The organism is Brevundimonas sp. SH203 (assembly GCF_002157625.1).
Classification (GTDB): domain Bacteria; phylum Pseudomonadota; class Alphaproteobacteria; order Caulobacterales; family Caulobacteraceae; genus Brevundimonas.
The window spans coordinates 453,802-497,772 of record NZ_BDMM01000003.1; the positions used below are offsets into that span (position 1 = coordinate 453,802).

A 43,971-nucleotide genomic window follows, 5' to 3' on the forward strand; every position below is an offset into this window, starting at 1 on the left:
GATCCGCGCCGCATCCAGATCGTCCTGCCCAGGGACGCCGACATCGACGCGGGCAAGGTCTCGGTCCTGTCCCACGTCGGCGCGGGCCTGATCGGCCTGGTCGAAGGCTGCACCATCGTCTGGAGCGACCCCTCGGGCGCCGAACGCAGCCTGACGCCGGTGATGATCGAGGACGCGGATATCCTGCCGGCCTGACGCTCCGCCCCATGAAAAAGCCCGCCGGGAGATCGCTCTCCCGGCGGGCTTTTTCATTCCTTTCCGTCACCCTCGGGCTCGACCCGAGGGCCGGGCGATCCGCCGCCTTGCGCCAGACGAAGACTCACAGCCAGCCCGACATCCGATCCTCGGGTCGAGCCCGAGGATGACGGACGCCGAGGAAAGCCCTCAGTGAACCGTCGGCACGCTGGTCGCGGCGGGAGCGGCGACCGGAACCTCGATGTCGGTTCCGTCGGACACCGGCGTCACCGGCACCGAGACCGAAGGCCCGGCGTTGGGGAAGTTGTTCTCGTCGCGGTTCGGCGCGACGCCCTTCTCCAGCAGGTCCTTGATCTCCTCGCCCGACAGGGTCTCGTATTCCAGCAGGGCCTGCGACAGCTTTTCGTGATGATCGGCCTTGGTCGTCAGGATGTGGCGCGCCTCGTCCCAGCCCGAGGCGACCAGACGGCGAACCTCCTCGTCGATGGTGCGGGCCGTCTCTTCGGAGATGTTCTGGCTGCGCGCGACCGAATGGCCCAGGAAGACCTCTTCCTGGTTCTCGCCGTAAGCCACCGTGCCCAGCTTCTCGGAGAAGCCCCAGCGCGTGACCATCGCCCTTGCCAGCTTGGTCGCCTGTTCGATGTCCGACGACGCGCCCGAGGTGATGTTCTCCTTGCCGAAGATCAGTTCCTCGGCGACGCGGCCGCCCGCCATGATGGCGATCCGGTCGATCATCTGCTGATACTTCATCGAATAGCGGTCGCCTTCCGGCAGCTGCATCACCATGCCCAGCGCCCGGCCGCGCGGCACGATGGTCGCCTTGTGGACCGGGTCCGCCGCCTTGACGTTCATGGCCACGATGGCGTGACCGGCCTCGTGATAGGCGGTCAGGCGCTTTTCTTCCTCGTTCATGGCCATGGAGCGACGCTCCGAGCCCATCAACACCTTGTCCTTGGCGTCCTCGAAGTCGCGGTGCGTGACCATGCGACGGTCCTTGCGCGCCGCCTGCAAGGCGGCCTCGTTGACCAGATTGGCCAGGTCGGCGCCCGAGAAGCCGGGCGTGCCGCGCGCGATGGTCTTCACATTCACATCGGCGGCCAGGGGCACGTCCTTCATATGGACGCGCAGGATGCGTTCGCGGCCCGAGACGTCGGGGTTCGGCACCACCACCTGGCGGTCGAAGCGGCCGGGACGCAGCAGGGCCGGGTCCAGCACGTCGGGACGGTTGGTGGCGGCGATCAGGATGATGTTCTCGGACGCCTCGAAGCCGTCCATCTCGACCAGCAACTGGTTCAGCGTCTGTTCGCGCTCGTCATTGCCGCCGCCGAGCCCTGCGCCGCGATGGCGACCCACGGCGTCGATCTCGTCGATGAAGATGATGCACGGCGCGTTCTTCTTGGCCTGTTCGAACATGTCGCGCACGCGGCTGGCCCCGACGCCGACGAACATCTCCACGAAGTCCGAACCCGAGATCGAGAAGAAGGGCACGCCCGCCTCGCCCGCGACCGCGCGCGCCAGCAGCGTCTTGCCGGTGCCTGGAGGGCCGACCAGCAGGGCGCCCTTGGGGATCTTGCCGCCCAGACGCTGGAACTTGCCGGGGTCCTTCAGGAAGTCGACCACCTCCTGCAGTTCGTCCTTGGCCTCGTCCACGCCGGCCACGTCGTCGAAGGTCTTGCGCCCCTTATGCTCGGTCAACAGCTTGGCCTTGGACTTGCCGAAGCCCATGGCGCCGCGCGCCCCGCCCTGCATCTGGCGCATGAAGAAAATCCACACCCCGATCAGCAGGGCGATGGGCAGGATGCCCAGGAGCAGGCTCATCCAGATCGACTGGCCGCCGGACTTGGCGTCGATCTCGACGCCCGCCTGCAGCATGTTCGCCATCAACTGTTCGTTCGGATAGACGGTGGTGGAGGTGAAGCGCTGGCCGTTCTTCAGCTCGCCGTTCACCTTGTCGACGCGCACCGTCACCTTCTTGACCTCGCCGGCGTTCACCCGCTGCACCAGCTCGGAATAGCTCATGACTTCGGGCCGTCCGCCCGCCGGCTGACCGGCCATGCCGTTCATCGCGCCGCCTTGGGACAGGGCCGCATAGCCCGCCAGCAGCGCCAGAATGATCACGCCGGTGATCGCCAGATTACGCAGGTTCATTGAGGTCCTCGGTCGTCCGCCGCCCCGTTCGGGCCGCCGGTCTGGATGTGTCTGTCTATGGAAATAGGAGGTTCCATGGCGTTACGCCATCGCGGGGCGGAAATCAGGTCGTCTTCGTGCGTCGTTTCGTCCAGCGCCAGCCTGAGCCGTTCCGCGACAAGCCCGCGCCGTTCGACCCCTGCGCCTGCAAGAACCGGACCCCCGGCCCCGTCCTGGACCAGGACGGGCCAGGCCGCGCGCGCCTGCGGCGTCAACGGCGTCAGCCGCGCCCGATCCGCGTCCGACAGCTGCGACAATCGCCCACGCCCGGCCACGACCGACCAGCCCGCATCGGCGGCGGCGAAGGCGAACCGCCCGTCCCACACCGCCTCCACGCCCGGCGTCAGCCGCAAGGGTTCGGCGCCCCTCCGCGCCATCTCGCCCGCCTCGCGCACCAGGGTCACGGCCTCGCCCGCCGCCGTGATCCGCGCCCCGCACAGGGTGGCGGTGAAGTCCTCGCCCGCCCGCAACCGCCGGACCAGCGCCGCCAGCCGCTCGCCGCGCGGCGGCGTCGCCCCGCCTCCGACGCAGACCAGGGCCGCCGCCAGCGTCCGCGCCGCGATGTCGCGCGACGCCTCGACCGCCGCATCGCCGACCGTCCTCAGCCCCTGCGCGCCCGAAACCCCGCGCGCTTCGGACGTCCCCTGCGGCGTCACACCGGCCAGGGCCAGCCGCGCCCGGCTGCGGCCATAGCGGGGGTCGGCGTTGGCGGGGTCTTCGATCCAGTCCGCCCCCTGCCCCCTCAGCCAGTCGCGCAGAGGTTCGCGCCCTTCGTCCAGCAGGGGCCGCAGCAGCATCAGCCCCCGCCCCTCGGGCCAGACGGGCGACGGCGACCATTCACGCACCCGCCCCAGCGTCGCCCCCTCGCGCCGCATCAGATCGGCCTCGGCGATGTCGTCGGCCGTATGGGCGAACAGCACGACCCGCGCCCCGGCCGCCCGCGCCGCCTCGGCGATCAGCCGGTGCCGCGCCGACCGCGCCGCCGCCGTCAGTCCCGTCCGCGGCTTGTCGCCGTCCCAGCGCAGGCCGCGCCAGTCGGCCCCCGCCGCCGTCGCCGCCTGTTCCGCAAAGCCGTTCCAGCGCCCGCTGTCGGGGCTCAGCCCGTGATCCACGCTCAGGGCCAAAAGGCGCCGCCCGCGCGCGCCCGCCCATTCGGTCGCCAGCCGCAGCAGGGCGATGGAATCCCCCCCGCCCGACAGGGCGAGGGCCAGGGGCCGCGCCACGTCTCGGCTCAGCCGCGCGTCCAGCCGCGCGAAGACGCGCTCGACCAGCCGCCGGTCGCCTTCGTCGTCGGACGTCAGGCGGCGCACGCGCCCGTGGTCCGCAGCTGGGCCGCGCGGGCCTTCTGCGGATCGGACGCCGAGGGCGCATAGCGGCGGGTGAACTCGGCCAGGGCCGCGCAGCCTTGCGGCTTCCTCTGGGTCGCGAACAGGGCGTCGGCCAGTTTCAGCGTCGTGTCCGCCGCCCAGCCGATGCGCGGCCAGTCCTTCAGCGCGGCGGCGTAATAGGGCACCGCCCCCGCCTTGTCGTTGGCGACGACCCGCAGGTCGCCCAGACGCGAGTTGGCTTCGCGCGACTGCGGCGTGTCGGGCCAGGCGGCGATCACCGTCTCCAGCGCCCGCTCGCCGCGCGGCTTGTCGGTAGACAACAGGGCGACGGCCGCCGCCAGATCGCGCGTCGCATCGCCGGTGGGCGAGGTCGCCTCGATCGGCGCGTTCAGCTCGGCCTGGGTCTCCAGCTTCTGGATGCGGTTTTCGGCGTCCCTCAGCCGGGTCTGCAGGGCCTGGTTGTCGCGCGTGGCCTCGTCCAGTTGGAAGGTCAGCCGCTCGTTGTCGCCGTTCAGGCCGCGCACCGTGGCCTCAAGGTCGCCGAGGCGCCGATCCATCAGGGCGAATTGCCCCTGCAGCGTCACCACCTCGGGGTCCGGCTCGACCAGAACGGGCTGGCCGGCGGCGTTCCTCTGGGTCAGCGCCCGCTCCAGCCGACGCACGTTGCGATCCAGCTGGTCCAGGCGGCGGTTGTCCCATTCCGTCCGCTCCATGATGTTGGGCTGGGCCTGCTGGGCGAAGGCGGCGCCGCCGATCAGCAGCATCCCGACAGCGGCGGCGACGATGGCGTGGGTGGAGGCGTGGGCGCGAGAGATCGAGAGCTTGGTCATCCGTCTAGCTTTCACCGATTTGGGGCCGCCGCAAGGCCGTCCGCACCGCTCAGTGCCCCAGGCCCAGATAGATGATCGCCGTCACGAACAGGCCGATCACGATGTTGCAGAACACCAACAGCGCCGTCGTCCGCCACAGGGCCGAAAACACCCCCAGCGAATAGGCGCCCTTCATCTGGGCGAACATATGGACCGGCACGGCCAGCAGCCCCAGCGGAATGACGATCCCGCCCAGCCACCCGGCGACGCTGGCCGACACCACCATCAGCATCAGCAGCATGGCCATGAAGGTCAGCGAATACAGGACGAACACCCCGTGGTCGTACAGGGTGAAGCCGCGCTTCCACAGGAACAGCAGGGCCACGAACGGGATCGACAGCGGCGCCAGCAGGAAGGCGAACTTATACAGCGTCTGCTGCAGCTTGTAGAGCGCCAGGTCCGGGTTCTGCAGCTTCTTGGCGATGGTCGCGCCCAGGCCGTGGCCGCCGGCCTTGATCTCCTGGCCCATGACGCTGGCCTTGGCGTGCGGCTGCCCGTCCTGCGCATCGCCGGCCGCCATATCCTTCAGACTGGCCTGCCAGCTGCCGGGCTTCAGCCCGTCGGCCCGGCCGTCGCGCATTTCCGTCTCCAGCTTCACCAGCTGCTCGCGGCGTTGATCCACGATCATCTGCGCGGCCTGGATGGCCTGCGGCTGGGCGTTGTCGGCGCGCAGTTCGTTGACGGTCTGCTGGGCCGCCTCAACCACCGTCCGCTGCTCGGCGATCTCGGCGGGCTGGACCGACGCCTCCTCCTTGTGCGGCGCGAAGCTCAGGGCGAAGAACATCACGAACAGGGTGAACAGGAACAGGGCCAGCGGCGAGACGTAGCGGGTCCGCCGCCCCTGAACCCACTCGCGCGTCAGCTTGCCGGGGTTCAGCCACAGCAGCGGCAGGGTGCGCCAGATGCGGGCGTCGAAATGCATGACGCCGTGCAGCAGCTCTTCGCCCAGATGCAGCAGGCTGCGGTGGACATGGGTGGGCTGGCCGCACGCGGCGCAGAAGTTGCCGCTGGTCGGCGCGCCGCAATCCGAACAGACGCCGTGGGCGTGATCCTCGCCCGCCTTGCCGGTCGGTTTCTCGATCGCGCCCGCGATCAGACCGCCCGTCACGACGCCGCCCGCTCCTTCGATGTCCATCCGGCGATCCCCCAATCCCTGTCGCGACCTTCTGCCGTCGCGCGCCGCCGGGGACAAGCGCCGAAACGAAAAGAGGCGCCGGCCCGCGCCGACGCCTCTCTTTCCTACCCGTCATTCCGGGGCCGAGCGCAGCGCGGAACCCGGAATCCAGGGCCGCGCCGATGATGCCCGATCCGTCGAACGACGGCGCACGCCGTCTGGCTTCCGGGTTCGTCCTGCGACGCCCCGGAATGACGGCCCGGATCACCTCAGCGCGGCGCGCCCGACACGATGGCGGTGTGGGCGTTGCGGTTGCGGGCGAAGGCGTCCTCGTTGGAGCCCTCCGCGATCGGCCGTTCCTTGCCGAAGCTGATGGTGTCGATCCGGCCCGCCGGGATGCCCCGGTTGATCAGATAGGTCCGCACCGATTCCGCGCGGCGGGCGCCCAGGGCCAGGTTGTATTCGCGCGTGCCGCGTTCGTCGGCGTTGCCTTCGATGCGGACCGTCACGGACGGATAGCGTTGCAGCCACTGGGCCTGGGCGTCCAGGCGCGGCATGGCCTCGGGACGGACCTCATAGCTGTCCAGGTCGAAATAGATGCGGTCGCCGACGTTGACGACGAAGTCCTGCTCGGACCCCGGCTGGGCCGAACCCAGGTCGCCGCCCGTCACCGGACCGGTCGGGGCGGTCGGATAGGCCGGGCCGGTCGGCGCCGTGGAGGTTCCGTCGTTCGGGCCGGGCACGCCGGTCTCGACCGGGGGCTTGCGGGTGCAGGCGGCCATGGCCGCCACGGCGCAGCCGACCATCGCCAGTTTGATAATGCGTGAAGTCTTCATGGGGTCGTCTCCTGACGTGTCGTTTCTTGCAAGGGGGCGGGCCTCAAGCGTGACGTTTGTGTCTGCCTTGGCCCCCTTTCGGACGCCAGAGCGATAACGCACTGTTGAGCTTCAAGGCTCCGCCGGGATCAGTTCGGGCAGCTGTCGGCGCCCTGGTTCAGGCCAAGGTTGCTGGGGCCGCGATCCAGCAGCGGCGACCAGGCCGGGTCGGTGCCGCGTCCGTTGTATCCCGCCTGGGACACCACCCGTCCCGACAGGTCCACGGTCCACAGGCGCGTGTCCCCGCCCGGCGTCTGGCGCGCGAACATCACATAGCGGCCGTTGGGCGCCCAGTTCGGCCCTTCCTCGAAATAGCTGGAGGACAGGATGCGCTCGCCCGACCCGTCCGAATTCATCACCCCGGTCGAGAACCGGCCGCCGCCCTGTTTGGTGAAGGCGATCAGATTGCCGGTCGGGCTCCACGACGGCGCCGTATAGAGGCCGCCCCCGCGCGAGATCGGCCTCTGGCCCGATCCGTCCGACCGCATGACATACAGCCGCGCCGACCCCGAACGGTCCGAGGTGAAGACGATCTGGCTGCCGTCCGGGCTGAACGAGGGCGAGGTGTCGATGCCGGGATCGGTCGTCAGGCGCGAGATCTGACGGCTTCTCAGGTCCATCACATAGACGTCGGTGTTGCCGCCCCGGATGATCGAGAAGGCGATCTTGTTGCCGTCGTTGGAGAAGCGCGGCGCCAGCACCTGACCGTCGAACTCACCCAGGCTCTCGCGCCGGCCGGTCGTCAGATTGTACAGATAGATGCGGCTGTAATCCTTGCCCAGCGCGACATAGGTGATCTCGTCCGGCTGCGACAGCGAGAAGCGCGGCGACATGATCACCTCGTCGCCTTGCGTCAGATAGGTCGGGTTGAACCCGTCCTGGTCGGCGATGGTCAGGCGGTTGATCCGGTTCAGGGCCGAACCTTCCTCGGACACGAAGATCACGCGGGAATCGAAGAAGCCCGCCTCGCCGGTCATGCGCTGATAGATGACGTCGGAAATCTTGTGCGCGATCCGGCGCCACTGTTCTTGCGTCGCGGTGAACTGATAGCTGACCAGCTGGCACTGGCGGTAGGGGTCGTACAGGCGGAAGCCCACGTCCATCCGCCCGTCGCCGCGCATCGTCACCCCGCCGTACAGCACCGCCTGCGCCCCGATCTGGGTCCACTGGGGAAAGTTCGGCGCATTGGCCAGGATCAGGTCCGTCTCGATGAAGCTGGCCGGGTTCAGCGGCTCGAAGAAGCCCGACCGCCGCAGATTGGCGCTGACCACGCTGGAAATGTCCGACCCATGCGTCCCCGCAAACGGCACGACCGCGATCTGCAACGGCCGCAGCACGCCCTGGTCGATCTCGACCTCGACCGGCTGATTCTGTTGCGGCGCGGGGGCTTGCGAGGTCTGGGCCGCCGTCGTCAACGGCGCCGCCATCGCGACCGCCGCCACGGAGGCCAGAAGAAGGTTCAGACGCATCGAGTGCTCCCACAAGTCTCAAAGGATCGCCGCCCCTTATCGCCGGGCCGTTCGACTTTCGCCAGCTTGACGGCGAATGGGGCGACTTTCGGGACGGGGGCGATCACATTGATGCGTGATGCGTGATGCATTATATTCGACCCATGCGCACCACCCTCGCCATCGACGACGACGTGCTGAACGCCGCGCGCGCCATCGCGGTTCAGACGCGCACGTCCGTAGGCGAAGTCATTTCCGATCTCGCTCGCCGCTCCATCGCACAGGCTGCGCCAGAGACGTCGCCCGAGTTCCGCAACGGCATTCGTCTTCTGCCGCATCGCAAGGGCGCCGTGGTGACGACGGAGCAGATCAACGCCTTGCGCGACGAACGGCCTTGATCGCGCTGCTGGACGTCAGCGTCCTGATCGCACTGATCGATCCAGCCCATACCGAGCATCTCGCCGCCCATGCCTGGTTCGCGCGTGAACATCGGGCCGGCTGGGCGACCTGCCCGCTGACCGAGAATGGCGCGCTTCGAATTCTCAGCAATCCCAAATACCCGAACTCGCCCGGCGCCCCGGCGCAGGTCTTGCCCGCGCTTCATTCCTTGCTGGCTCAACCCGGCCATGCGTTCTGGCCCGACGACATCAGCCTGCTCGGCGACTCCTTGATCGCACAGGATCGACTGCTCACCTCGGGCCAGTTGACGGATACCTATCTGCTCGCCCTGGCCGTTTCGAACGGCGGTCGTCTGGCGACCTTCGACCGCCGCCTGTCGCCTCATGCGGTCATCGGAGGCCGCGAGGCGCTTCACCTCATCGGCCCGCCACACGCCTAACGATTCCGGCACGCCCGTTCGGTGTTGAACGTCGGGCGATAGACGCCGCCGGGGAAGCCCTGGGGCACGTCGAAGGGCGCGGTCTGGCGGAGAGCGCGCAAAGCACTATCGGCGGCGGCGCGATAAACTGCACTCGATTGAGTGTTGATCAGGTTCGGTCCCCGCGTGATCCGGCCGTCCGCCGATAGGGTCAATTCGACTTGGATGCGCAATTCATCGCCCCCCTGCATGCTGCAGGTGACGTTGATGTTCCAGTTATCATAGACCTGATTGAAGATGGCGGTGATCTGCGGCCCCGTCGCCTGCGACGCCGCGCCTGCGCCCTGCTGCCCCGTCGCCGGGCGACCCCGATTGTTGGTCGGGCGGGTCGGGCCGGCCAGGGCGTCCAGGTCCAGGCTGGGTTGGGTGCGTTGCGGGGCCGGGCGGGCGGGCGCCGACGTATTGGGGCGCGGGGTCGGCTGGGCCTTGGTCGGCGGCGAGGGCGTGGCGGCGGGCGGCGTGGGCCGGGGCTGCGGCGGCGTCGGGCGCGGGGTCGGCGCGGGCGCAGGCGTCGGACGCGGCGTGGGGCGCGGCGTCGGCTGGGTCTTCGTCGGGGGCGCGGGCGTCGGGCGCTGAGGCGTCGGCGTCGGACGGGGCTGCGGCTGGGGTTGAGGCCGCGGCTGGGGCGGCGTCGGGGCGGGCGTCGGCGGAACCGGATCGGGCTGGTGAACCGGGGCGGTGGCGGCGTCGTCAGGCGAGGGTTCGGGCTGGGGATTGTCGGCCGGCGCGGCCTGGACCACCGCCTCCGACACGATGCTCACGGGCACCGAGGCGACCAGCGGCTTCTCCTCCTCGACCTTTTGCGAAAAGGTCACGAAGGCGAGCGCGATCACCCCGGCATGCAGGGCGAGCGATCCGAGGATGGCCGGGCTCGGACGACGCAAGGGGTTCAGGCCTCCGGGGCCGTGTCGGTGATCAGGTTCAGCTTGGTGAAGCCCGACGCGCTCAGCCGCGCCATCACCCGCGCCACCGCCTGATATGGGGCGCGCCCGTCGGCCCGCACGAACACCGGCCGCTCGGCCGCCTTGTCCGCGCCGCCCGCCTCGGTCAGCAGCCGCGTGGACAGGGCGTCGAACGCCGTCTCGCTGTCGCCGACGAAGATGGCGCCCTGCTGGTCGATGCTGACCGACAGGGGCTCCGACTTGGTCTCGACCGCGCTGGCCTCGGTCTTGGGCAGCTCGACCGGCACCCCCACCGTCAACAGGGGCGCCGAGATCATGAAGATGATCAGCAGCACCAGCATCACGTCCACCAGGGGCGTGACGTTGATCTCTGTCAGAGGCCCTTTACGCCCCCTGCGCCCACGACGCCCGCCGCCGCTCGACCCACCGCCCAGGGCCATGGCTCAGCCGCCCCGCTTCAGGCTGAGGTCGCCGGACGGCGGGGGCGGAGGCGGCGGGGCCGAGGGAGCGCCCAGCCGGCGCGCGACCGCCGCCTGCAGGTCGTCGGCGAACGCCTCCAGCCGCCCGGTGAACTTGCCCGCGTCGATCGAGAATTTGTTGTAGGCGATATAGGCCGGGATGGCCGCCGCCAGGCCGATGGCCGTGGCGAACAGGGCCTCGGCGATGGCCGGCGCCACCGTCGTCAGATTGGTGTTGCCCGCCGCCGCGATGCGTCCGAACGCATTCATGATGCCCCAGACCGTGCCGAACAGGCCGATGAAGGGCGAGGCCGTGGCCACGACCGACAGCACGCCCAGACCGTTCTCGATCCGCTGGCTCTCGCGCGCGATCAGACTGTTCATCGCCTTGTCGATGCGGACCAACAGCAGGTCGCCCTGATGCTCGTTCAGAACCCCGCGCTGACGCGCCTCGCGCCAGTCCGACAGGGCGATGGCCAGCATCCGCGGCAGGGCGTGATCCGGCTCCGGCCCGGCCTGGGCCGACACATCCTCCAGCGACCGGCCCGACTGGACCGCCTTTTCGAAGTCGTCGGCCTGTCGGTTCAGGGCGGTGAACCGCACCGCCTTGTCGATGATGATGGTCCACGACCAGATCGAGGCCGCCGCCAGGCCGATCATGACGGTCTTCACCACCCAGTCGGCGGTCATGAACAGCTCGACGGGGTTCATCATCGCGGCGTCGACGGGCGTGGTCATTCAGGCGCTCCGGGCGGAATCGAGGTCTGTCACATCGTCTTCGACCGAGCCGACGTGACCATTGTGTGGCGTCCGGCCCGTTTAACGACGACCCGACCGCGCGTCATCTGACAGGCGCGTCATAAGGGTTAACAGCGGGTTACTCGGACGCCGTCCGGCGCGCATTCGGATCGACCGCCACCGACACCGGGGCGCCGACGCTGATGATGACCCCCTCGTGGCCTTCCTTGGCGATGGAATAGGTGGCGGCGTCCTTCAGCAGCTGCTCCTCGCACTGGCGGTCGCCGGAACGCCCCAGTTCGGCGCAGCCGCGTTTGGCCGCGTCGGTCCAGCCCAGAACCCGGCGCGTCGCCGCCTCGGCCCGCTTGATCGCCGCCTCGTCCTCGGCCGCCGCCTGGGCGATCAGCGCCTGACGCGCGCCCTGCTGGTATTGCAGTTCGGCCTGACCGGCCATCTTGCGTTCCCAGACCTTGTAATAGGGACACCCTGCCAGCCCGCCGCCGACCAGCAGCAGGACCAGCAGGACCGACACCCCGACCGCCCCGGCCGACATATTGTAGTTTTCGCTCGCCATGATCTTCCCCCGCGTTTCGCGACGATTCTAGAGCAATCGCCTATGAATGCGCCTAACTTTTCCGCTCATCCCGGCGAAAGCCGGGACCCAGTTCTTTGGACGACAGGCGCCCCAGGTCAAAGGCCGGCGGTCATCCGAGGCGCCTGCGATGCAAAAACACTGGGTCCCGGCTTTCGCCGGGATGCTCGGGAGGAACGTGTTACGCCGCCCCCGCCAGCCAGGGCGTGACCTTCTCCACCAACCCCTTCGACGGTCGCCGGGGCCGGCCGTCCAGGTGGATGCACACCGCCGTCACCTCGGCCCGGCACAGCACCTCGCCGTCGCGCTCGACCGATTGGCGGATGATCAGCCGCACCCCCTTCACCTGTTCATAGACGGTGCGGACCACCAGGGCGTCGTCGATCCGCGCGGGCTTCAAGTATTTGATGTTCAACTCTGAAACCACGAAGGCCAGCGGCTCGGCCTCTTCCAGCAGGTCGGCGTGGCCCACCCCGATGGCGCGCAGGAAGTCCGACCGCCCCCGCTCGAAATAGCGCACATAGTTGGCGTGATAGACCAGGCCGGTGAAATCCGTGTCCTCGTAATAGACGCGCACCGGCAACAGGTGGTCGCGCCCGTCGAATCGTCCGGCGGTGGGTTGGTCGATGCTCATGCCGCGATCCTAGCGCAAGCCGGGCCTCAGCGCGCCCCCGACGGCGCGATCAGGAAGCCGGGGCAGTAGCGTTGCCGCATCTCGCGGAACTCGGTCGGCAGGGGATCGTCGCTGAACAGGATGCGGTTGGGAATGGAGACGAAGGCCGTCGCCGGCACGCCCGCGCGGCGCCCGATATAGCCGCAGACCGCCCGCCTCTGCCCCGGCTCGGAATAGCGCAGCTCGGCGGCGTGTCCGGCCTGGACCTGGATCTGGCGCATCACCCGCGCGTCCGCCGGCTCGGGCGCCGGGGCGCCGGTCGGCCGCGTCGCCAGCCACACCCCGCCGGCGCACAGCGCCAGCACCCCCGCCGCCGCGATCAGGGCCGTGGTCCGTCGCCGATCGGAAAAGGCCCCGCGCATTTCCCTACCCCGCCGAGGCGGTCTCGATGAAGTTCAGCGGCGTGTCCGCCGCCGGCAGGCAGCTGCGGTCCACCGGCGCCGACGGATCGCGCAGGAAGTCGCGCGCCATCCTGCGCGTGCAGGGGCTGGCGTTGATGACGCCGTGGGTGGCGTTGGTCACGATCACCACCTGGCTGCGGGAATAGCCTTTGGCCGCCGCCTCCGTCAGGGGCGGGGGACAGCCGGGGTCGATCTCGGCGGCGACGAACAGGGTCGGGATGTCGGTCCTGACGGGCTGGTTCTCGATGGGCGCGGCCGGGGTCTCGCCCACCGCCGCGCACACGTCGAACAGGCGCGACAGCGACGGGACCAGCACCTCCGCCACCGGATCGCCCGCCGCGCCCGCCGCCAGCCGCGCTTTGGACTCGAACGGCAGCTCCTCCTTGCACAGATGCGCCATATGCTGGCCCTCGGTGTAATAGGTGCGATCCTCCGCGATCTCGGCGACCGGGTTCAGGTTCCCGGCGATGATCCCTTCCAGATCGGCCGGCAGCCGCCGCACCCCCGTCGCGCTATAGGTCGTGTCCATCAGGAAGGCCGACAGGTCGTCGACCGTGAAGGTCCGCCCGTCCTTGCCCGTCACCGGGCCGGCCAGCCATTTGCGCGCCTCGGCCTCGAACCGCGCCTGCAGGTCGGGGTGCCGCCCCGCGCAGGCGGCCTGCGCCTGACATTTGGCCAGGATCAGCCGCACCGCCGTCGACACCTGTTCCGGCGTGCCGACGGCCCAGTTTCCCTCGGGCGGCCAGGGGCTGTCCATCACCGCCGCCCGCACGATCCGGGGCTGGTGGGTGATCACCGCCGCCTCGATGCGCGGCCCGTAGGAGCCGCCCCACAGGTCGATCTTGTCGTACCCCAGCACCTGGGCCAGGTCGCGCACGTCGTCGGCGATGACGGCGGCGTTGTACTGGTTCAGGTCGATCCCCTTGGCCTGATAGGCTTTCAGGCACGCGATCAGCCCGTCGCGGTCGGCGTCGGACGGCGGCCCGGCGTCGGTCAGCTGCACGCCCGGACAGTCCATCGACGGATCGCCCCGCCCGCCCCCGCGCTGGTCGAACAGGACCACGTCCTGATCCACCGCCATCAGATCGGGCCGCCGCGACAGCGCCCGCAGCATGTCGCCGGCGCCGGGCGTCAGATCCCCGCCCGGCCCGCCGTGGAACATGAACACCGGCGGCAGCGCCTGCCCCGAGGCGTCGCGATAGGGATGGCTGGCCTTCATCACCACCACCGCCACGCCGATGCGCCGGTCGCTGGCCGTGCCGCGCGCCTCGTCGACCGTCAGGATGCCGCACTTCACCTTGCGCACATCGGTCGGCCAGTCGGCCGGACAGGGCTTTTCGGTGAAGACCGGCGCGGCGGCCCGCGCAGGCGGCGCGACCGCCAGACCGCCCCACAAGCCAAGGCTCAAAACCAATGCCGCGACAGGCCGAAAGATCATTGGGGCGCGCTCCGATGCCGCGCCAGCAAACGCCGATCCGCCCCGGCTTGGCAACGCCTATTCGAACAGGGCGCGGGGGATCAGGCCGCGCGCTTGTTCCGCGCCACGTCGGTCAGCGCCTGCGCCATCCGCTCGCGCCAGTCCTCGCCCTCCTCGGCGAAGGCCTTGATCGTCTCCGCCGACAGTTTCAGCGCCACGTCCTGCTCGCCGGTCAGCCGGGCGTAGGCCGCAGGCGACAACACCTCGTGCGCCGGGCGCATGCGCGCGATGTCGGCGTCCGTCAGTTCGGGATTGTCGTCGTCCAGGGGATCAACGGCGGCGGAGTTCGTCATACTTTCTGACCTCGCGGGCGTTGGCCCGCCTGAGACTGATCATCCAGGTCACGTCGCCGCGTTCGGTATAGATGGCGACATGGACCCGACCGTCGATCGGCAGATAAGCATACCACCGAAACTCGCCATAGTCGCGGCGATCGTCCAGGGCGATGAAGGCGGCCTTCCAGTCCCCCAGATCCGCATCCGCCAGCGACAATCCATGCTTGGCGCGATTGCTCGCATCCTTGCCGGGATCGAAGCCGACCTTCATTCGAACAGGTCGCCCGGCAGGGGGCCGGCGGACGGCGGCGGCGGCGCGCTCAGACCCAGATGGGCGTAGGCCTTGGCGCAGGCGACCCGGCCGCGCGGGGTGCGCATGATGAAGCCCTGCTGCAGCAGATAGGGTTCGATCACGTCCTCGACCGCGTCGCGCGCCTCGGCGATGGCGGCGGCCAAAGTGTCCATCCCCACCGGCCCCCCGCCATAGTTCTCGATCAGCGCCTTCAGGAACCGCCGGTCCAGGCTGTCCAGACCGGATTCGTCCACCTCCAGCCGCGACAGCGCCCGCGCCGAAACCGCCCGGGTGATGGTCTCGCAGCCGTCGGCGTCGGCGAAATCGCGCACCCGGCGCAGCAGCCGCCCGGCGATGCGCGGCGTGCCCCGCGCCCGGCGCGCGATCTCCAGCGCCCCGCCCTCGTCGATGCCCGCGCCCATCTTGCGCGCCGTGCCCCGCACCACGGCGGTCAGCTCCTCCGGCGTATAGAACTCCAGCCGCAGCGGAATGCCGAAACGGTCCCTCAACGGCGTCGCCAAAAGGCCCGCCCGCGTCGTGGCCCCGACCAGGGTGAAGGGCGCCAGGTCGATCCGCACCGACCGCGCCGACGGCCCCTCGCCGATGATCAGGTCCAGCACATGGTCCTCCATGGCCGGATACAGGATCTCCTCGACCTGGGGGCTCAGCCGGTGGATCTCATCAATGAACAGGACATCGCGCGGTTCCAGATTGGTCAGGATCGCCGCCAGATCGCCCGCCTTGGCCAGGATCGGCCCCGACGTCGCCCGGAACCCGACCCCCAGTTCGCGCGCCACGATCTGCGCCAGCGTCGTCTTGCCCAGCCCCGGCGGCCCGAACAGCAGCACATGGTCCAGCGCCTCGCCCCGCCCCCGCGCCGCGTCGATAAAGACCTTCAGATTGCCCTTGGCCTGCGACTGGCCCACGAATTCGGACAGGGTCTGCGGCCGCAACGCGCGGTCGTAGGCTTCGCCCGTTTCCGCTTCGGGAGAGATGATGCGGGTCATGAGTGCGCCGAGTGGCGAGTGGCGAGTGGCGAGTGGCGAGACGTGAAGAGTGCTAGTGAGCAAGAGGTGAGCCAGGCGGTCGCCGAGCTTGTGTCTCGCTCACCTCTACGCTCACTGCTTTGCTCACTTTTCACTCGCCACTCGCCACTCGCCACTCGCCACTCCCTTCCCCTCACCGCCCCAACTCCTGCAGCGCCGCCCGGATCACCGCCGACAGTTCCGCCTCGTCGCCCAGCCGGATCAGCGCCTGATCGACGGCCCGGCGCGCATTGACCTCGACCACGCCCAGGCTCAGCAGGGCCGACACCGCCTCGCCGGTGAGGGACGGCGGCGGCGGCGCGATCTCGACATGCATCCCCGGCGCGTGCGGCGCAAAGGTCACGTCGCCCAGCGGCTTGCCCTTCAGCTCGGTGACGATCCGCAGCGCCAGCTTCGGCCCCACGCCATTGGCCCGCGCCACCGCCGCCTTGTCCTCGCGCGCCACCGCCGAGGCCAGTTCGCCGGGCGGCAGCACGTCCAGCACCGCCAGCGCGGCCTTGGGCCCCACGCCCTGAATGGCCAGAAGGGTCGTGAACGCCCGCCGCTCGTCGCGCGTCAGAAAGCCGTACAGGCGCGGCCCCGCGTCCTCGCTCCATTGCGAATGGATGTGCAGCGTCGCCTCGTCGCCCGGCGCCGGCAACCGCCCCAGCGTCCGCGCCCCGCACGACGCCACATAGCCCACGCCGCCGCAGTCGATCAGGCAGTCCGCCTCGCCCACCTCGGCCAGCACCCCTCTCAGCCGACCGATCACGAAAGTCTCCTCCCCATCTTGATGGGGAGGGGGACCGCGAAGCGGTGGAGGGGTTCTTGACGCCCCACCGACAGCCGACGCGCGGAAAGAACCCCTCCGTCACGGCGCGAAGCGGCGCCGCGCCACCTCCCCATCTGCGATGGGGAGGAGACTTGATCTCCCGCCCTCACGCCGCACCCCGCGTCATGGCTTCCAGCAACGACCGCTTCCTCAGTTGCGCGTGGGTGATGGCCACGGCCAGCGCGTCCGCCGCATCCGCCTTCACGTCCCCGGCGGTCGGCAGCAGCCGTTTGACCATGAAGGCGATCTGGCTCTTGTCCGCATGACCGGCGCCCACCACCGCCTTCTTGATCAGGTTCGGCGAATATTCCGCCACCGCCAGCCCCGCCTTGGCCGGCGCCAGCATCACCGCCGCCCGCGCATGGCCCAGCTTCAGCGTCGAGGACGGGTTCACATTGACGAACACCTCCTCCACCGCCGCCTCGTCGCAGCCGTGATCGGCGCAGACCGCCGACACATGGTCCAGCAGATGCACCAGACGCTCGGCGAAGGGCGCGGTCTCGGGCGGCGTCACCACCCCGTGCGCGATCCAGCGCAGCCGCGCCCCCTCGGCCGAGATCACGCCCCAGCCTGTGCGCCTCAGACCGGGGTCCAGGCCGATGATTCTGATCGGTTCGTTCGCCATCCGTTCCCCTCATGCCGCAAAGAGGGTTAGCGGGCAATGAATGGTTCAGGGCGAGAGGTTCAGTGCTGCATCAACAACGGCCGACGCGGCGGCGTCGCTTCGACCGGCGCCTCGACGGGCGGCGGCGGCGCGACGGGCTCGACATCGCGCGCGACTGCGTCCGGCGGGGCGACAGGTTCGGGCGCGATGACCGGCGCTGGCGCTGGCGCCGGCGTCGTCGCAGCCGCAGGCTCCGGCAGCGTCTCCACGACCTCGATCCCAGGCTCGGCCTTTTCGGATCGATCGGTCAGGGCCGTCTGCACCCGCGCCACCAGCCAGGTCGCCACGGCGGCGGCGCACAGCAGCACGACGATCGCCCCGCCCCAGGCGCCGACCTTGACCCAGGCCCACCGGCGTCCCTCGACCGGCGGGCCGGCGTCGCCAGGCAGATCGGATCGGGGATCGCGCGCCTGGGGCATGGTCTGTCGCTCCTGCGTTTGTCAGCCGTGCTTTTCTATATAGGTTTCGGGGTCCTTGTTCACCGGCTTGACGCCCGTGATATGCTCGGCCTCGAAGGCGGCGAACTTGACCGCCAGGTCGTGGCGCATGTCGATGTCGGCGTTCATGCGGAAGTCGGTCAGTCCCTGCCGCTCCTCCTCGCCCATGTGTTTGGAGTTGACGACGTTGGCCTCGCCCACCGCCTCGAACCAGGCCTTGCTCCCGACCTTGTGGTTCGCCACCGCCTTGACGGCGTTCCTCAGCTTGTTGTGATCCTCGATGGCGTCCTCGGTCTCGCCCTCGACCGTGCCGTCCTCGGCGTCGTTGGCGCCGTCGCCCTGTTTCAGCAGCTCGGGATAGAAGAACCGCTCCTCGGCCTCGGCGTGGACGTCCAGAAACGCCGACAGCCGGCCCCACACCTTGGTCAGGGCGTCCGTGTCCTTCGGATCGATCTGTTCGATGATCGAAAACAGCCGGCGCTGTTCGGCATGGTCGTCGAGGATCAGCTGGGTGATGTCCATGGCAGGCGCTCCGGGCATATTGTGAAGCCCCGATACGCCCGGCGCACCGCCCGGTTCCGTGCGAACGACTCGCTGTTCCTCAGGCGAACGGTTCACGCGCGCCGTGCCACACCCGAGCGATCTCGATATGCTCCGCCCTGACGCGGTAGATGATCAGATAGCCGGTCCTGGCGACGACCAGCTGCCTCAACCCGTTCCCGACACCTCGCCCTGTTTCAGGAAAGACGCTCAGCCCATCGACGGCGTCGATGATGCGGTTTTCGACCAGGGTCGCGGCATTGACGCTATCGGTCGCGATATACCGCCAGACCTCTTCGAGGTCCGTGCGGGCGGCGGGCGACCAGATGACCTTCAACGCGGCGTCCGCGCCGCCTGTCGCGCGCGCAACTCCGCGACGACCACCTCGTGCGGGATGCCTCCGCCGGCGTCCAGCGACCTCAGCCCCTCGTCGACGGCAGCGTGAAAGGCGGCTTCTTCTTCAGCCGACAAGAACGGAACCGCCTCATCCTCGACCGCCATGTCCAGCACCGCCATGTCCAGCACCGCCATGGCCACTATGTCGTCGATCGGGGCCTGTCGGGCGTCGGCCAGGGCGTCCAGCTTGGCCTTGACGGCTTCGTCCAGGGCGATGGTCACATGCACGGTCATGCGGGGACCGTATCACAACCCCCGCCTGTCGCCCATCACCCCGCGTATTTGGCCGCGTCCTCGTCGGACACGTCCTCGTTGGAATAGACGGCCGACACGTCGTCCTCGGCGTCCAGCGCGTCCAGCAGCTTGAACAGCGTCCCCACGGCCTCGCCCGTGACCGGCACGTCCGACTGCGGCTTCCACACGATGGCGGTGGACTTGGGGTCGCCCAGCACCTTGGACATGGCCTCGGCCACCTCGTTCAGGTCCTCGTAGGCGGTCCAGATCACGTGGCCCGGCGCGTCCTCGTAGATGTCGGGCTTGACCAGGTCGCTCTCGACGTCGGCGGCGCCGGCCTCGATGGCGGCCTCCATCACCGCGTCCTCGCTACCCGCCTCGGCCGGATAGGTGATCTTGCCCACCTTGTCCCACATGAAGGCGACCGAGTTCATTTCGCCCAGCGCGCCGCCGTTCTTCTTGAACGCCGTGCCGATGTTGGACGCCGCGCGGTTGCGGTTGTCGGTCAGGGCCTCGACGATGATGCCCACGCCGCCCGGCCCCCGGCCCTCGTAGCGGACCTCTTCCATCGTATCGACGTCGCCGCCGGCGGCCTTGTTGATGGCGCGCTGGATCACGTCCTTGGGCAGGCTTTCGGCCTTGGCGTTGTTGACCGCCAGGCGCAGGCGCGGGTTGGCGGCCGGATCGGGCAGGCCCGACTTGGCGGCGACGGTGATGTCGCGCGACAGTTTGGAGAACAGCTTGGAGCGCTGCGCGTCGGCGCGCCCCTTGCGGTGCATGATGTTCTTGAATTTCGAGTGGCCGGCCATGGGATCGTCTTTTGCGCGTTCTGAAACCTTGAGCCGCGCCTCATAGAGCCTGATCCGCCGAAGTGGAAGCGCTGCGCGCTTCGACGAGACGGTGAATCAGGCTCCATGTTCAAACTGAGCCTTGATTCACGGCGCCTGCGAAATCACGAAGCGATTTCTCCTCAGCCGATCAAGGCTCGGCCGATGGACGCCATCCTGTCACGATGCGCCCTGGGGGTGGAACCTCCACCGTTTGCGCGTATTGATCCGTGCAAGACAGACGGAGCCTAATGTCATGACCGCCGACGACACCATCTATCAGGCCGAAGGCTATATGGACGACGACCTGCACGAGGCCGACATCGTCGAATGGTACGAGGCCCGCCCCGTCACCGTCTCCACCGCCGTCGCCGCCGGCGCCGTCGTCACCGCCTTCACCCTGGGCGCCCTCGCCGCCGTCGGCGCCCTCTTCCTCATCGGCCGTCTGGACGACTGAGCGCCGCGCCTAAGCTGAACTCGCAGTAGGGACCAGGAACCGACAAACGCTCGGCCGGATCGGCGACGTTCACTCCTGATCGTCTCGAAGTCGCTTCTCGATCTTGTCGGGTGACACGATACGCCCGGACGCCGTGGTCAGGGCCAGGGTCAACGCCTCGTGCGTATCCTGATCGCGCAGAACCAGCGGGGGCGCATCGTCGCGCATATGTCGATCGCCCCATTGCATGATCGCGATCAGGATGATCGCAAGTTCGCGCCCTTTCGGGGTGAGGCGATACTCATGGCGCAGGCGACTGTTGTTTTCCTTGTAAGGGCTGCGCTCCAGCACCCCGTCGGCCACCAGCGTATCCAGCCTTTGCGACAGGGCGGCGCGCGGGGCTGCAAGGTCGAGCCGTAAATCCTCAAATCGCGACACCCCGTAAAAGGCTTCGCGCAGGATAAGCAGGGTCCACTTGTCGCCCAGCAGCGTTGCGGCGCGCGCCATGCTGCACTCTTCAAGAGCGACCGGAGCGGTGGACACACGGGGGGAAGCTGGATTTGACATTTGAACTCAGATAGCCCACCCGTAGCTGAGTTCAAAAATGGAACCCACCTTCATGAGCTTCCTTGCGATCGTCCTTGCCGTCAAAATCCTCGTGACGGCCGTGTTCATGGCCATCCCCTTCCTCACCTTCCCAGCGAAACGTCTTGCTGAAAGGATCGGAGTGACAGGCGGCGGAGGCGTGTTTTTCCGGCTGTATGGCGTCGCCCTCACGGCCTTGCTGGCAGGATATGGGTCTGCGTTCCCGCTGCTGGCCAAGCAGGAATTCCCTTGGGGCGTGGTCGTCATGGGCATCATTTCCAATGGCGGGGCGGCGGCGATTCTGCTCGGCGCCGGCGCAAGACGAAAGACCGCGCCCGTCGCCCTCTTTCTGCTGGCGATAACGGCAGCCCTCATCGCGGCTGCGATAAATCCCGCCTGGGCTATCGGAACGCTGTGACGCCGCCCCCGCCCCCTCACCCCGCTTTCAGGTTCTCCACCACCGCCCTCAGCTTCGCCGGCAACGGCTTGGGACGGCGCGTCTCCGCGTCGACATAGACGTGGACGAAATGGCCGATGGCGGCGGGGACGTCGACGCCGCGCTTGAAGACGGCGAAACCGTAGCTGACGCTGGAGGTGCCGATGCGGTCGACCTTGATCCCCACCTCGATCACGTCCGGGAACTTCAGCGCCGAGGTGTAGCGGCAGCCGGAATCGACCACCAGGCCGATGGATTCGTTCAGGGCGTCGGCGATCAGCAGATGGGCGTTCACCGCCGAATCCACGAACTCGTAGAATTTGGCGTTGTTGATATGGCCGTACTGGTCGTTGTCGGCCCAGCGCGTGGAGACCATGTGATAGGCCTTGTAGGTCGCGCGTTCGGCCAGCGGCCCTTCTTCCCTCTTGGGCATCGGTCGTCTCTCCCTGGCGACGTCTGATCGGTCGCTTCGCACGACGCTCTAGCTTGGACGACGCGGCGTCAAGCGCCTATCGATGCCGCTCCGATCACGAACGCGCTGGCCGCAGCGCCGCTCCGGGAAACGCCGATGTCCTTCACGACCCGCGCCGCCGTCCTGTCCCGCACGGGCGCCGGCCGCCCCTATGCCGACAGCCGCCCGCTGTCGGTCGAAACCGTGACCCTGGACCCGCCCGGTGACCCTGGACCCGCCCGGCCCCGGCGAGGTCCGGGTCGCGATCAAGGCCGCCGGCCTGACGTTACAGTGTTACAGAACCTGGGCCGTGATCATGCCTCGGCCTGACGTTCGACCGCTACCGGCAAGCGGCGCAGATTGCGCTCGATCTTCACCAGCACGAACACGAAGACCAGCAGCAGGAACATCATGAAGAACCCTGCCGCCGCCGTCCCGGCGAGAACCGCCGTCTGACGACGCGCCTGTTCCTCGATGGCGCGGGTCGCGTCCTGCTGCATCGCCGTTTCCGCCGCTGCGCTGAACTGATCGAAATGCCATTGGATCAGTTGATCGACATCCACGGGCGTCGTCCCCGTCGGCGCTTGAACCAGATCCTTCGACAGCGAAAGAAGGCTGTCCGCATAGCGATCCTGAAGACTGGCCGGCAGCCTGTCCGAGAGGGTCTGGATATAGTCGATCACCCCGGCCTCGGGCGGGGCCATGCCGGTCTTGGCCTTGACGTAGCGAACGATGTTGGCGGCCGCCTCCTTGAATCGCCGGTCGGCGTCGCGGGTTCGATCCTCCAACGCGGCCTGATCCTGCGTCGCGACGCCCGGACTGCCCGAGTTGCGGTTCAGATAGTCGTTCAGACGGTCGTTGCGGACCAGACGCGCGGCGTCCGCCTCGCCCCCTCCGAATGACGACAACAGCATGGGTCCGGCGACGACGGCGCCGATCGCCGCGACCGCCAGCAGCACCGTCGCCAGCACGATGATGACGACGCGAAGGATGTTGAGATAAAGGGCTTCGAGCTTGTTGAGCATGGTGATCGATCCGATTGGCCGAGGCGTCGCGCCTCAGTCCAGGGGCCAGGAGAGGTCGAGACTGACCGATGACTCCACCGGCTGTCCGTCGATGGTGCGGGGGCTGATGCGATACCGCGACGCCAGAGCGACGGCGGCCTGACCGAACCTTTGTCCGGGCGGCGATTCCGACATGGCCATACAGCCGGTCAAAGTCCCCTGGGCGGTCGCCGTACAGGTCATGGTCGCCCCGAAATATTCTGATTGAGCGCTCGCGCAGGATAGACGGCCATCAGGTCCGCATCCGTCGGCCGCCGCAACACCCGCGCGTTCACGATCACGGGCGCGCGGCTCGCGGCTGGCTTGGCTACAGAGGCAGCGGCCGGCGGCGGGATGTCGGCGGGCGAATAGGTCGGCGTCGGCTCGGCGGCCCCCTGCCTCTGTTGAGCCGCCGCGCGACGTTCCAGCTGTTTCGTGATCGCCTCGAAGAACTGGCGACGAGGCTCCACCGCCATTTCGGGCGTGCCGAAAATGGCGGTTCGGGCCACATCGCGGGGCGGCTCTCCGTCCACGGACAGCTGCGTCACGGACCAGCCCTCGCCCTGCATGAAGCTGGCTTCCATATTGGCCGACGACGCCGGAACGACGACGCGCGCCAAATCGCCGCCGGGCGCCTGACTGACGGAATAGGCGACGGTCGCCGTACAGACGGCGCGGGTCAGACCGCCGGCCGACTGACAGTCCATCTTTGGAGAACCTTCGGCCTTCGCGTTCAGCCAGGCCGGCGCCGCGCCGCCCACGAACCGCTCTCCCTTTTCGGACAGGGCCAGATACGGGCCGTAGTATTCATCGTCCGCCAGCCGCAGATAGCCTTTGTTCCACAGCCACCAATCGACAGGTATCGAGCCGGAAGCCCCTTGAATCTGCAGTTCGTTCGGTTCGATGCGACCGTCCTGGGCAGCGTTGGTCAGAACCGCCTGCAGCTCGACCAGAGGCGCGTTCAAGTCGCCGGCGATCATTGCGACCGCCTCGTTGCGGGCCGCTTCGTTCAGGACGGGCGCCTCGACCGATGTCGTTGCAGGGCTGGTCTCATCGCCTTTTTTGTTCTCACAGCCGGCCAGAATGAAGCTGGCGACCAGACCCGACACGACGGCGCACGCACGTTTCGCGCTTGAACGCATTGAATGACTCCCCCTCGCCAAACACTCGCAAGACGGATGCATTCAGTCAACACTAGGTTGTATGTCCTGGGTATCTTATCCCGCCAGCAACGCCTCCACCTGATCCCGTTCCGGCGCGGACGGCTGGGCGCCCGGCCTTGTCGCGGCGAAGGCGCCGGCCGCGCAGGCGAAGGTCAGGGCCTCGGCCGGGGCCATGCCTTCCAGAAGGGCGACGGTGATGGCCGCCACGAAGGCGTCGCCGGCGCCGGTGGCGTCCACCGCCTCCACCGTCGGCGGGGTCGCCCAGGCCATTTCGACGCCGCGCTGGTACATGGCCGCGCCCTTGGCGCCCTTGGTGACGACCACCCGGCCGCCGCCCCGGTGCAGGCCGTCGCCATAGAAGGCGGCCTCGGTCTCGTTGACCACGATCAGGTCGGCGCGGCGCAGCAACAGTTCCGACACCGGCCGGGCGGGCGCCAGATTGGCGCAGACGAAGCCCGTCGCCCGACCCACCGCCGCCTCCACCGTCTCGACCGGCAGCTCCAGCTGGACGATCAGCGCGCCCTCGATCCGCTGCGGCAGCTGTTCGGGCGTGACCATATGGTTCGCCCCGGCCGCGACCACGATCTGGTTCTCGCCGGTCGGATCGACGGCGATCAGGGCGACGCCGGTGGGGGCGGCCACATCCACCTCCACCCCCGCCAGATCGACGCCCAGATCCTCCATCAGGGCCAGGGCCTCGCCCGCCATGGCGTCGTCGCCGACCCGGCCGATCAGACAGACCTCGGCGCCCAGCTTCTCGGCCGCCAGGGCCTGATTGGCGCCCTTGCCGCCCGGATGCCGCGCCAGGGTCGCCCCCGTCACCGTCTCGCCCGGCGCCGGCAGCTGGGGCGCGGTGGCCACCAGATCCAGATTGATCGAACCGACGACGGTGATCCTCATGCCGCGCCCTTCAGCTTGTCGACGATCAGGTCGAACACCCCTTGCGCGTTCGCCGCCGTGGCCCAGCGATGCCGCGCCGTCTCCGGCTCGACCCGGAACTCCACCGCCGTATGGCCGCGCGTCAGGTCGGAGCCCGTCTCGACCGCGATTCGGCACGCCCGCGTCTCGAACAGGTCGGGCCGGATCAGCCAGGCGATGGGACAGGGATCGTGCAGGGGGGCTGAATCCCAGCCCACGATCTCGCGCTCCACCCGCTGCGAGAACCGCAGCATCGCCGCCGTCGCCCGCGCCGCCGCGCTGTCGATGGCCTCGACGGCGGCGATCCGGTCCTCGGTCGCGCGCACCTGATGCGTCGCGTCCAGGCCGAAGGCGACCACGCGGCAACCCGAGGCGAACACCGCCGCCGCCGCGTCCGGGTCGGCCCAGATGTTGAACTCGGCCGAGGCGGTGATATTGCCGCCCTCGCTGCGCGCCCCGCCCATGACGACCACCGGACCCAGCCGTTCGGCCAGCCGCCCCTCGCGTTGCATCGCCAGGGCCAGATTGGTCATCGGCCCCAGGACGGCGACGGCGACCGAGCCTTGGGGCCGGCTCATCACCCGATCGACGATGGCCTCGGCCGCCGCCCCCTCGCCGACGCCCGCCGTCGGCTCGAACGGCGCCAGATCGCCCAGACCTTCGGCCCCGTGAAACTCGCCCGCCCCCGCCGGCGGCCGTTTCAGCGGCCGTTCCGCCCCGCCGAACACGGGCACGTCTTCACGCCCGGCGATCTGGCGCACGATCCGCGCATTGCGCTGGGTCAGGGCTGCGGGGACATTGCCCCCGACCGTGGTGACGGCCAGCACCTCCAGCTCGGGCGCCGCGAAGGCCAGAAACAGCGCCACGGCGTCGTCCACGCCGGGGTCGCAATCGATGATCAGGGACTGAATGCTCACCCCCCTGGTTTGGCGGCCCGAACGCCGGGGGGCAAGCCCGTCGCGGACGAAACCGCCCCCGCGAGCGTCTGAACGAACACCGTTCATTCTCCATTCACGGACGGTCAAGCTTCATGGCTCGGGCGTATCGCAATCATAAGAGGGGGAAAGATCATGAGCCTGAAATTGACCACGGGCCTGGCCGCAGGCGTCGCGCTGGCGCTCGCCGCGCCGGCGGCCAACGCCTATCAGATGATGTATTGCCTTGAGGGGCAGGCCTATGTCGTCACCTGCAGCGGCCCCAACAACGACGACTGCTGGACGAATGCGGCCGGCGGCTGCGTGGGCAGCTGGGCGATCGAGCTGGACCTGACGGCGGTCGTTCCCGACCCGCCGACCCGGGGATCGCCGCGCGACCCCATCCGTCAGACCGCCAGCCTTTTGCGCGAGTGGCGCCCGGACCCGAAGGGCTGGACCCGCCCCTCCGAGCGTTTCATGGCCGGCCTGCGCCAGCAGGGCGTTCAGGGCCGCCTCGCCGCGCCCGCCGAGCGTCTGAGGCCGCTTCTGCCGCCCGCGATGCAGGCCGCGCCGGGCTTCGGCGGCGCCTCCGGGGGCATTCCGCCCGGCCGGGTTCGCCCCGGCGGCCAGATCCGCAGCGCCGAACCCACGCCGCAGCCCACGCCGTCCACGCCGAGGTAGCCGCATCGGCAGGGCGGTCGCGGGTTCGTGTGGAGCGCCCTTTGCTCAGACGCCCGCGACCGCCTTGCCGATCCCGCGCCGCCCGATCGGCCCCAGATGCGTCCGCTCGAACGACGCGCCGATCTTCAGCCCATAGCCGAGCATCCGGTCGAACCCGACATGGGCGCCCCAGATCAGGGCCAGCGGCGTCAGCGTCGGCGCCGCCCACAGACCGATCAGGCCCAGCGCCACGGGGCCGATCTCGCTGTGCGCCAGATTATAGGCCCGCGCCCCGATGCGCGGCCCGAACAGCCAGGCCGCGAACGACAGATCGGGCGCCAGAAACCCAAGCGCGAACACCGGCCACGCCGCGCCCATACGGGCATAGAGTCCCACGCACAGGACCAGGATCGCCAGCCCCTCCAGCCGCAGCCAGGTCCGCATCGGCGGCTTCGTCGTCCACTCCGTCATCGTCTTCAATCCAAATGTCCCACTTGCGGGACATTGAGATATGTCTCACCATCGAGACATGTCAACCACGACGCCCCGCCCCCGCGACCGAACGGGCACCGAGACCGCCATCGTCGAGGCCGCGCGACGGCTGCTGCTGCGCGACGGCTGGACGGCGCTGAACATCCAGGCCCTGGCCGCAGAGGCGGGCGTGGATCGCAAGCTGATCTATCGCTACTTCACCGATCTGGACGGGGTGGTCGAACGTCTGGCGGGGCGCGCCGACATCTGGCTGGGCCAGGCCCTGGCCGAACGGCCGCCCTCGACCGCGACCACCTATCGCGCCTTCGTGCGCGAATCGGTCCTGGCCTATCTGCACGTCCTGCGCACCCAGCCGCTGGTGCTGCGGATGCTGGCCTGGGAGATGGCGCAGGACACGCCTCTGCTGCGACGGCTGGAGGCCGCCCGGTCCCGGGTCATGCAGGACTGGATGGCCGCGCGCCGTCCCGGACTGGCCATCCCGTCCGACGGCGACGCGGTCGCCCTGAACGTCGTCCTTCTGGCGGCGGTTCAGCATCTGGCCCTGGCCGGCGAGGCGCGGGGCCGGTTCGCCGGGGTCGAGCTGGACGACCGGGGTTGGGCGCGGATCGAGGCCGCCATCGACCGCCTGATCCCCGTCTGGCCCGACTGAACCCTTCGCCACCGCGCGTCAGGGAGCCAAAGCCGCCCATCGACCGTTGCCGTCGCATGACCCCCGCCGCGCCCTTCGTGAATCTGGATCGAGAGCGGGCCTATGTGTCGGATCTGGGCCGCGCCTTCGCGGGCGCCCTGGTGTTCAACATCCCGCTTCTGATGACGATGGAGATGTGGGAGCAGGGCGTGGTCATGGACCGCTGGCGGCTGCTGGCCTTCATCCTCGCCGGCCTGCCGCTGCTGTACGGCCTGGCCTATTATGCAGGCTTCTCGAAACGGCGCGGACTGGTCAACGATGCGCTGGACACGGCCGTCGCCCTGGCGGTCGGCTTCGTCACCGCCTCCCTGCTGCTGATCCTGTTCGGCGTGGTCGAATGGGACGCACCCCCGCGCGAGGCCCTGGGCATGGTCGCGCTTCAGGCCGTGCCCGGCGCCATGGGCGCGCTTCTGGCCCGGCGTCAGCTCAGCGGAGACGGGGGCGGCGACACGGACGAAAACAGCGCCTCCTATGTCGGCGAACTGTTCCTGATGGCGGCGGGCGCCCTGTTCTTCGCCCTGAACATCGCCCCGACCGAGGAGATCGTCCTGATCGCCTACAAGGCCTCGCCCGCCCACATTCTGGCCCTGATCGCCGTGTCGATCCTGCTGCTGCACCTGATCGTGTTCAAGGCGGGCTTCGCCGGTCAGGAAGAGGCCGACCATCCCGCCGCCGCCTTCCTGCACTTCACCCTGCCCGGCTACGCCATCGCCCTGGGGGTCAGCCTGTTCACCCTGGTCCTGTTCGGGCGCGTCGACGGCCATTCGTTCGCGGGCGTGGTCCAGACCCTGATCGTCCTGGGCTTTCCCGCCGCCATCGGGGCCGCCGCCGCCCGCCTACTGGTCTGAACGCCCATGCCCGCCAGGAAGAAAAGCCCCGCCCCCGCCGCCGCCCGCCCGATGCTTCAATGGCTGATGGCCGCCGTCGGCGCCGTCGTCACCCTGACCGCCGTCGGCGTCGTGGTGTGGGAGGCGCTGCAGCCGCCCTCGCCCCCGGCGTTCAGCGCCCGCATCGTCGCCGTCCAGTCCACCGCCGCCGGTCATGTCGCGACCATCCGTGTACGGAACGACGGCGACGACACGGCCGCCGCCGTCGACATCGAGGGCGTGCTGGGCGACCAGACCGCCACCGCAACCCTGGACTACGTTCCCGCCCACGGCCACGCCCGCGCCTACCTCCGCTTCGACGGCGATCCCCGCACGGCGACGGTCGCGGTCAAGGGCTGGTCGGCGCCCTAAGGCTGGGTTATGGTGTCCACGTTCTCCGGGGGGTCGCAATCGAGCGGCTGAGATAGAGGTTTCTCCTCTGACCCGTCGAACCTGATCCGGGTCATGCCGGCGAAGGGATGAGTAACGCTTTCGGTCCACGTTCCCGGACCCCTCGCGCCCGACGTCGGCGGACCTCACACCGTTTGAGGCCGCCATGAACATCCAAGTCACGCCCCCCGCCCTGCCCGAAGAGCCCAATGTCGACCTGGCTTTGAAGGACGCGCGCGAGCAGGTGATGCAGGAGACGGGCGCCATCCCGACCGGCGAACGGGCGGGCAGCCGCAAGGTCTATGTCGCCGGCGAACTCTATCCCAACATCCGCGTCCCCTTCCGCGAGGTCGCCGTCCACCCGAGCGCCAACGAGCCGCCGGTGACGATCTATGACTCCTCCGGCCCCTATACCGACCCGACCGTGACCATCGACATCAAGAAGGGCCTGCCCCGCGTGAAGTCGTCCTGGCAGCTGGACCGCGGCGACATCGCCCCGGTCGCAAACCCGCGCGAGGTCAAGCCGGAGGACAACGGCCACGCCAGCGGCCGACACCTCGCCCCCCGCTTCGACGTCTCGAACCACAAGGTCTTCAAGGGCGTCGAAGGCCGCCCCGTCACCCAGTACGAATACGCCCAGGCCGGCATCATCACGCCCGAGATGGAATATGTGGCGATCCGGGAGAATATGCGCCGAGAAGGGGCGAGGGTCGAGGGGAGAGGGCCGAGAGAAGATGCGACCATCACGCTCGCCGACGGCTCCGTCATCGACGCATCTTCCTATTCGAACCTCGACCCTCATCCCTCGCCCCTCAGAGACGGCGAATCCTTCGGCGCATCCATCCCCGACTTCGTGACGCCCGAGTTCGTGCGCCAGGAGATCGCCCGCGGCCGCGCCATCATCCCGCACAACATCAACCACCCCGAGGTCGAGCCGATGATCATCGGCCGCAACTTCCTGGTGAAGATCAACGCCAACATCGGCAACTCGGCGGTGCTGTCCAGCGTGGACGACGAGGTCGACAAACTGGTCTGGGCCACCCGCTGGGGCGCCGACAACGTGATGGACCTCAGCACCGGCCGCAACATCCACAACATCCGCGACTGGATCATCCGCAACTCGTCCGTCCCCATCGGCACCGTGCCCATCTATCAGGCGCTGGAGAAGGTGAACGGCATCGCCGAGGACCTGACGTGGGAGGTGTTCCGCGACACCCTGATCGAACAGGCGGAACAGGGCGTGGACTATTTCACCATCCACGCGGGCGTGCGCCTGCCCTTCGTGCCGATGACGGCCAAGCGCGTCACCGGCATCGTCTCGCGCGGCGGCTCCATCATGGCCAAATGGTGCCTGGCCCACCACAAGGAGAGCTTCCTCTACGAGCATTTCGAGGACATCTGCGACATCATGCGCGCCTATGATGTCTCGTTCTCGCTGGGCGACGGCCTGCGTCCCGGCTCCATCGCCGACGCCAATGACGAGGCCCAGTTCGCCGAGCTGCGGACCCTGGGCGAACTGACCAAGATCGCCTGGGCCAAGGGCTGCCAGGTCATGATCGAAGGCCCCGGCCACGTGCCGATGCACAAGATCAAGCAGAACATGGACGAGCAGCTGAAGCACTGCCACGAGGCGCCCTTCTATACGCTCGGGCCGCTGACCACCGACATCGCCCCCGGCTACGACCACATCACCTCCGCCATCGGGGCGGCCATGATCGGCTGGTTCGGCACGGCCATGCTCTGCTACGTCACGCCCAAGGAGCATCTGGGCCTGCCGGATCGTCAGGACGTCAAGGACGGCGTTATCACCTACAAGATCGCCGCCCACGCCGCCGACCTGGCCAAGGGCCACCCCGCCGCCCGCACCCACGACGACGCCCTGTCGCGCGCCCGGTTCGAGTTCCGCTGGGAGGATCAGTTCAACTTAGGGCTAGACCCCGAAACCGCCCGCAAATACCACGACGCCACCCTGCCCAAGGAAGCCCACAAGACCGCCCACTTCTGCTCCATGTGCGGCCCCAAGTTCTGCTCCATGAAGATCAGCCAGGACATCCGCGACGCCGCGGCGGCGCAGAACGACGCGGGCGCCTCACTATCGGAAGCCGAAGCCGGCATGGCCGAAATGAGCGCGAAGTTCCGGGCCGGGGGCGGGGTGGTGGAGGTGAAGGTTTAGTTCAGCAAACGATTCGAATTTGTGATAAACAACTGCTGATCGATAGGGCCTAGATAAACCTTGTTCAAAAGAAAGCTTAATACCGATTTCGCAGACTTTCTGTCTTGAGGAAGCTCTATTTTACCCCCCCTGTACGCTCAGGGGAAATCCGATTGCCTGCGCCTGTTGTAATAATTGATTAACGTTGTACGCAGCGAGAACACCTGATTTTGATATAGCCAACACTTGCTTTCGCATCACCTCGTCTGCTCCATTGATGAAAGCGGCCGTATTGGTAATGCTGAGACTATTGTGGGCACAAAAGGTCGCCAGTTCAGCGTCTGTAGCAGCCCTGAAAACTGGAGTAACATCCAGAATCCGTCGAATCATGGCATAACTTTTGAACTTGAGTTCGCCAGCGATATTGAGTGTGGCGACTAGATTGTTTGCGATTGAGAACGCAGGTTCCGTGATTTTACGGAACACGTTTCCATCAAACAGCAAAGAAAGCTTTCCTGGTCCGGCCATCAGTTGCTGGGGGCCAAAGTTTTGGATCAGGATGCGTTGAGCTGGCGCAGCGCCAATCGTCATGAACAAGCCGACAACTCCCTCCGTGGCAAACTGAGCCGCGTTGAGAGGCACCATTGCTAAGGCATTTTGCTGCACGCTGTTCATCAGCGTCATTGTGTCAGGTAGGTTTCGCAAAATTAACAGCTCGTCGGGGTCCGGCTTCCAGTCGCCCGTAAAGTCGATTTCTGCCGTGATGCCATCCAAAAACTGCATCTCTTGCGCCTGAAAAATTGCCTCCAGTTGAGCTAAAATCTGTTGTGTCAAAGGCACTGGTTTGATGACTAGCCCAGGCTGTCGACAAATCGCGTAAAGCATTCAACTCTCCACATCGATGAGAATATATTCCGTGAGTTGCCCCACTCTAATTCTGTTAGCAGCAGTCCTGATGTGTTTTCTTGTTATCAGAACGAACGTGACACCTTCTGTCGACTGTGTTTTATAAAAATGCCATCCCATTATTCCCAATAATGGGTTGAAGTGATAACTGTACCCAGTGGCCGTTATAACAGCAAAGATTGCTATTGTTGGAATCCAAAACTGCCAATCTAACGTGTTCATCTTCGACGTAAACAGCGGCATGACATATAGAAGAAGAAATGCCGTGTTTTCATGATCTGCTGCCTCAATAGAGGACGGCTTGTAGTCACTAACCGGTATTGTTTTTTTCGCTATACTCAATAAAATCAAACAAATCAGAACCAGCGCAACACTTGCTCCTGCCGTCAACAGCGCCACTTTTGTAAGAGATTGAGTCCACGCTACCCAAGCATATGTCAAACCTACAGGCGCAAGAGCTGTGCAGGTAAGCAAGATTCGTGCGATGGCGTTCAACATTTCGACTGGATCTCAACATCGCCATCCATGCGTGACACTAGGCACCCACTAAGTCGCCCACTACAAGAAACTAAGCTCATACGTGTCCTCACTACAACCAAATTTGCACAAAGGAACAAATAGTGAACAATAAAATGAAGCGAAAGACGTTTTGCCGCGCGATACGTCCGATTATGTCACAGCGCGGCTCACGCGAGAGGTTGAACTGTTAAGGGGCATCTGGTCACGGCCGCCGACGCCGCGCCCTCACCCCGGAAAAGGCGCGCCTAGTTTTCGTCATCCTCCGGCAAGCCGCGCAGCGGCGCGGACCGGGGGACCCAGCGGCGCGCGGGAGCGCGACCCGAAGGGCGGCGCGTAGCTGCCAACCTGTCGCGGGCAAGGCCCTTTCGACATCGCGCGGCGGGCGCATCGCCTTCGGCGCCGCCGGGTTTCCCAGTCTCTCTGCGCTCGCCGGAGAATGACGAAAGAAAGGGGCGGGAAGGCCGCCTTCCTGTACACGATGTCGACCATCACCCGACTGTAATCCCTCGCCTTTCGGCGAAATGCGCCGTCCCAACCTATCACCCTTCGGGGCCGAGTTAGACTGGGGGCGCCCCGGTTCGGGGGCGTGGTCAGGGGCCAGGGAAGACATGGAACGGAGCGAACCCCGCATCATCGCGCGCGGCGAGTGGGAGCAGAACGAGTTCGGGGACCTGTCCTATATTCCCCGGCACAAGGCGCCGCCGATGGGCGATGCGCGCGGCAATATCGGTCCCTGGCAGGAGGGGCGCGATCCCGACGACCTGCCGGTCGACGAATACGTCCCCGGCGCCCCGACCGATCCGGCGGTCGCCGCCGCCATGGCCGAGCTGATGGCCGAGCGGGACGCCGCCTCGACGCGCAGGGCGCGGGACACGGATAGAGACGGGGCCGGGTCGCGCGGCGGCTACGCCAGCGTCTCGGAAAAGATGTGGCAGGCGGCGGGCCAGGACTATCTGGCGGGCGACACCGCCGAGACGGTCGGCGCCCGTTACGGCATGGGCGTCAGCACCTTTCGCGCCCGCGCCAAGGATGAAGGCTGGCGGCGCCGGGACCAGCCCGACCCCGATCCCGTCGACGGGCCGCCGGACGCCGCGGACCTCGGCGACGAACCGGCCGATTTCGCGGTCATGGCCGATCAGGCCCTGGCGCGGCTGAACCGGGCGGTGCAGTCGGGGCGGGCGATGGAGGCCGCGCGCTGGATGCGGCTGCACCTGTCGCTGGCGGCCCTGGCGCGTCAGCAGGACGCCGCCCCGCCGCCCCCTGAACCGAAGGAGCCCGACCTGATCGACCGCGCCGGCGCCGTCGCGCGCGAGATCGGCGTCATCGCCCGCGAGGCCATGGCCCTGACGCGCGGCGACATCGCCGGCCGCGACGCCCTGATGGCCCGCGTGGACGCGCTGGACGACCTGAGCCCGCCGCCGATTTCAGACGAATTGCACCATTCAGACGGTGTTTTTGCGAACGGAGGGTCTGAAACGGGGCCGCAGGCTTCGCCGTGATGCGTGACGGGTGAATCGTGAGTGAAGCAGCGACCGCGCCTCGAATTCCGCTCACCCGTCACGCTTCACCACTCACCGACTAGACCTCCGACGCGATCTGCCTCAGCGCCTGTTCGAACGCCTGGGGCGGCTGGCCGCCCGAGATCAGATATTTGCCCTCGACCACCACGGCGGGGACCGAACTGACGCCCCGCGCGCGCCAGGTCTCCTCGGCCTGACGCACGGCCTGGGCATAGCGGTCCGAGGCGAGCACCTCGCCCGCCTCGGCCCGGTCCAGGCCCGCCGCTTCCGCCGCCTCGGTCAGGACGCGGGCGTCGGTGATGTTTTTGTTGTCGGTGAAATGGGCGGCGAACAGGGCCTGTTTCAGCGCCTTCTGCTTCTCGGGCGCCGTCTCGTGGGCCCAGTGCAGCAGGCGGTGCGCGTCGAAGGTGTTCCAGATGCGGCTGTCCGGCCCCATCCGCATGTCGAAGCCGACCTCGGCCGCCCGCTCGGTGATCATGGCGCGGTTGGCGGCGGACTGCTCCAGGGTCGATCCGTATTTGCGGGCGATGTGTTCGCCGACATTCTCGCCCTCGGGCGCCATCTGCGGGTTCAGTTCGAACGGCTGGAAGGCGATGTCGGCGGCGATCCCCTCGGCCTTCAGCCTGTCCAGCGCCGTCTCCAGCCCGCCCAGTCCCACCACGCACCAGGGGCAGACCACGTCGGAGACGAAGTCGATCTTCAGGGTCTTGATCGGAGCGTTCATGGGGACGGCGGCCTTCTGGAACAGAGAGTGTTGCGAAGCATATGGGGAGCCCGATCATGAGCGCCAGACCGTCTCAGCCGATCTTCAACTCCCTCGGCGGCCGGATGCGCCGCCAGCGCGCCTCCACGAAGGCGAAGGCCCCGAACGCCATCAGCCCCGCCGCCGTCAGCCCCAGGATGACCGCGCCGCCCGGTTGGGCCTCCAGCGCGTCCAGGGCCGCCGCCGTGGTCGTCACCTCGCCCGAGCGCGCATGAAGCCCCGCCAGCACCACGAACGTCCCCAGCGGCAGATAGGCGAACCCTCGCGCGGCGTATCCCGCCCGGGCCAGGGCCGTCGCCGCGCCGCAGAAGGCTTCTGGACAGGCCAGGGCGTCGTCGAAGTCGTCCCTGAACGCCCGCACGATATTGCCGACGCCGACGCCCAGCACGGTCAGCCCCGCCCCGATCAGCAGCGCCTCGCCGAACGGCAGGGCCAGCAGGGCGGCGGCCTTCTGCTGGTTCTCGGCGACGCTCTCGGCCTGGGCGGCGGAGGCGCCGGTCGCCTCGCCGAACTCGTCCAGATATTCGAACACGCCGGAGGCCAGCACGCCGTAGAACAGGCCGCTGACCGCCTGGCCCGCCCGCGTGGTCCAGCCCTTCAGGTCGGTCCCCTCGTGGTCGGCGTCGAACACCGCCTGCAGCACGCGCCAGCCGACGAAGGCCCAAAGGCCCAGTCCCAGAAGCACCAGCCACAGCTTGCCGAACGGCTGTTCCGCCAGCCAGCCCGCCGCCCCGCTGGTCCCCACCGCCTCGCCGATCCGGTCGGTCGCCGCCAAGAAGGTCAGGGCGCCCGCCGACAGATAGACGAAGCCCCGCGCCCCATAACCGACCCGCGCCGCCCCCTCGATCAGCACGGGCAGGCGCGGCGCCCGGCGGCGAACGGCGGCTTTCAGGCTGTTGGCGGCGGTCATCCCATCTCCGGCGGCGCGAAGCCCCTTAACGCCCCCGCCGCGCCAAAGGCTCCCGCAAGACCCCTGTGTCGACATCCGACAGACGCCGGGCTGCGTATGCGTCTAGGGTTGTGTTCCAGGGGGCCCTTCGCGTGCGGATCTACGAGTTCCACTTCTTCGACGCGGCCGACCGCCGGCCGCTGCTCGACTTCTTCGACGGGGCCGACGACGCCTCGGCGCTCGCGGCCGCACGCACGCAACTGTCGCGGCACGCCTCCTGTCACGGGGTCGAGGTGTTGGAGGCCGGTCGGATGGTCGGGCGGGTTCTGCGCGACTGACCGCTTCCGTACAGAAGACGGTAATCCCTGGCTTTTTCCCCAGAAACACGCATCAAATACAGCGACGCTGTGTCGGCTTCCGACAGACGCAGGGATCGGATCGCCTTATGCGCGAACTCATGCGCAGCCTCCCGCCGGGCAACCGGCTGATCCAGGGTCTGGACCCCGACGACCGCGACGCCCTTCTCGGCGTCGCCACCCCGGTCGAATTCGCCCTGGGCCATGTGTTCAACGAGCCGGACGACGTCATCGAACACCTGCATTTCATCGACAGCGGCTTCTGCTCGTCGGTGGCGGTGCTGGCGGACGGGCGCACGGTGGAGACGGTCATGATCGGGCGCGAGGGGGTGCTGGGGGTCGTCGCCTCGGTCGTGCCCCATCACGCCCATACCCGCAGCGTGGCCCAGATGGCGGGCACGGCGCGTCGGGTGGAGGCGGGCCGGTTCCGCGCCCTGTCGGCCCGGCGGCCGTGCCTGCGCGACGCGGCGGCGACCTATATGGCCCGGCTTCAGGGCGAGCTGGAGCAGTCGGCGGCCTGCAACGCCCTGCATCACGCCGGCCAGCGCTTCGCCAAATGGCTGCTGCGCTGTCACGACCGGGTCGAGGGCGACACCCTGAACCTGACGCAGGAATACCTGGCCTCGATGCTGGGGTCGCAGCGGACCACGGTGAACGAGGCGGCCCAGGGGCTGCAGAAGGCCGGGGCCATCGCCTATTCGCGCGGCCGCATCACCGTCCTGGACCGCAGCGCCCTGGAGCGGGCCGCCTGCGAATGCTACCGCCGCGGCGACGACTGACGCCCTCAGGTCTGGGCGGCGGGCAGCTCCAGCACGGCCTTCAGCCCGCCCATGTCGCTGTCCGCCAACGTCAGCCGCCCGCCATAGGCGCGGGTCAGGTCGTCCACGATCGACAGGCCCAGCCCCGACCCCGGCGCGCTTTCGTCCAGCCGGGCGCCGCGCTGCATGACCGTGTCGCGCTGATCGGCGGGCAGGCCCGGCCCGTCGTCCTCGACCACCAGGATCATCTGCCCAAGGCCGCTGCCGCCCGCCGAGACGCGCACCCGGCGCCGGGCGAACTTGGCGGCGTTCTCGATCAGATTGCCCAGGATTTCCTGCAGGTCCTGCCGCTCGCCCAGGAAGGCCAGGTCGTCGGGCGCGCGCCAGTCGATCTCGACCCCCTTGGTGCGGAACACCTGTTCGATCATGACCGCCAGTTCGTCCAGCACCTCGGGCACCGGCGTCGTCTCGCCCAGGCCGTGGGCGGCGCGGGCGGCGGCGCGGGCGCGGCGCAGGTGGTGATCGACCTGGCCCTGCATCACCTGGGTCTGGCGACGCACCAGCTCGGGCAGCTGCCCCTCCTGCGTCCCCGCCTCGGCCAGCATGACCGAGATCGGCGTCTTCAGCGCATGGGCCAGGTTGCCGACGTGGGTGCGCTGGCGCTCCACCACCTCCTGATTATGGTCCAGCAGGCGGTTGACCTGTTCGGCCAGGGGCTGGATCTCCAGCGGATAGGACCGGCCGATCCGCGCCGACTTGCCCTTGCGCACGTCCGCGATCTCGTCGCGCAGGTCGAACAGGGGCCTGAGGCCGATCCGCACCTGGATGAAGACCGCCGACACCAGCCCCAGTCCCAGGACCAGCAGGGCGATCCAGGCGACATGGGCGAACTGGCGCGTGTCGGCGTCGACCTCGGATCGGTCCACGGCGGCGATGAAGATGATCGGATGCTCGTGCCGGGGGATGGACTTCATGCTGGCGGCGACGCGCAGAGGTTCGCGCGTCTCGTCGTCGTCCTTGGGGCCGGTCGTATTGAAGGTGATGACGTCGCCGAAGGCCGCGTCCAGCCGCCGGGGCAGGTCCGCCGGCAGCGCCAGATCATAGCGCCACAGCGAGGTCGAGCGCGCCAGATTGACCAGCCGCCCGTCCGGCCGCACCTCCAGGATCTGCCAGTATTTGCCCGACAGCAGGCGCAGGGTGCGGGCGTCCTGGATCTGGGGCGCGACGTCGCCGGGCGGGGTGCGGCTGGCCGCCACCACGATCTCGTCGATGGTCTCGTTCAGCGTGGCCCCCAGCCGCCGCAGGGCCGATTCCTGGAAGGCCTGAGTCAGGACCAGGGCCGCGATCACCAGGGCCACCAGAATCCACGCCGAGGCCAGCCAGATCAGCCGGCGCGTCAGCGACCGGCCCGGCCGCCCGAACCAGCGCCCCCAGTCGTGTCGTTTCGCGACCGGCGCCTCGGTCACGCCGGTTCGGATTCGCCCGCCAGCGGGGTCAGCCGGTATCCCAGGCCCCGCACGGTCTCGATCCGGTCAGGTCCGACCTTCTTCCTGACTCGGCCGATGAAGACCTCGATGGTGTTGGAATCCCGGTCGAAATCCTGGTCGTACAGATGTTCGACCAGTTCCGTGCGGCTGATGACGCGGCCCTGATGCATCATCATGTAATGCAGCAGCCGGTATTCCAGCGACGTCAGCCGCAGCGGCTCGCCGTTGACGCTGGCCCGCGCCGCGCGGGGATCGAGCCTCAGGCCGCCGCACGACAGGGTCGCCGAGGCGATGCCCGCCGAGCGGCGCAGCAGCGCCCGCAGACGCGCCAGCAGCTCCTCGGTGTGGAAGGGCTTGGTCAGATAGTCGTCGGCCCCCGCGTCGAAGCCCGCCACCTTGTCCGACCAGGCGCCGCGCGCCGTCAGGATCAGGACCGGCGTGGTCTTGCCTTCGCGCCGCCAGCGCTCCAGCACCGACACGCCGTCGATCTTGGGCAGGCCCAGGTCCAGCACAATCACGTCATAGGGTTCGTTCTCGCCCAGATAATGGGCCTCCTCGCCGTCCGGGGCGTGGTCCACGGCATAGCCCGCGTCGCCCAGCGCCGCCTTCAACTGACGCGACAGGTCCGCGTCGTCCTCGACCAGAAGCACGCGCATCAGTTGGGCCTGCGGCGTTGAGCGTTGTCGGGACCACCCTGGCGGGCCTGGCCGGTCTGGCCGTCGACCACGACCTCGCGCACGCGGCCGTCGCGTTCGACCAGGACGGAATAGTTGCCGTCGCGGCGCGGCTGGGTGTCGATGGGGCGCCCGCCCCCGGCCTCGCCACCCCGGCGACGCGCCTCGTCGGGACTGACGCGCGGGCCGCGATCCGGCGACGGCTGGGCCTGGTCGCGCGACTGGGCGACCGCCTGCGTGGTCAGGACGGGGGCGAAAGCCAAGGCCATGATCAGAGCCATGATCGGGGCCATGATCGCGGGTCGGGCGGCGACGATGAGACTGGCGGGTTTGCGGGACATGGCGACCGATCTAGCCCCCTTCATCTGAACGGGTGCTGAATGCCTCGTATAGGTCAACAGCCGCCGCACGCCAAACCGAACGGCTCGGAAACCCGTCGATCCGCGACGGCGCGTTCAGCTCTCCCGTCGAAACAGCCCCACCACCACGACGGCGGCGGCGAAACAGGCGGCGGCGGCGATATAGAGGCCGCGCACGTCGATCTCGGCGCGTTCCAGGATCAGGGCGGTGATCGGGGCCAGGGCCTGCGGCAGGGCGACCGCCAGATTGTTCAGCCCCATGTCCCGCCCCCGGTTCTCCTGGGACGGCAGGGCGTCGGCCATCAACCCCATCTCGACCGAGCCATAGGCGCCCTGCCCCAGCCCATAGGCGGCGAAGGCGATCACCACGACGATCCAGGACTGGGTCAGGGCCAGGGCGACGGTCGCGGCGCACAGCAGGACCGCTCCGACCAGGGCCACGGGCTGGCGACGACTGATCCTGCGGCCGAACAGGGCGACCAGACCCGCGACGATCACCACCCCGCCGAAGCCCACGCCGGTCAGCAGGGCGTGGGCGCTCTCGGGCGTGCGGCCGGGCCAGCCGACCGCATCGGTGATGAAATAGAGCAGATAGGCGCTGACGAAGGCGTAGCCCGTCGCGATCAGCAGCCGACAGGTCCACACCACCACGAAGTTGCGCGACCGGAACGGGTCGAAAAAGCCGCCGCGCGGCTCGGGCGTTCCGGCCTGCGGGCGCTCCGTCGCAGCGGGCTCGTCATAAACGATCAGGAACAGGGCCGCGGCCGCCAGCAGGACGCCCCCCAGCAGGGCCAGCCGCCCCGGCTCATGCTGCGGCCCCAGCGCCATCAGACTGGACCCCAGGGCGACGGCCAGCGGATAGGACAGGCCCATCAGGGCCGAGGCGGTGCTTCGCAAGGCCAGCGGCACCCGCTCGGCGAACACGGCCGAGAGCGGCGCCATCAGGACGTTGAACGCCAGTTGGAAGCCGACGATGGCCCAGACGAACTGGTCCGCCGTCGCCGACCGCCAGATGCCGACATAGCTCAGCACCGTCAGCACGGCGCCCAGCGCGATCCAGGGCCGGCGTCGCCCGAAGCGCGAGCGCGTCCGGTCGCTGATCGCGCCCATCAGGATATTGGCCCCGGCCGCCGTGATCGCGCCCCAGACCATGGCCCGGCTCAGGATCGCGGTCTTGGCCCCGGCGTCCAGATGGCTGGCGTGCAGCGGCGCGACGACCTGGAACAGGGGCGCAAGGCCGATGAAGGCGGCGAGAAAGAGCAGCAGATAGGCCGCCACGACGACGGGCGTGCGGCGGGCGTCAGACCGACTGGAAACGGCACCCTCCTCCATCGAACGGCTCGCCTCCCTATGCCACGGCGCTCCCGGCTGTTGCTAGCGCGATCATGGCGCAGGCAAGGGAGGGGGCTGCAACATAAAGCGATCAGCGCGCCACTTGTGACAACGCTGTCAGATGATAGTCTTTTCGTAAAGTCGGGCGGCGCGACGTGGGCCGCCCGCATCAGAAACGACAGGATCTTGAGGGAGGCTGGGGTGAAGAAGAGATTTGCGGCGGGCGTGGCGGCGGCGGCCCTGGCGAGCGCGTTCGGGACGGCCCAGGCCGAACCCGAGGCCGGCGCCGTGCGGATGAGCCAGGTCGGGTTCGAGACCCAGGGGCCGAAGACGGCGACGGTCGAGGATCGGGCGAGCCGCCCCCTGCCCTGGCGCGTCGTGGATCGGTCGGGCGCCACCGTGGCGCAAGGGTCGTCCAAGGTGTTCGGCCAGGACGCCGCCTCGGGCCAGGCCGTGCATACGGTCGACTTCCAGTCGCTGCAGACGGACGGCGAGGGCTATCGGCTGATCGTGGGTTCGCACGAGAGCCGGCCCTTCTCGATCCAGCAGCATCCGCACGCCCGGCTGAAATACGACGCCCTGGCCTATTTCTATCAGAACCGGGCGGGCGTGCCGATCCTGGCGGCCCATGTCGCGCGCCCCGACCTGGCGCGGGCGGCGGGCCATCCGCACGAGGCGGCGACCTGTTTCAAGGGGGCGGACACCGCCGGGGTCGTCTGGCCCGGGTGCGACTATACGCTGGACGTCACCGGCGGCTGGTACGACGCCGGCGACCACGGCAAATATGTCGTCAACGGCGGGATTTCCGTCTGGATGCTGCTGAACGCCTATGAGCGGGCGATGGCGCGCAAGGGTCCGGGGGCGGACGCCTTCGCGGACGGCAAGGCCAGCATCCCGGAGGCCGGAAACGGCGTCAACGACCTGTTGGACGAGGCCCGCTACGAGATCGAATTCCTGCTGAAGATGCAGATTCCCGACGGGGTGAAGGCCCAGGTTCCGGTCGGCGCCCAGACGCCGGGCCAGCCGCTGACCCTGACCGAGATCGACGCCGGCGGCATGGTCCACCACAAGGTCCATGACGCCCAGTGGACCGGCATTCCGCTGGCCCCGGCCGACGATCCCCAGCCCCGCCTGCTCTATCCGCCCAGCACGGGCGCCACGCTGAATCTGGCGGCGGTCGGCGCCCAGTGCGCGCGCATCTGGCGCGAGATCGACCCGGCCTTCGCCCGCCAGTGCCTGACCGCCTCGCAGCGCGCCTTCCGCGCCGCCCTGCGCAATCGCGACGTCCGGGCCGGCGAACATTTCGCGGGCGGCGGCGCCTATGGCGACCAGGACTTCTCGGACGAGTTCTACTGGGCCACGGCCGAGCTGTTCGCCACGACCCGCAACCCCGCCTATCTGACCGCCCTGAAGACCTCGCCCTACTATCTCGGCGGGCCGATCTCGGGCCGGAGCGCTACGGGCGATCCGGGGTATTCCTGGACGGCGGCGCTGGGGTCGCTGACCCTGGCCACCCTGCCCGACGCCCTGCCGGCGGACGATCTTGTGACCGTGCGCGCCAATATCGTCGCGGCGGCCAAGTCCTACGTCGACGCCGGCTATGGCCAGGGTTACGGCCTGCCGGTCGCGGGCGACCGCTACGAATGGGGATCGAACGGCGCCCTGATGAGCCGGGCGGTCGTTCTGGGCTCGGCCTTCGACTATACGGGCGACTGGAACTACCGGAACGCGGTGATCGCCGCGCTGGACTATGTGCTGGGCCGCAACCCGCTGGATCGGTCCTATGTGACGGGCTACGGCGACCGGCCGTTCCAGAACCCGCACCACCGGTTCTGGGCGCATCAGGCCGATGCGGCCTATCCCCTGCCCCCGGCGGGCGCCCTGTCGGGCGGGCCGAACAACCAGGCCATGATCGACGACGTGGCCAAGACCCTGGTCGGCAAATGCGCGGCCCAGACCTGCTGGGCCGACGACATCAACGCCTATGCGCTGAACGAGGTGGCCATCAACTGGAACGCGCCCCTGGTCTGGGTCGCCGCCTTCATCGACGATCACTGAAGGCCGGGCCCCGTCGCGGCGACGCGGCGGGGCCTTCCTGTCAGGTGCGGGGCGCGGACGGCTCGTGATCCGCCGCGTCCAGACCGGCCAGCTCGCCCCGCTCGCGCGCCTTGCGGCCATAGACGGCCTCGAACAGGGGCGAGGCCATCAGGGTGGTGCAGATGGCCATCAGCACCAGGATGGAGAACAGGGCCGGGCCGATCACGCCGCGCTGCAGGCCGATGTTGATGATGATCAGCTCCATCAGGCCCCGCGCGTTCATCAGGGCGCCGATGCCCAGGGCCGTAGGGTTGTCCTGACCCGTCAGGCGGGCGGCGGCCCAGCAGGCCCCGCCCTTGGCCAGGATGGAGCCGATCAGGATGACGCCCGTCACCGCGATCAGGCCCAGATTGTCCACCAGGGTCAGCTGGGTGTTCAGCCCCGAGAAGGTGAAGAACATCGGCAGCAGCAGCAGGACCACCAGCGGCTCCAGCTGACGCCGCACCTCCTGGCCGAGCAGGCCGCGCGGCATGACCACGCCCAGGATGAAGCCGCCGAAGACGGCGTGGACCCCGACCACGTCCATGGCCCAGGCGCTGGCCATGAACAGGATCAGCACGACGCCCAGCACGGTCGGCCCCACCCGTCCCTCGCGCTCGGCGATCCGGCCCAGGGGCGCCAGCAGCTTCGGCCCCAGCGTCAGCATGAACAGGGCGAAGGCCCCGCCGCCGCAGATGGCCGCGACGGCCACCGCCGGTCCCGCGCCGAAACTGGCCAGGACCACGGCGAGGACGCACCAGGCGCCCGCGTCGTCTATGGCGCCCGCCGCCAGCGACAGCGAGCCCAGGCGCGTGCCGCTGAGGCCCCGCTCATGGATGATGCGGGCCAGCATCGGAAAGGCGGTGATGGAGATGGCCGCGCCCATGAACAGCATGGCCTGCCAGGTCGCGATCCCGGCGCCGAACAGGCCCATCGAGACCAGCCAGGGGGCGATGCCGACCGCGACCAGGAAGGGGGCGGCCATGCCGGCCAGGGACACGGCGGCGGCGCTCTTGACGTTGGCCTGGAAATGATCGCGCCGGAAGCCCAGGCCGACCAGGAACATATAGAGGCCCACGCCCAGCTGGCCGCCGACGAACAGGATCGAACGCGACTCCTTGGGGAACAGGGCCGCCTGCAGATCAGGCCAGGCCAGCCCCAGCAGCGACGGCCCCAGGATCACCCCGGCGATCATCTCGCCCACCACCTGCGGCTGGCCCAGATAGCGTTTGGCCAGCCAGCCGACGATGCGGCAGGCGGCGATGACGATCGCCATCTGAAGGAAGAAGGCGACGCTCAGTTCGGCATTCGTCATCGCGCAGCCCCCTGCCCCCCACGCGTCTTAGCGCATCGTGGGACAGATAGCGTCGCCTTCGTTTGAAGCGAGTCGGATATTTTCGACGGTGGCGGCGAAGGGTCCGGCGGCGCGCAGGCCCCAGGGCTGGTCGACGGCGGCGAGGTCGGCGCCGCGGTCGCGCAGGC

54 protein-coding genes and 1 riboswitch (1 of these 55 only partly in view) are annotated in these 43,971 nt (G+C 68.5%); of the genes, 14 read left to right on the forward strand and 40 right to left on the reverse strand.

The window, feature by feature from the left end; all coding sequences use genetic code 11:
* Positions 1 to 195 carry the end of a GreA/GreB family elongation factor gene (locus SH203_RS09165; protein WP_087120688.1) on the forward strand. 216 nt of this gene lie to the left of the window's left edge, so the window shows 195 of its 411 coding nt (coding positions 217–411); the start codon falls outside the window, past its left edge; it ends in the stop codon at positions 193 to 195.
* A 189-nt stretch (positions 196 to 384) separates the two neighbouring features.
* On the opposite strand, the gene ftsH is transcribed toward SH203_RS09165, so the two are convergent.
* From ftsH to tolB, 6 genes are all read right to left on the reverse strand, one after another.
* On the reverse strand, positions 385 to 2,343 hold the full coding sequence (gene ftsH / locus SH203_RS09170) for an ATP-dependent zinc metalloprotease FtsH (protein WP_087120566.1): 1,959 nt from the start codon (positions 2,341 to 2,343) through the stop codon (positions 385 to 387).
* On the reverse strand, positions 2,340 to 3,692 hold the full coding sequence (gene tilS, locus SH203_RS09175; RefSeq protein ID WP_200808872.1) for a tRNA lysidine(34) synthetase TilS: 1,353 nt from the start codon (positions 3,690 to 3,692) through the stop codon (positions 2,340 to 2,342). Before tilS ends, ftsH begins: the two co-directional genes overlap by 4 nt.
* On the reverse strand, positions 3,680 to 4,540 hold the full coding sequence (locus tag SH203_RS09180; RefSeq protein ID WP_087120568.1) for a tol-pal system protein: 861 nt from the start codon (positions 4,538 to 4,540) through the stop codon (positions 3,680 to 3,682). The genes tilS and SH203_RS09180 overlap by 13 nt, the downstream gene beginning before the upstream one ends.
* Before the next feature lie 49 nt (positions 4,541 to 4,589).
* Positions 4,590 to 5,714 carry a DUF3667 domain-containing protein gene (locus tag SH203_RS09185; protein WP_087120569.1) on the reverse strand — a complete coding sequence of 375 codons (1,125 nt, stop codon included), beginning with the start codon at positions 5,712 to 5,714 and terminating at the stop codon, positions 4,590 to 4,592.
* 248 nt (positions 5,715 to 5,962) lie between these two features.
* Positions 5,963 to 6,529: a peptidoglycan-associated lipoprotein Pal gene (gene pal / locus SH203_RS09190; RefSeq protein ID WP_087120571.1), complete on the reverse strand. Its 567-nt coding sequence runs from the start codon at positions 6,527 to 6,529 to the stop codon at positions 5,963 to 5,965.
* Between the two features lie 128 nt (positions 6,530 to 6,657).
* Complete coding sequence (gene tolB, locus SH203_RS09195) at positions 6,658 to 8,037, reverse strand: Tol-Pal system beta propeller repeat protein TolB (RefSeq protein WP_087120572.1); 1,380 nt, start codon at positions 8,035 to 8,037, stop codon at positions 6,658 to 6,660.
* A 143-nt stretch (positions 8,038 to 8,180) separates the two neighbouring features.
* Here tolB and SH203_RS09200 point away from each other — a divergent pair, with 143 nt between their 5' ends.
* Together SH203_RS09200 and SH203_RS09205 are read left to right on the forward strand one after the other, a co-directional pair.
* Positions 8,181 to 8,414 carry a CopG family transcriptional regulator gene (locus tag SH203_RS09200; RefSeq protein WP_087120690.1) on the forward strand — a complete coding sequence of 78 codons (234 nt, stop codon included), beginning with the start codon at positions 8,181 to 8,183 and terminating at the stop codon, positions 8,412 to 8,414.
* Positions 8,411 to 8,854 (forward strand): TA system VapC family ribonuclease toxin, encoded by a 444-nt coding sequence (locus tag SH203_RS09205; protein ID WP_087120574.1) that lies wholly within the window; start codon positions 8,411 to 8,413, stop codon positions 8,852 to 8,854. Before SH203_RS09200 ends, SH203_RS09205 begins: the two co-directional genes overlap by 4 nt.
* On the opposite strand, the gene SH203_RS09210 is transcribed toward SH203_RS09205, so the two are convergent.
* The 17 genes from SH203_RS09210 to SH203_RS09290 all read right to left on the reverse strand — a co-directional run bounded on the left by SH203_RS09210 (position 8,851) and on the right by SH203_RS09290 (position 19,638).
* Positions 8,851 to 9,777 (reverse strand): hypothetical protein, encoded by a 927-nt coding sequence (locus tag SH203_RS09210; RefSeq protein WP_087120575.1) that lies wholly within the window; start codon positions 9,775 to 9,777, stop codon positions 8,851 to 8,853. The two genes, SH203_RS09205 and SH203_RS09210, sit on opposite strands and share 4 nt — an antisense overlap.
* 5 nt (positions 9,778 to 9,782) lie before the next feature.
* Positions 9,783 to 10,235, reverse strand: a complete 453-nt coding sequence (tolR, locus tag SH203_RS09215; protein WP_087120577.1) for a protein TolR — start codon at positions 10,233 to 10,235, stop codon at positions 9,783 to 9,785.
* Positions 10,236 to 10,238: 3 nt separating this feature from the next.
* Positions 10,239 to 10,991, reverse strand: coding sequence for a protein TolQ (gene tolQ, locus SH203_RS09220; protein WP_087120578.1), 753 nt, complete (start codon positions 10,989 to 10,991; stop codon positions 10,239 to 10,241).
* A gap of 139 nt (positions 10,992 to 11,130) precedes the next feature.
* Positions 11,131 to 11,565 (reverse strand): hypothetical protein, encoded by a 435-nt coding sequence (locus SH203_RS09225; RefSeq protein WP_087120580.1) that lies wholly within the window; start codon positions 11,563 to 11,565, stop codon positions 11,131 to 11,133.
* A gap of 199 nt (positions 11,566 to 11,764) precedes the next feature.
* A complete protein-coding gene (ybgC, locus tag SH203_RS09230; protein ID WP_087120582.1) occupies positions 11,765 to 12,217 on the reverse strand; it encodes a tol-pal system-associated acyl-CoA thioesterase in 453 nt (150 codons plus the stop codon).
* A gap of 26 nt (positions 12,218 to 12,243) precedes the next feature.
* Positions 12,244 to 12,618 (reverse strand): hypothetical protein, encoded by a 375-nt coding sequence (locus SH203_RS09235; RefSeq protein ID WP_087120583.1) that lies wholly within the window; start codon positions 12,616 to 12,618, stop codon positions 12,244 to 12,246.
* Positions 12,619 to 12,622: 4 nt separating this feature from the next.
* Positions 12,623 to 14,065, reverse strand: a complete 1,443-nt coding sequence (locus tag SH203_RS09240) for an alpha/beta fold hydrolase (protein ID WP_234989444.1) — start codon at positions 14,063 to 14,065, stop codon at positions 12,623 to 12,625.
* 110 nt (positions 14,066 to 14,175) lie between these two features.
* Positions 14,176 to 14,427 carry a BrnA antitoxin family protein gene (locus tag SH203_RS09245; RefSeq protein ID WP_087120586.1) on the reverse strand — a complete coding sequence of 84 codons (252 nt, stop codon included), beginning with the start codon at positions 14,425 to 14,427 and terminating at the stop codon, positions 14,176 to 14,178.
* Complete coding sequence (locus tag SH203_RS09250) at positions 14,405 to 14,680, reverse strand: BrnT family toxin (protein WP_087120587.1); 276 nt, start codon at positions 14,678 to 14,680, stop codon at positions 14,405 to 14,407. The genes SH203_RS09245 and SH203_RS09250 overlap by 23 nt, the downstream gene beginning before the upstream one ends.
* Positions 14,677 to 15,708, reverse strand: a complete 1,032-nt coding sequence (gene ruvB, locus SH203_RS09255) for a Holliday junction branch migration DNA helicase RuvB (RefSeq protein WP_087120589.1) — start codon at positions 15,706 to 15,708, stop codon at positions 14,677 to 14,679. The genes SH203_RS09250 and ruvB overlap by 4 nt, the downstream gene beginning before the upstream one ends.
* Before the next feature lie 172 nt (positions 15,709 to 15,880).
* Complete coding sequence (gene ruvA / locus SH203_RS09260; protein WP_087120590.1) at positions 15,881 to 16,498, reverse strand: Holliday junction branch migration protein RuvA; 618 nt, start codon at positions 16,496 to 16,498, stop codon at positions 15,881 to 15,883.
* Between the two features lie 166 nt (positions 16,499 to 16,664).
* A complete protein-coding gene (ruvC, locus tag SH203_RS09265; protein WP_087120592.1) occupies positions 16,665 to 17,183 on the reverse strand; it encodes a crossover junction endodeoxyribonuclease RuvC in 519 nt (172 codons plus the stop codon).
* 59 nt (positions 17,184 to 17,242) lie between these two features.
* Positions 17,243 to 17,641, reverse strand: a complete 399-nt coding sequence (locus tag SH203_RS09270; RefSeq protein ID WP_087120593.1) for a hypothetical protein — start codon at positions 17,639 to 17,641, stop codon at positions 17,243 to 17,245.
* A gap of 21 nt (positions 17,642 to 17,662) precedes the next feature.
* The gene (locus SH203_RS09275; RefSeq protein ID WP_234989445.1) at positions 17,663 to 18,199 is read right to left on the reverse strand and encodes a hemerythrin domain-containing protein; all 537 of its coding nucleotides are present in this window, start codon (positions 18,197 to 18,199) and stop codon (positions 17,663 to 17,665) included.
* A 61-nt stretch (positions 18,200 to 18,260) separates the two neighbouring features.
* Entirely contained in the window at positions 18,261 to 18,536 is a 276-nt protein-coding gene (locus SH203_RS09280; protein ID WP_087120595.1) for a type II toxin-antitoxin system RelE/ParE family toxin, read from the reverse strand.
* Entirely contained in the window at positions 18,533 to 18,829 is a 297-nt protein-coding gene (locus SH203_RS09285; RefSeq protein ID WP_087120597.1) for a hypothetical protein, read from the reverse strand. Before SH203_RS09285 ends, SH203_RS09280 begins: the two co-directional genes overlap by 4 nt.
* Positions 18,830 to 18,864: 35 nt before the next feature.
* Positions 18,865 to 19,638, reverse strand: coding sequence for a YebC/PmpR family DNA-binding transcriptional regulator (locus SH203_RS09290; RefSeq protein WP_087120598.1), 774 nt, complete (start codon positions 19,636 to 19,638; stop codon positions 18,865 to 18,867).
* A gap of 274 nt (positions 19,639 to 19,912) precedes the next feature.
* On the opposite strand from SH203_RS09290, the gene SH203_RS09295 reads away from it, so the two are divergent.
* Positions 19,913 to 20,113 (forward strand): hypothetical protein, encoded by a 201-nt coding sequence (locus SH203_RS09295; protein ID WP_087120600.1) that lies wholly within the window; start codon positions 19,913 to 19,915, stop codon positions 20,111 to 20,113.
* 69 nt (positions 20,114 to 20,182) lie between these two features.
* Here the strand turns inward: SH203_RS09295 and SH203_RS09300 are convergent, their stop codons facing one another.
* On the reverse strand, positions 20,183 to 20,599 hold the full coding sequence (locus tag SH203_RS09300; protein WP_087120601.1) for a helix-turn-helix domain-containing protein: 417 nt from the start codon (positions 20,597 to 20,599) through the stop codon (positions 20,183 to 20,185).
* 97 nt (positions 20,600 to 20,696) lie between these two features.
* Here SH203_RS09300 and SH203_RS09305 point away from each other — a divergent pair, with 97 nt between their 5' ends.
* On the forward strand, positions 20,697 to 21,095 hold the full coding sequence (locus SH203_RS09305) for a hypothetical protein (protein WP_087120603.1): 399 nt from the start codon (positions 20,697 to 20,699) through the stop codon (positions 21,093 to 21,095).
* A 16-nt stretch (positions 21,096 to 21,111) separates the two neighbouring features.
* Here SH203_RS09305 and SH203_RS09310 read toward each other — a convergent pair whose 3' ends face one another.
* The 6 genes from SH203_RS09310 to SH203_RS09335 all read right to left on the reverse strand — a co-directional run bounded on the left by SH203_RS09310 (position 21,112) and on the right by SH203_RS09335 (position 25,605).
* Positions 21,112 to 21,546, reverse strand: coding sequence for a thioesterase family protein (locus SH203_RS09310; RefSeq protein WP_087120605.1), 435 nt, complete (start codon positions 21,544 to 21,546; stop codon positions 21,112 to 21,114).
* A gap of 332 nt (positions 21,547 to 21,878) precedes the next feature.
* The gene (locus tag SH203_RS09320; RefSeq protein WP_087120607.1) at positions 21,879 to 22,589 is read right to left on the reverse strand and encodes a hypothetical protein; all 711 of its coding nucleotides are present in this window, start codon (positions 22,587 to 22,589) and stop codon (positions 21,879 to 21,881) included.
* Between the two features lie 33 nt (positions 22,590 to 22,622).
* Positions 22,623 to 22,811 carry an energy transducer TonB gene (locus SH203_RS15290; RefSeq protein WP_143275705.1) on the reverse strand — a complete coding sequence of 63 codons (189 nt, stop codon included), beginning with the start codon at positions 22,809 to 22,811 and terminating at the stop codon, positions 22,623 to 22,625.
* Positions 22,808 to 23,749, reverse strand: coding sequence for a hypothetical protein (locus SH203_RS09325; protein ID WP_143275706.1), 942 nt, complete (start codon positions 23,747 to 23,749; stop codon positions 22,808 to 22,810). Before SH203_RS09325 ends, SH203_RS15290 begins: the two co-directional genes overlap by 4 nt.
* Positions 23,750 to 23,824: 75 nt before the next feature.
* Positions 23,825 to 24,670, reverse strand: a complete 846-nt coding sequence (locus SH203_RS09330) for a ribokinase (RefSeq protein WP_087120610.1) — start codon at positions 24,668 to 24,670, stop codon at positions 23,825 to 23,827.
* On the reverse strand, positions 24,667 to 25,605 hold the full coding sequence (locus tag SH203_RS09335; RefSeq protein WP_087120612.1) for a nucleoside hydrolase: 939 nt from the start codon (positions 25,603 to 25,605) through the stop codon (positions 24,667 to 24,669). The genes SH203_RS09330 and SH203_RS09335 overlap by 4 nt, the downstream gene beginning before the upstream one ends.
* 153 nt (positions 25,606 to 25,758) lie before the next feature.
* Here SH203_RS09335 and SH203_RS09340 point away from each other — a divergent pair, with 153 nt between their 5' ends.
* Complete coding sequence (locus tag SH203_RS09340; protein ID WP_087120614.1) at positions 25,759 to 26,283, forward strand: hypothetical protein; 525 nt, start codon at positions 25,759 to 25,761, stop codon at positions 26,281 to 26,283.
* A gap of 45 nt (positions 26,284 to 26,328) precedes the next feature.
* On the opposite strand, the gene SH203_RS09345 is transcribed toward SH203_RS09340, so the two are convergent.
* Positions 26,329 to 26,706 carry a DUF4260 domain-containing protein gene (locus SH203_RS09345; RefSeq protein ID WP_087120691.1) on the reverse strand — a complete coding sequence of 126 codons (378 nt, stop codon included), beginning with the start codon at positions 26,704 to 26,706 and terminating at the stop codon, positions 26,329 to 26,331.
* Between the two features lie 85 nt (positions 26,707 to 26,791).
* On the opposite strand from SH203_RS09345, the gene SH203_RS09350 reads away from it, so the two are divergent.
* From SH203_RS09350 to thiC, 4 genes are all read left to right on the forward strand, one after another.
* On the forward strand, positions 26,792 to 27,403 hold the full coding sequence (locus SH203_RS09350) for a TetR/AcrR family transcriptional regulator (RefSeq protein ID WP_159457558.1): 612 nt from the start codon (positions 26,792 to 26,794) through the stop codon (positions 27,401 to 27,403).
* Between the two features lie 56 nt (positions 27,404 to 27,459).
* Complete coding sequence (locus SH203_RS09355) at positions 27,460 to 28,290, forward strand: TIGR02587 family membrane protein (RefSeq protein ID WP_087120617.1); 831 nt, start codon at positions 27,460 to 27,462, stop codon at positions 28,288 to 28,290.
* Between the two features lie 6 nt (positions 28,291 to 28,296).
* Complete coding sequence (locus SH203_RS09360) at positions 28,297 to 28,680, forward strand: hypothetical protein (RefSeq protein ID WP_087120618.1); 384 nt, start codon at positions 28,297 to 28,299, stop codon at positions 28,678 to 28,680.
* A 16-nt stretch (positions 28,681 to 28,696) separates the two neighbouring features.
* Positions 28,697 to 28,806: riboswitch (TPP riboswitch) on the forward strand.
* A gap of 58 nt (positions 28,807 to 28,864) precedes the next feature.
* Positions 28,865 to 30,871, forward strand: a complete 2,007-nt coding sequence (gene thiC, locus SH203_RS09365) for a phosphomethylpyrimidine synthase ThiC (RefSeq protein WP_375600722.1) — start codon at positions 28,865 to 28,867, stop codon at positions 30,869 to 30,871.
* Between the two features lie 120 nt (positions 30,872 to 30,991).
* Here thiC and SH203_RS09370 read toward each other — a convergent pair whose 3' ends face one another.
* Positions 30,992 to 31,735 carry a hypothetical protein gene (locus SH203_RS09370; RefSeq protein WP_087120620.1) on the reverse strand — a complete coding sequence of 248 codons (744 nt, stop codon included), beginning with the start codon at positions 31,733 to 31,735 and terminating at the stop codon, positions 30,992 to 30,994.
* Positions 31,736 to 32,254 carry a hypothetical protein gene (locus SH203_RS09375; protein WP_087120621.1) on the reverse strand — a complete coding sequence of 173 codons (519 nt, stop codon included), beginning with the start codon at positions 32,252 to 32,254 and terminating at the stop codon, positions 31,736 to 31,738. It lies immediately after the preceding gene.
* A 629-nt stretch (positions 32,255 to 32,883) separates the two neighbouring features.
* Between SH203_RS09375 and SH203_RS09380 the strand changes: the two genes are divergently transcribed.
* Positions 32,884 to 33,774, forward strand: a complete 891-nt coding sequence (locus SH203_RS09380; RefSeq protein WP_087120623.1) for a hypothetical protein — start codon at positions 32,884 to 32,886, stop codon at positions 33,772 to 33,774.
* Positions 33,775 to 33,853: 79 nt separating this feature from the next.
* Here the strand turns inward: SH203_RS09380 and SH203_RS09385 are convergent, their stop codons facing one another.
* Both SH203_RS09385 and SH203_RS09390 read right to left on the reverse strand, forming a co-directional pair.
* Positions 33,854 to 34,519, reverse strand: coding sequence for a DsbA family oxidoreductase (locus SH203_RS09385; RefSeq protein ID WP_087120625.1), 666 nt, complete (start codon positions 34,517 to 34,519; stop codon positions 33,854 to 33,856).
* A 73-nt stretch (positions 34,520 to 34,592) separates the two neighbouring features.
* Complete coding sequence (locus tag SH203_RS09390; protein ID WP_087120626.1) at positions 34,593 to 35,468, reverse strand: DUF1206 domain-containing protein; 876 nt, start codon at positions 35,466 to 35,468, stop codon at positions 34,593 to 34,595.
* A 131-nt stretch (positions 35,469 to 35,599) separates the two neighbouring features.
* On the opposite strand from SH203_RS09390, the gene SH203_RS09395 reads away from it, so the two are divergent.
* A complete protein-coding gene (locus SH203_RS09395; protein ID WP_143275707.1) occupies positions 35,600 to 35,785 on the forward strand; it encodes a hypothetical protein in 186 nt (61 codons plus the stop codon).
* A gap of 107 nt (positions 35,786 to 35,892) precedes the next feature.
* Positions 35,893 to 36,582 (forward strand): Crp/Fnr family transcriptional regulator, encoded by a 690-nt coding sequence (locus SH203_RS09400; protein ID WP_087120630.1) that lies wholly within the window; start codon positions 35,893 to 35,895, stop codon positions 36,580 to 36,582.
* 5 nt (positions 36,583 to 36,587) lie between these two features.
* Here the strand turns inward: SH203_RS09400 and SH203_RS09405 are convergent, their stop codons facing one another.
* The 4 genes from SH203_RS09405 to SH203_RS09420 form a co-directional block, all read right to left on the reverse strand.
* Positions 36,588 to 38,027 carry a sensor histidine kinase gene (locus SH203_RS09405; protein ID WP_087120632.1) on the reverse strand — a complete coding sequence of 480 codons (1,440 nt, stop codon included), beginning with the start codon at positions 38,025 to 38,027 and terminating at the stop codon, positions 36,588 to 36,590.
* On the reverse strand, positions 38,024 to 38,704 hold the full coding sequence (locus SH203_RS09410) for a response regulator transcription factor (RefSeq protein WP_087120634.1): 681 nt from the start codon (positions 38,702 to 38,704) through the stop codon (positions 38,024 to 38,026). The genes SH203_RS09405 and SH203_RS09410 overlap by 4 nt, the downstream gene beginning before the upstream one ends.
* The gene (locus SH203_RS09415) at positions 38,704 to 39,063 is read right to left on the reverse strand and encodes a hypothetical protein (RefSeq protein ID WP_087120636.1); all 360 of its coding nucleotides are present in this window, start codon (positions 39,061 to 39,063) and stop codon (positions 38,704 to 38,706) included. The genes SH203_RS09410 and SH203_RS09415 overlap by 1 nt, the downstream gene beginning before the upstream one ends.
* A 114-nt stretch (positions 39,064 to 39,177) precedes the next feature.
* Complete coding sequence (locus tag SH203_RS09420) at positions 39,178 to 40,413, reverse strand: MFS transporter (protein ID WP_087120637.1); 1,236 nt, start codon at positions 40,411 to 40,413, stop codon at positions 39,178 to 39,180.
* A gap of 201 nt (positions 40,414 to 40,614) precedes the next feature.
* On the opposite strand from SH203_RS09420, the gene SH203_RS09425 reads away from it, so the two are divergent.
* Positions 40,615 to 42,471 (forward strand): glycoside hydrolase family 9 protein, encoded by a 1,857-nt coding sequence (locus SH203_RS09425; protein WP_234989446.1) that lies wholly within the window; start codon positions 40,615 to 40,617, stop codon positions 42,469 to 42,471.
* Between the two features lie 40 nt (positions 42,472 to 42,511).
* On the opposite strand, the gene SH203_RS09430 is transcribed toward SH203_RS09425, so the two are convergent.
* Entirely contained in the window at positions 42,512 to 43,804 is a 1,293-nt protein-coding gene (locus tag SH203_RS09430; protein WP_087120639.1) for a cation:proton antiporter, read from the reverse strand.
* Between the last annotated feature and the right edge of the window lie 167 nt (positions 43,805 to 43,971).

Excerpts from the sequence above, each read along its gene's own strand:
- ftsH (WP_087120566.1), bottom strand. The coding sequence starts at position 2,343 with ATGAACCTGCGTAATCTGGCGATCACCGGCGTGATCATTCTGGCGCTG.
- SH203_RS09180 (WP_087120568.1), bottom strand. The coding sequence starts at position 4,540 with ATGACCAAGCTCTCGATCTCTCGCGCCCACGCCTCCACCCACGCCATC.
- SH203_RS09185 (WP_087120569.1), bottom strand. The coding sequence starts at position 5,714 with ATGGACATCGAAGGAGCGGGCGGCGTCGTGACGGGCGGTCTGATCGCG.
- pal (WP_087120571.1), bottom strand. The coding sequence starts at position 6,529 with ATGAAGACTTCACGCATTATCAAACTGGCGATGGTCGGCTGCGCCGTG.
- tolB (WP_087120572.1), bottom strand. The coding sequence starts at position 8,037 with ATGCGTCTGAACCTTCTTCTGGCCTCCGTGGCGGCGGTCGCGATGGCG.
- SH203_RS09200 (WP_087120690.1), top strand. The coding sequence starts at position 8,181 with ATGCGCACCACCCTCGCCATCGACGACGACGTGCTGAACGCCGCGCGC.
- tolR (WP_087120577.1), bottom strand. The coding sequence starts at position 10,235 with ATGGCCCTGGGCGGTGGGTCGAGCGGCGGCGGGCGTCGTGGGCGCAGG.
- tolQ (WP_087120578.1), bottom strand. The coding sequence starts at position 10,991 with ATGACCACGCCCGTCGACGCCGCGATGATGAACCCCGTCGAGCTGTTC.
- SH203_RS09225 (WP_087120580.1), bottom strand. The coding sequence starts at position 11,565 with ATGGCGAGCGAAAACTACAATATGTCGGCCGGGGCGGTCGGGGTGTCG.
- ybgC (WP_087120582.1), bottom strand. The coding sequence starts at position 12,217 with ATGAGCATCGACCAACCCACCGCCGGACGATTCGACGGGCGCGACCAC.
- SH203_RS09235 (WP_087120583.1), bottom strand. The coding sequence starts at position 12,618 with ATGCGCGGGGCCTTTTCCGATCGGCGACGGACCACGGCCCTGATCGCG.
- SH203_RS09245 (WP_087120586.1), bottom strand. The coding sequence starts at position 14,427 with ATGACGAACTCCGCCGCCGTTGATCCCCTGGACGACGACAATCCCGAA.
- SH203_RS09250 (WP_087120587.1), bottom strand. The coding sequence starts at position 14,680 with ATGAAGGTCGGCTTCGATCCCGGCAAGGATGCGAGCAATCGCGCCAAG.
- ruvB (WP_087120589.1), bottom strand. The coding sequence starts at position 15,708 with ATGACCCGCATCATCTCTCCCGAAGCGGAAACGGGCGAAGCCTACGAC.
- ruvC (WP_087120592.1), bottom strand. The coding sequence starts at position 17,183 with ATGGCGAACGAACCGATCAGAATCATCGGCCTGGACCCCGGTCTGAGG.
- SH203_RS09270 (WP_087120593.1), bottom strand. The coding sequence starts at position 17,641 with ATGCCCCAGGCGCGCGATCCCCGATCCGATCTGCCTGGCGACGCCGGC.
- SH203_RS09275 (WP_234989445.1), bottom strand. The coding sequence starts at position 18,199 with ATGCCCGGAGCGCCTGCCATGGACATCACCCAGCTGATCCTCGACGAC.
- SH203_RS09285 (WP_087120597.1), bottom strand. The coding sequence starts at position 18,829 with ATGACCGTGCATGTGACCATCGCCCTGGACGAAGCCGTCAAGGCCAAG.
- SH203_RS09290 (WP_087120598.1), bottom strand. The coding sequence starts at position 19,638 with ATGGCCGGCCACTCGAAATTCAAGAACATCATGCACCGCAAGGGGCGC.
- SH203_RS09295 (WP_087120600.1), top strand. The coding sequence starts at position 19,913 with ATGACCGCCGACGACACCATCTATCAGGCCGAAGGCTATATGGACGAC.
- SH203_RS09300 (WP_087120601.1), bottom strand. The coding sequence starts at position 20,599 with ATGGCGCGCGCCGCAACGCTGCTGGGCGACAAGTGGACCCTGCTTATC.
- SH203_RS09305 (WP_087120603.1), top strand. The coding sequence starts at position 20,697 with ATGGAACCCACCTTCATGAGCTTCCTTGCGATCGTCCTTGCCGTCAAA.
- SH203_RS09310 (WP_087120605.1), bottom strand. The coding sequence starts at position 21,546 with ATGCCCAAGAGGGAAGAAGGGCCGCTGGCCGAACGCGCGACCTACAAG.
- SH203_RS09320 (WP_087120607.1), bottom strand. The coding sequence starts at position 22,589 with ATGCTCAACAAGCTCGAAGCCCTTTATCTCAACATCCTTCGCGTCGTC.
- SH203_RS15290 (WP_143275705.1), bottom strand. The coding sequence starts at position 22,811 with ATGACCTGTACGGCGACCGCCCAGGGGACTTTGACCGGCTGTATGGCC.
- SH203_RS09325 (WP_143275706.1), bottom strand. The coding sequence starts at position 23,749 with ATGCGTTCAAGCGCGAAACGTGCGTGCGCCGTCGTGTCGGGTCTGGTC.
- SH203_RS09330 (WP_087120610.1), bottom strand. The coding sequence starts at position 24,670 with ATGAGGATCACCGTCGTCGGTTCGATCAATCTGGATCTGGTGGCCACC.
- SH203_RS09340 (WP_087120614.1), top strand. The coding sequence starts at position 25,759 with ATGAGCCTGAAATTGACCACGGGCCTGGCCGCAGGCGTCGCGCTGGCG.
- SH203_RS09345 (WP_087120691.1), bottom strand. The coding sequence starts at position 26,706 with ATGCGGACCTGGCTGCGGCTGGAGGGGCTGGCGATCCTGGTCCTGTGC.
- SH203_RS09350 (WP_159457558.1), top strand. The coding sequence starts at position 26,792 with ATGTCAACCACGACGCCCCGCCCCCGCGACCGAACGGGCACCGAGACC.
- SH203_RS09355 (WP_087120617.1), top strand. The coding sequence starts at position 27,460 with ATGACCCCCGCCGCGCCCTTCGTGAATCTGGATCGAGAGCGGGCCTAT.
- SH203_RS09360 (WP_087120618.1), top strand. The coding sequence starts at position 28,297 with ATGCCCGCCAGGAAGAAAAGCCCCGCCCCCGCCGCCGCCCGCCCGATG.
- thiC (WP_375600722.1), top strand. The coding sequence starts at position 28,865 with ATGAACATCCAAGTCACGCCCCCCGCCCTGCCCGAAGAGCCCAATGTC.
- SH203_RS09370 (WP_087120620.1), bottom strand. The coding sequence starts at position 31,735 with ATGCTTTACGCGATTTGTCGACAGCCTGGGCTAGTCATCAAACCAGTG.
- SH203_RS09375 (WP_087120621.1), bottom strand. The coding sequence starts at position 32,254 with ATGTTGAACGCCATCGCACGAATCTTGCTTACCTGCACAGCTCTTGCG.
- SH203_RS09380 (WP_087120623.1), top strand. The coding sequence starts at position 32,884 with ATGGAACGGAGCGAACCCCGCATCATCGCGCGCGGCGAGTGGGAGCAG.
- SH203_RS09385 (WP_087120625.1), bottom strand. The coding sequence starts at position 34,519 with ATGAACGCTCCGATCAAGACCCTGAAGATCGACTTCGTCTCCGACGTG.
- SH203_RS09390 (WP_087120626.1), bottom strand. The coding sequence starts at position 35,468 with ATGACCGCCGCCAACAGCCTGAAAGCCGCCGTTCGCCGCCGGGCGCCG.
- SH203_RS09400 (WP_087120630.1), top strand. The coding sequence starts at position 35,893 with ATGCGCGAACTCATGCGCAGCCTCCCGCCGGGCAACCGGCTGATCCAG.
- SH203_RS09410 (WP_087120634.1), bottom strand. The coding sequence starts at position 38,704 with ATGCGCGTGCTTCTGGTCGAGGACGACGCGGACCTGTCGCGTCAGTTG.
- SH203_RS09415 (WP_087120636.1), bottom strand. The coding sequence starts at position 39,063 with ATGTCCCGCAAACCCGCCAGTCTCATCGTCGCCGCCCGACCCGCGATC.
- SH203_RS09420 (WP_087120637.1), bottom strand. The coding sequence starts at position 40,413 with ATGGAGGAGGGTGCCGTTTCCAGTCGGTCTGACGCCCGCCGCACGCCC.
- SH203_RS09430 (WP_087120639.1), bottom strand. The coding sequence starts at position 43,804 with ATGACGAATGCCGAACTGAGCGTCGCCTTCTTCCTTCAGATGGCGATC.